The sequence below is a fragment of the Acidimicrobiia bacterium genome, assembly GCA_036271555.1.
In the GTDB taxonomy this organism is placed as follows: Bacteria; Actinomycetota; Acidimicrobiia; order IMCC26256; family PALSA-610; genus DATBAK01.
Genome location: DATBAK010000026.1, coordinates 1 through 56,846 on the forward strand (window position 1 = coordinate 1; position 56,846 = coordinate 56,846).

General features: G+C 70.1%; 59 protein-coding genes, 1 tRNA gene and 1 pseudogene (1 of these 61 running past the window's edge). 36 read left to right on the top strand and 25 right to left on the bottom strand.

Annotated features, from left to right (window positions below):
• The 9 genes from VH914_07465 to VH914_07505 form a co-directional block, all read right to left on the bottom strand.
• A partial coding sequence (locus VH914_07465; protein HEX4491026.1) for a hypothetical protein occupies nt 1–1,561 on the bottom strand: 1,561 nt, incomplete at its 3' end.
• 59 nt (nt 1,562–1,620) lie between these two features.
• Nucleotides 1,621–3,120, bottom strand: coding sequence for a hypothetical protein (locus tag VH914_07470; protein HEX4491027.1), 1,500 nt, complete (start codon nt 3,118–3,120; stop codon nt 1,621–1,623).
• A gap of 28 nt (nt 3,121–3,148) precedes the next feature.
• Nucleotides 3,149–4,060, bottom strand: a complete 912-nt coding sequence (locus VH914_07475) for a type II secretion system F family protein (protein HEX4491028.1) — start codon at nt 4,058–4,060, stop codon at nt 3,149–3,151.
• Between the two features lie 3 nt (nt 4,061–4,063).
• Nucleotides 4,064–5,056, bottom strand: a complete 993-nt coding sequence (locus VH914_07480; protein HEX4491029.1) for a type II secretion system F family protein — start codon at nt 5,054–5,056, stop codon at nt 4,064–4,066.
• Nucleotides 5,053–6,408, bottom strand: coding sequence for a CpaF family protein (locus VH914_07485; protein HEX4491030.1), 1,356 nt, complete (start codon nt 6,406–6,408; stop codon nt 5,053–5,055). Before VH914_07485 ends, VH914_07480 begins: the two co-directional genes overlap by 4 nt.
• Nucleotides 6,405–7,550, bottom strand: coding sequence for a P-loop NTPase (locus VH914_07490; protein ID HEX4491031.1), 1,146 nt, complete (start codon nt 7,548–7,550; stop codon nt 6,405–6,407). The genes VH914_07485 and VH914_07490 overlap by 4 nt, the downstream gene beginning before the upstream one ends.
• A gap of 153 nt (nt 7,551–7,703) precedes the next feature.
• Nucleotides 7,704–8,558 (bottom strand): Flp pilus assembly protein CpaB, encoded by an 855-nt coding sequence (cpaB, locus tag VH914_07495; protein HEX4491032.1) that lies wholly within the window; start codon nt 8,556–8,558, stop codon nt 7,704–7,706.
• Between the two features lie 143 nt (nt 8,559–8,701).
• Nucleotides 8,702–10,006 (bottom strand): 30S ribosomal protein S1, encoded by a 1,305-nt coding sequence (gene rpsA / locus VH914_07500; protein ID HEX4491033.1) that lies wholly within the window; start codon nt 10,004–10,006, stop codon nt 8,702–8,704.
• 312 nt (nt 10,007–10,318) lie between these two features.
• Nucleotides 10,319–11,056, bottom strand: a complete 738-nt coding sequence (locus VH914_07505) for a class I SAM-dependent methyltransferase (GenBank protein HEX4491034.1) — start codon at nt 11,054–11,056, stop codon at nt 10,319–10,321.
• A 142-nt stretch (nt 11,057–11,198) separates the two neighbouring features.
• Here VH914_07505 and VH914_07510 point away from each other — a divergent pair, with 142 nt between their 5' ends.
• Nucleotides 11,199–11,630, top strand: a complete 432-nt coding sequence (locus VH914_07510) for a VOC family protein (protein HEX4491035.1) — start codon at nt 11,199–11,201, stop codon at nt 11,628–11,630.
• Between the two features lie 59 nt (nt 11,631–11,689).
• On the top strand, nt 11,690–12,670 hold the full coding sequence (locus VH914_07515; protein HEX4491036.1) for a chitinase: 981 nt from the start codon (nt 11,690–11,692) through the stop codon (nt 12,668–12,670).
• Here VH914_07515 and VH914_07520 read toward each other — a convergent pair.
• From VH914_07520 to VH914_07535, 4 genes are all read right to left on the bottom strand, one after another.
• Nucleotides 12,625–13,686 carry a hypothetical protein gene (locus VH914_07520; GenBank protein ID HEX4491037.1) on the bottom strand — a complete coding sequence of 354 codons (1,062 nt, stop codon included), beginning with the start codon at nt 13,684–13,686 and terminating at the stop codon, nt 12,625–12,627. The two genes, VH914_07515 and VH914_07520, sit on opposite strands and share 46 nt — an antisense overlap.
• Nucleotides 13,687–13,758: 72 nt before the next feature.
• Nucleotides 13,759–16,425 carry a DNA polymerase I gene (gene polA / locus VH914_07525; GenBank protein ID HEX4491038.1) on the bottom strand — a complete coding sequence of 889 codons (2,667 nt, stop codon included), beginning with the start codon at nt 16,423–16,425 and terminating at the stop codon, nt 13,759–13,761.
• Entirely contained in the window at nt 16,422–17,003 is a 582-nt protein-coding gene (locus tag VH914_07530; GenBank protein ID HEX4491039.1) for a response regulator, read from the bottom strand. Before VH914_07530 ends, polA begins: the two co-directional genes overlap by 4 nt.
• Nucleotides 17,004–17,040: 37 nt before the next feature.
• The gene (locus tag VH914_07535) at nt 17,041–17,340 is read right to left on the bottom strand and encodes a hypothetical protein (protein HEX4491040.1); all 300 of its coding nucleotides are present in this window, start codon (nt 17,338–17,340) and stop codon (nt 17,041–17,043) included.
• 186 nt (nt 17,341–17,526) lie between these two features.
• On the opposite strand from VH914_07535, the gene VH914_07540 reads away from it, so the two are divergent.
• The 11 genes from VH914_07540 (at nt 17,527) to VH914_07590 (ending at nt 28,983) form a co-directional block, all read left to right on the top strand.
• The gene (locus tag VH914_07540; protein HEX4491041.1) at nt 17,527–17,811 is read left to right on the top strand and encodes a helix-turn-helix domain-containing protein; all 285 of its coding nucleotides are present in this window, start codon (nt 17,527–17,529) and stop codon (nt 17,809–17,811) included.
• 273 nt (nt 17,812–18,084) lie between these two features.
• Complete coding sequence (locus tag VH914_07545; protein HEX4491042.1) at nt 18,085–18,813, top strand: DUF4118 domain-containing protein; 729 nt, start codon at nt 18,085–18,087, stop codon at nt 18,811–18,813.
• Nucleotides 18,814–18,825: 12 nt separating this feature from the next.
• Nucleotides 18,826–18,969, top strand: a complete 144-nt coding sequence (locus VH914_07550) for a hypothetical protein (GenBank protein HEX4491043.1) — start codon at nt 18,826–18,828, stop codon at nt 18,967–18,969.
• A 49-nt stretch (nt 18,970–19,018) separates the two neighbouring features.
• Nucleotides 19,019–19,108 (top strand): potassium-transporting ATPase subunit F, encoded by a 90-nt coding sequence (locus VH914_07555; protein ID HEX4491044.1) that lies wholly within the window; start codon nt 19,019–19,021, stop codon nt 19,106–19,108.
• Between the two features lie 44 nt (nt 19,109–19,152).
• Nucleotides 19,153–20,868 (top strand): potassium-transporting ATPase subunit KdpA, encoded by a 1,716-nt coding sequence (gene kdpA, locus VH914_07560; GenBank protein HEX4491045.1) that lies wholly within the window; start codon nt 19,153–19,155, stop codon nt 20,866–20,868.
• 154 nt (nt 20,869–21,022) lie between these two features.
• The gene (gene kdpB / locus VH914_07565; protein HEX4491046.1) at nt 21,023–23,080 is read left to right on the top strand and encodes a potassium-transporting ATPase subunit KdpB; all 2,058 of its coding nucleotides are present in this window, start codon (nt 21,023–21,025) and stop codon (nt 23,078–23,080) included.
• A gap of 1 nt (nt 23,081) precedes the next feature.
• On the top strand, nt 23,082–23,669 hold the full coding sequence (gene kdpC / locus VH914_07570; protein HEX4491047.1) for a K(+)-transporting ATPase subunit C: 588 nt from the start codon (nt 23,082–23,084) through the stop codon (nt 23,667–23,669).
• A gap of 105 nt (nt 23,670–23,774) precedes the next feature.
• Nucleotides 23,775–26,300, top strand: coding sequence for a sensor histidine kinase KdpD (locus VH914_07575; protein HEX4491048.1), 2,526 nt, complete (start codon nt 23,775–23,777; stop codon nt 26,298–26,300).
• Nucleotides 26,297–26,989: a response regulator gene (locus VH914_07580; GenBank protein HEX4491049.1), complete on the top strand. Its 693-nt coding sequence runs from the start codon at nt 26,297–26,299 to the stop codon at nt 26,987–26,989. Before VH914_07575 ends, VH914_07580 begins: the two co-directional genes overlap by 4 nt.
• 25 nt (nt 26,990–27,014) lie before the next feature.
• Nucleotides 27,015–27,575 carry a YqgE/AlgH family protein gene (locus tag VH914_07585; GenBank protein HEX4491050.1) on the top strand — a complete coding sequence of 187 codons (561 nt, stop codon included), beginning with the start codon at nt 27,015–27,017 and terminating at the stop codon, nt 27,573–27,575.
• A 208-nt stretch (nt 27,576–27,783) separates the two neighbouring features.
• Nucleotides 27,784–28,983, top strand: a complete 1,200-nt coding sequence (locus VH914_07590; GenBank protein HEX4491051.1) for a choice-of-anchor D domain-containing protein — start codon at nt 27,784–27,786, stop codon at nt 28,981–28,983.
• A gap of 50 nt (nt 28,984–29,033) precedes the next feature.
• Here VH914_07590 and VH914_07595 read toward each other — a convergent pair whose 3' ends face one another.
• Complete coding sequence (locus VH914_07595; GenBank protein HEX4491052.1) at nt 29,034–29,882, bottom strand: alpha/beta hydrolase; 849 nt, start codon at nt 29,880–29,882, stop codon at nt 29,034–29,036.
• A gap of 86 nt (nt 29,883–29,968) precedes the next feature.
• Between VH914_07595 and VH914_07600 the strand changes: the two genes are divergently transcribed.
• A complete protein-coding gene (locus VH914_07600) occupies nt 29,969–30,193 on the top strand; it encodes a hypothetical protein (GenBank protein ID HEX4491053.1) in 225 nt (74 codons plus the stop codon).
• On the opposite strand, the gene VH914_07605 is transcribed toward VH914_07600, so the two are convergent.
• Entirely contained in the window at nt 30,181–32,280 is a 2,100-nt protein-coding gene (locus tag VH914_07605; GenBank protein HEX4491054.1) for a choice-of-anchor D domain-containing protein, read from the bottom strand. The genes VH914_07600 and VH914_07605 overlap by 13 nt on opposite strands.
• A 46-nt stretch (nt 32,281–32,326) precedes the next feature.
• Nucleotides 32,327–32,722, bottom strand: coding sequence for a DUF2784 domain-containing protein (locus tag VH914_07610; protein ID HEX4491055.1), 396 nt, complete (start codon nt 32,720–32,722; stop codon nt 32,327–32,329).
• 61 nt (nt 32,723–32,783) lie between these two features.
• Between VH914_07610 and VH914_07615 the strand changes: the two genes are divergently transcribed.
• The 4 genes from VH914_07615 (at nt 32,784) to VH914_07630 (ending at nt 35,035) form a co-directional block, all read left to right on the top strand.
• The gene (locus tag VH914_07615; GenBank protein HEX4491056.1) at nt 32,784–33,278 is read left to right on the top strand and encodes an RNA polymerase sigma factor; all 495 of its coding nucleotides are present in this window, start codon (nt 32,784–32,786) and stop codon (nt 33,276–33,278) included.
• Complete coding sequence (locus tag VH914_07620) at nt 33,278–34,123, top strand: hypothetical protein (protein HEX4491057.1); 846 nt, start codon at nt 33,278–33,280, stop codon at nt 34,121–34,123. The genes VH914_07615 and VH914_07620 overlap by 1 nt, the downstream gene beginning before the upstream one ends.
• Nucleotides 34,124–34,186: 63 nt before the next feature.
• Nucleotides 34,187–34,837, top strand: a complete 651-nt coding sequence (locus VH914_07625; GenBank protein HEX4491058.1) for a DUF4232 domain-containing protein — start codon at nt 34,187–34,189, stop codon at nt 34,835–34,837.
• Nucleotides 34,838–34,891: 54 nt separating this feature from the next.
• Complete coding sequence (locus VH914_07630) at nt 34,892–35,035, top strand: hypothetical protein (GenBank protein ID HEX4491059.1); 144 nt, start codon at nt 34,892–34,894, stop codon at nt 35,033–35,035.
• A 21-nt stretch (nt 35,036–35,056) separates the two neighbouring features.
• Here the strand turns inward: VH914_07630 and VH914_07635 are convergent, their stop codons facing one another.
• Complete coding sequence (locus VH914_07635; GenBank protein ID HEX4491060.1) at nt 35,057–36,508, bottom strand: SGNH/GDSL hydrolase family protein; 1,452 nt, start codon at nt 36,506–36,508, stop codon at nt 35,057–35,059.
• 261 nt (nt 36,509–36,769) lie between these two features.
• Here VH914_07635 and VH914_07640 point away from each other — a divergent pair.
• Both VH914_07640 and VH914_07645 read left to right on the top strand, forming a co-directional pair.
• A pseudogene (locus VH914_07640) lies at nt 36,770–36,959 on the top strand (VOC family protein).
• A gap of 157 nt (nt 36,960–37,116) precedes the next feature.
• The gene (locus VH914_07645; protein HEX4491061.1) at nt 37,117–37,311 is read left to right on the top strand and encodes a CsbD family protein; all 195 of its coding nucleotides are present in this window, start codon (nt 37,117–37,119) and stop codon (nt 37,309–37,311) included.
• Between the two features lie 11 nt (nt 37,312–37,322).
• On the opposite strand, the gene VH914_07650 is transcribed toward VH914_07645, so the two are convergent.
• Nucleotides 37,323–37,616: a hypothetical protein gene (locus VH914_07650; GenBank protein ID HEX4491062.1), complete on the bottom strand. Its 294-nt coding sequence runs from the start codon at nt 37,614–37,616 to the stop codon at nt 37,323–37,325.
• A 177-nt stretch (nt 37,617–37,793) separates the two neighbouring features.
• Here VH914_07650 and VH914_07655 point away from each other — a divergent pair, with 177 nt between their 5' ends.
• From VH914_07655 to VH914_07665, 3 genes are read left to right on the top strand one after another with little or no spacing between them, the layout of a single operon-like run.
• Nucleotides 37,794–38,624 carry a MerR family transcriptional regulator gene (locus VH914_07655; GenBank protein HEX4491063.1) on the top strand — a complete coding sequence of 277 codons (831 nt, stop codon included), beginning with the start codon at nt 37,794–37,796 and terminating at the stop codon, nt 38,622–38,624.
• Nucleotides 38,621–39,517 (top strand): ATP-binding cassette domain-containing protein, encoded by an 897-nt coding sequence (locus VH914_07660; protein HEX4491064.1) that lies wholly within the window; start codon nt 38,621–38,623, stop codon nt 39,515–39,517. Before VH914_07655 ends, VH914_07660 begins: the two co-directional genes overlap by 4 nt.
• Complete coding sequence (locus VH914_07665) at nt 39,514–40,248, top strand: hypothetical protein (GenBank protein HEX4491065.1); 735 nt, start codon at nt 39,514–39,516, stop codon at nt 40,246–40,248. The genes VH914_07660 and VH914_07665 overlap by 4 nt, the downstream gene beginning before the upstream one ends.
• Before the next feature lie 39 nt (nt 40,249–40,287).
• Here VH914_07665 and VH914_07670 read toward each other — a convergent pair.
• Nucleotides 40,288–40,370, bottom strand: a tRNA-Leu gene (locus tag VH914_07670).
• Between the two features lie 52 nt (nt 40,371–40,422).
• Between VH914_07670 and VH914_07675 the strand changes: the two genes are divergently transcribed.
• Nucleotides 40,423–40,692 (top strand): hypothetical protein, encoded by a 270-nt coding sequence (locus VH914_07675; protein HEX4491066.1) that lies wholly within the window; start codon nt 40,423–40,425, stop codon nt 40,690–40,692.
• A gap of 1 nt (nt 40,693) precedes the next feature.
• Here VH914_07675 and fabZ read toward each other — a convergent pair whose 3' ends face one another.
• Complete coding sequence (fabZ, locus tag VH914_07680) at nt 40,694–41,131, bottom strand: 3-hydroxyacyl-ACP dehydratase FabZ (GenBank protein HEX4491067.1); 438 nt, start codon at nt 41,129–41,131, stop codon at nt 40,694–40,696.
• Nucleotides 41,132–41,291: 160 nt separating this feature from the next.
• On the opposite strand from fabZ, the gene VH914_07685 reads away from it, so the two are divergent.
• From VH914_07685 to fabI, 8 genes are all read left to right on the top strand, one after another.
• Nucleotides 41,292–42,224 carry an ACP S-malonyltransferase gene (locus VH914_07685; GenBank protein HEX4491068.1) on the top strand — a complete coding sequence of 311 codons (933 nt, stop codon included), beginning with the start codon at nt 41,292–41,294 and terminating at the stop codon, nt 42,222–42,224.
• The gene (locus tag VH914_07690) at nt 42,221–42,475 is read left to right on the top strand and encodes a hypothetical protein (GenBank protein ID HEX4491069.1); all 255 of its coding nucleotides are present in this window, start codon (nt 42,221–42,223) and stop codon (nt 42,473–42,475) included. The genes VH914_07685 and VH914_07690 overlap by 4 nt, the downstream gene beginning before the upstream one ends.
• Nucleotides 42,457–43,461 (top strand): beta-ketoacyl-ACP synthase III, encoded by a 1,005-nt coding sequence (locus tag VH914_07695; protein HEX4491070.1) that lies wholly within the window; start codon nt 42,457–42,459, stop codon nt 43,459–43,461. Before VH914_07690 ends, VH914_07695 begins: the two co-directional genes overlap by 19 nt.
• Entirely contained in the window at nt 43,458–44,204 is a 747-nt protein-coding gene (gene fabG, locus VH914_07700) for a 3-oxoacyl-ACP reductase FabG (GenBank protein HEX4491071.1), read from the top strand. Before VH914_07695 ends, fabG begins: the two co-directional genes overlap by 4 nt.
• A gap of 91 nt (nt 44,205–44,295) precedes the next feature.
• Complete coding sequence (gene acpP / locus VH914_07705; protein HEX4491072.1) at nt 44,296–44,538, top strand: acyl carrier protein; 243 nt, start codon at nt 44,296–44,298, stop codon at nt 44,536–44,538.
• A gap of 7 nt (nt 44,539–44,545) precedes the next feature.
• The gene (gene fabF / locus VH914_07710) at nt 44,546–45,796 is read left to right on the top strand and encodes a beta-ketoacyl-ACP synthase II (GenBank protein ID HEX4491073.1); all 1,251 of its coding nucleotides are present in this window, start codon (nt 44,546–44,548) and stop codon (nt 45,794–45,796) included.
• On the top strand, nt 45,793–47,163 hold the full coding sequence (locus VH914_07715; GenBank protein HEX4491074.1) for a carboxyl transferase domain-containing protein: 1,371 nt from the start codon (nt 45,793–45,795) through the stop codon (nt 47,161–47,163). Before fabF ends, VH914_07715 begins: the two co-directional genes overlap by 4 nt.
• Nucleotides 47,164–47,188: 25 nt before the next feature.
• Entirely contained in the window at nt 47,189–47,944 is a 756-nt protein-coding gene (fabI, locus tag VH914_07720; protein ID HEX4491075.1) for an enoyl-ACP reductase FabI, read from the top strand.
• 79 nt (nt 47,945–48,023) lie between these two features.
• Here the strand turns inward: fabI and bcp are convergent, their stop codons facing one another.
• Nucleotides 48,024–48,491: a thioredoxin-dependent thiol peroxidase gene (gene bcp, locus VH914_07725; GenBank protein HEX4491076.1), complete on the bottom strand. Its 468-nt coding sequence runs from the start codon at nt 48,489–48,491 to the stop codon at nt 48,024–48,026.
• A 44-nt stretch (nt 48,492–48,535) separates the two neighbouring features.
• On the opposite strand from bcp, the gene VH914_07730 reads away from it, so the two are divergent.
• Complete coding sequence (locus tag VH914_07730) at nt 48,536–50,155, top strand: MFS transporter (protein ID HEX4491077.1); 1,620 nt, start codon at nt 48,536–48,538, stop codon at nt 50,153–50,155.
• Nucleotides 50,148–51,005, top strand: a complete 858-nt coding sequence (locus VH914_07735) for an SMP-30/gluconolactonase/LRE family protein (protein ID HEX4491078.1) — start codon at nt 50,148–50,150, stop codon at nt 51,003–51,005. Before VH914_07730 ends, VH914_07735 begins: the two co-directional genes overlap by 8 nt.
• Nucleotides 51,006–51,053: 48 nt before the next feature.
• Here the strand turns inward: VH914_07735 and VH914_07740 are convergent, their stop codons facing one another.
• From VH914_07740 to VH914_07755, 4 genes are all read right to left on the bottom strand, one after another.
• Entirely contained in the window at nt 51,054–52,478 is a 1,425-nt protein-coding gene (locus tag VH914_07740) for a glycosyltransferase family 39 protein (protein ID HEX4491079.1), read from the bottom strand.
• Between the two features lie 51 nt (nt 52,479–52,529).
• A complete protein-coding gene (locus VH914_07745; GenBank protein HEX4491080.1) occupies nt 52,530–53,282 on the bottom strand; it encodes a PIG-L family deacetylase in 753 nt (250 codons plus the stop codon).
• A 263-nt stretch (nt 53,283–53,545) separates the two neighbouring features.
• Entirely contained in the window at nt 53,546–55,138 is a 1,593-nt protein-coding gene (locus VH914_07750) for an FGGY-family carbohydrate kinase (protein HEX4491081.1), read from the bottom strand.
• A gap of 94 nt (nt 55,139–55,232) precedes the next feature.
• Nucleotides 55,233–55,571 (bottom strand): hypothetical protein, encoded by a 339-nt coding sequence (locus tag VH914_07755; GenBank protein ID HEX4491082.1) that lies wholly within the window; start codon nt 55,569–55,571, stop codon nt 55,233–55,235.
• A 30-nt stretch (nt 55,572–55,601) separates the two neighbouring features.
• Between VH914_07755 and VH914_07760 the strand changes: the two genes are divergently transcribed.
• On the top strand, nt 55,602–56,708 hold the full coding sequence (locus VH914_07760; GenBank protein ID HEX4491083.1) for a glucose-1-phosphate thymidylyltransferase: 1,107 nt from the start codon (nt 55,602–55,604) through the stop codon (nt 56,706–56,708).
• Between the two features lie 13 nt (nt 56,709–56,721).
• Nucleotides 56,722–56,846, top strand: the beginning of a protein-coding gene (locus VH914_07765) for a dTDP-4-dehydrorhamnose 3,5-epimerase family protein (GenBank protein ID HEX4491084.1). The gene runs 448 nt beyond the window's last position; only the first 125 of its 573 coding nucleotides appear in the window; the start codon lies at nt 56,722–56,724; the stop codon falls past the right edge of the window.

Genomic DNA, 56,846 nt, shown 5'->3' on the forward strand with positions numbered 1-56,846 from the left:
GACCGATCGATTCGTCGCCCGAGTTCACGAACCACAGCGCGCCATCCGGCCCCGCGGTGATCGCGGTCGGCGCGTCGATCGTGGGATCGGCGACGAACGTGAACGCGCCGGCGGCCGTGACGCGACCGATCGTGTCGGTGCGCGTGCTCGCGAACCAGAGCGCGCCGTCGGATCCGAGCGCGATGCCGGTCGGCTCGCCGATCCCGTCGTCGGAGAACCGCGTGATGTGGCCGGCGGTCGTGATGCAACCGATCGAGTCGTCGCCCTGGTTCGTGAACCACAGCGCGCCGTCGGGACCGCTCGTGATCCCGACCGGATCGCTGACCTTCGCGCTCGAGAAGACCGTGATCGCGCCGGCGGTCGTGACCCGGTCGACCGCGTGCGTCGACGGGTCACTGTCGACGAACCAGAGCGCACCATCGGGACCGGTCGTGATCGCGCCGGGCCGAGCGACGTGTCCGTCGGTGAAATGGCGGGACGAGCCGTTGCGCATGATGCGCCCGACGCTGCCGTCGTTGCGGTTCGTGAACCAGACCGCGCCGTCGGGACCGGCCGTGATGCCCGCGGGATTCGTGACGTCGGGATCGGTGAAGAGCTTGAACTCGCCGACGGTCGTGACGCGGCCGACGGCGTTGAACGGGCTCGTGAACCACAGCGCGCCGTCGGTGCCGGCCGTGATCGCGCCGGGGTTCGCGAGCGCGTCGTGGAAGACGGTCAGGTCCCCGTCCGCATAACGCCCGATCTGGTTCCGACCGCCCGCGATCCAGAGTGCACCGTCGGGGCCGGTCGTGATGCCGCGCGGCTCGCTCAACGCGGGCGTCGTCACCAGGCTGACCGCGCCGGCCGTCGTGATCCGGCCGATACCGTTCGCGGTCGTGAACCACAGCGCGCCGTCGGGTCCACTCACGATGTCGCCCACCGGCTGGTTCAACCGGAAGCGCGTGAACGTTCCCGACGTCGTCATCCGACCGATCGGGAAGTTGCCCTGCTGCGTGAACCACAGCGCGCCGTCGGACCCCGCGGTGATGTGCTGCGGCCTGACAATGGAGTGATCGGCGAACACCGTCACCGCGCCGGCGGTCGTGATCCGGCCGATCGAGCGGCCCGTGGAGTTGGTGAACCACAGCGCGCCGTCCGACCCGCTCGTGATGCCGTGCGGCTGCTTGACGTCGCGCGACCTGAACTCCGAGACGTGGCCGCTCGTCGTCATCCGACCGATCGCGCTGCCGCCGTCGGTGAACCACAGCGCGCCGTCCGGACCGCTCGTGATGCCGGACCCGCCGCTGACGGGGTGTTGCGGCGAGCCCGTGAACATGCGCACCTTGCCGCGCGCGTCGATGCGGGCGATCGCGCCGCCGTTCGTGAACCACACGGCCCCGTCGGGTCCGCTCACGATGGCGCCGGGCAGGTTGATGCCGGGGACGAGCGTGATCCGATGTCCGCTGGGGACGCTCGCGGCGGACGCGCCCGTCGGCATCGGCGCGACGAGTGCGACCGCGAGCAACACGAAGACCGCCGCGACCAGGCGGGTGCCAGGCGCCGCGCGAACGTGCCTCGTCATCGTCTGCATCCACCGCCCCGGACCGCCGACGGGCAGCAGGCTATCCCGGCGTCGCGGGGCTACGACCCGGCCCGCACCCAGACGTCGGCACGGTCGTCGGTGTGCACGCGCTTCCAGTGCGACGACTCCGCGAGCAGCTGCGTGAGCGCGCGCTCCGGCGCCCAGACGATCACCTGCACGTGGTACTCGTCGAGCACCTTCTCCCAGTTCGGGTGGCCGTCGGCGACGTCGGTGTAGTCGTCGACGATGCGCTTCGGGAACATGTCGTAGCGATCGTCGAGGAAGATGCGCTGCTGCGGCCAGAAGCGGAGGATCGTGTAGCCGGCCCACGCGTCGGTCGTGAACAGTCGCTGACCGAGCAGGTCGTGCTGCTGCATGTACGTCATCGCCGCGACCGGATAGCTCGCAGTCTGGAAGTCGGGCTCGGCCGTCGCGCTCGCAACCGAGACGCCGAACAACGAGACGACGACGAGCAGCGCGACCGTTGCGAGCAACGAGCGGCCGTCGGCACGCCGACGCGTCGTCGCGAACGCGCGCGCCGCGACCGGCAGCGTGAAGAGCACCGCGAGCCCGATGTTGCGCTCGGCCCACAGCGCGAGCAGCACGAACGGAACGGCGACGAGCACGTCGCGACGCGTCGGCCGCTTCTCCGCGAGCGCGAGGGCGACGACGAGCACGACGAGCCACGCCGCGAACGCCATGCCGACGGGCGAACGGAAGTCCGGTGAGCGCCACTCGACCACCTGCGCGAGCACCTGGCCCCGACCCATCAGCTGGACCGGGAACATCAGCAAACCCGGCCCGTAGGGGTTGACGAGCGACACCGCGAGACCGACGAGCGTGCCCGTGACGAGCTGCCGCTCGCGGCCCTCCCACGGGCGCGCGCCGTCGAGCGCGCGGCCGACGACGTGGAGCCCGATGTAGACGACGCCGAGCGCGAAGCTGCCGTGCACGTTGGTCCAGAGCCAGAACACGACCGGCAACCAGAGCAGCGGTCGCTGTCCGACGCGCGACTCGGGCACCTCGACGATCCAGACGACCACGAGCGCGGCGACGAGACCGAACGCGAGCGGACGCTCCGAGAAGACGACCATCGTCGCGACATAGGCCACGACGGTGATGAGCCCGGCCCGAACGCGGTCACCCGTGAGCCGGCGCGCGAGGCGGTACGACAGCAGCGTGACCGCCGCGCCCGTGCACGCGATCAAGAGACGGATGCCGATCGCACCGACACTGCGGTCGAGCGCGCCGTACGCGATCTCCGCGAGCCACGACTGCGCGACCCAACGCGTACCCGGCGCGGTGAACGAGAAGATGTCGCCGCGCGGGATGCCGTGGTCGAGGATGTAACGACCCGTGCGCAGGTGCCAGAAGAACGAGTTGTCCGACAGCTGCCGGATGCCGACCCACCAGCCCGCCAGCGCGAACAGCACCGTGAAGACGAGCTCGAGGCCGGGACCGCGCCCCGTCGGCGCGTCGTCCGGACCGTCGCCGTCGACCGCGGCGGAACCGCCGTCGGGCGCCACGGTCGCGAGACCGCGCCGAAGCGGCGATTCCACCGTCGCGACGGGAGGAGTCATGGAGGGGTCAGATGTTCTTGCTGATCGAGATGAAGGCGGGGCCGAGCACCACGACGAACATCGCCGGGAAGATGCACAGGACCAGCGGGAAGAGCATCTTGATCGGAGCCTTCTGCGCGAGCTCCTGCGCGGCGAGACGGCGGCGGACGCGCATCTCGTCGGCCTGGGCCCGCAGGATGCGCGCGATCGACACACCGAACGTGTCGGCCTGGAGCATCGCGAGGACGAACGAGCGCAGCTCGGGGACCTCGGTGCGCTCGTCGAGCGCACGCAGCGCGTCGGCCCGGCTCGCACCGACCCGCGTCTCCTGCAGCATGCGCCGGAACTCCTCCGACAGCGGGCCGGGAACGGCCGCCGACGTGCGGTCGATCGCCTGCTCGAAGCCGAGACCGGCTTCGACCGAGATCACGAGGAGGTCGAGGATGTCGGGCAGCTTCTGCGCGATCTCCTTGCGACGGGCCTCGATCTTCCGGTCCAGCGACAGGTCCGGGAACATGAACGAGCCGCCCCAGAGGACCGCGACCGCGAACAGCGCGGGGATGCCCTTCAGCGCGAGGCCCATGTAGACGAGCGGGACCCACGCGATGCCGGACGTGATGCCGAGCACCTTGAAGATCAGCAGCCGGTCGACCTCGACACCCGGCGGGTTGCCGGCGAGCACGACCTTGTGCCGGAGGCCCTCGGTGTAGCCCACCGGTGTGAACCGGCGGATGAGTCCGAGCGTGCCGCTCGACAGCGGGTTGACGACGCGCGAGCCGAACGACTTCAGCATCTCCTGGTCACGCGCACCAGTGACCTGGTAGCCCTCGAGCCGGCGCAGCGACTCGCGGATCTGCGCGCGCTCGCCGAGGATCGCGCCGACCGCGAAGACGCCGAGCGCAACTGCGGCGACGGAGATCGCGACGATGACAGAAAGCATGGGTCAGACCTCGATCTTGACGATCCGTGCGAGCCAGAACCACCCGACGACCGACAGGATGCCGCCGCCCACAACGGCGACGATTCCGATCGTCTCCTGGAAGAGCAACTTCATGTAATCGGGCTGGAGCAGGAACAGCATCAGTGCGAACGCGGGCGGGAAGATGCTCAGCACGATCGCCGACATGCGGCCCTCCGCGGTGAGCGACTTCACCTCTCGGCGCAGGCGCTCGCGGTGCGTCATCGTGTCGGCGACGGTGTCGAGGAGCTCGGCCAGGTTTCCGCCGACCTCCCGCTGGATGCGGATCGCCATGACCGCCCACGCGAGGTCGCGACTGTTCATGCGGCGGGCCGCGTCGTCGAGCGCTTCCTCGACCGGACGGCCGAGGCGCGACTCCGTGAACGCACGCTGGAACTCGGTGCGCAGCGGCTCACTCGCCTCGTCGGCGACCGCTTCCAGGCCCTGCATGAACGAGAAGCCCGCGCGCATCGAGCCCGCGAGGAGGTTCAGCGTGTCGGGCAGCTGGGACTGGAACTTCTTGAGCCGCGAGCTGCTGCGACGCTTCAGCATCAGGAACGGCGCGGCCACGAGCGCGACCACGACGATGATCGCGAAGACCGGGCCTTCGAGGAACCACGCCAACGCCGCGGCGGCGATCGCGAACAGCGGTGCGTACACGAGGAACTCGGCGGGCCGCAGCGGCAGCTTCGCCTGCTCGAGCAGCTGCTCGACCTTCTCCATGACGTCGGCGCCGGCGAACTTCTCCGCCGCCTCCGCCGCCTGCTGGACGAGGTGCGAGCTGTCGCTCACGGGCTCGCCGGCCTCGGTGAAGCCCGTGGTCACGCTGTAGCCCGCGAGCCGGCGCTCGAGTCGCTTCTCGCGCTTCGTGAACACGAACGCGATCGTGACGATGACGCAGCCCGTCGCCGCGAACGCGAGCGCCGCGATGACGTACCGGCTCGCCGCCGATCCGATGAAATCTGCGAGGACGATCACCGCATCCCCACCACCTTCCGGGCAAAGGGCTGGAGTGTGAACAGCTCGGGCTCGAGGCGGATGCCATGGTCGGCGAGTCGCTCGGAGAACGTGGGACGGATGCCCGTCGACTTCAGGTGGCCGAGGAACTTGCCGTCGTCGTCGACGCCCATGCCGTAGTCGTAGAGGTACAGGTCCTGGAGCACGATGACGTCGCCCTCCATGCCCATGACCTCGCTGATGTAGGTGACGCGACGCGTGCCGTCCCGCAGTCGGGACAAGTGCACGACGAGGTCGAGCGCGGACGCGACCTGCTCCCGGATGGCGCGGATCGGCAGGTCCATGCCGGCCATCAGCGTCATCGTCTCGATACGGGCGAGCGTGTCGCGCGGGCTGTTCGAGTGGACGGTCGTGATCGATCCGTCGTGACCGGTGTTCATGGCCTGGAGCATGTCGAGCGTCTCCGCGCCACGAACCTCACCGACGACGATGCGGTCGGGCCGCATACGCAGCGCGTTGCGGACGAGGTCGCGGATCATGACCTGGCCGACGCCCTCGATGTTCGGAGGGCGCGACTCCAGCGAGAGAACGTGGTCCTGCTTGAGCTGGAGCTCCTTCGCGTCTTCGATCGTGACGATGCGCTCGTCGGTCGGGATGAACGACGACAGCACGTTGAGCATCGTCGTCTTACCAGTACCGGTACCCCCGCTCACCACGACGTTGAGGCGACCGCGCACGCACGCGTCGAGGAAGTGCGCCGACTGCGCGTTCAGCGTCTGGAAGTTGATGAGGTCACCGATCGTGTACGGGTCGGCGGCGAACTTCCGGATGGTGAGGAAGGGACCGCCGATCGACAGCGGGTGCACGACCGCGTTGACACGGGAGCCGTCGGGCAGACGGGCGTCGACCATCGGCGTCGACTCGTCGATGCGCCGGCCGACCTGGCTCACGATCTTGTCGATGATGCGCCGCAGGTGCGTCTCGTCGACGAAGCGCGTATCGGTCTTGACGAGCTTGCCCCGCTCTTCCACGTACACGGAGTCGGGGCCGTTCACCATGACCTCGGTGACGTCGTCCTGCTTGAGGTAGCGGTCGATCGGGCCGTAGCCGAGGACGTCGTCGGTGACGTCCTGGATGAGTGCGGCCTTCTCGCTCGCACCGAGCGCGACGCCCTCCTCCGTGAGCGCGTCCTGGAGCGTGTCCGCGACGCGACGGCGCATGTCGTGCTCCGCCATGCGCGAGTCGCCGAGCAGCGGTCCGAGCTGCTCGATCACGTACTGGTGGACCTTGCCGCGCAGCTCCTCGAGCTGTGCGGTGCGCGCCGAGGTCGGGCTCTTCTGGAAGTCCTGCCAGCGGGTGTACTGGTTGGTCATTGCCCGGAGGCCTCCTTGTCGGTACGCCGCCACGACCGGCGTCGGTGCTCCTGCTCGACCGGTTCTTCGGCCTCACGCACGTCGTTTCCGAGGATCGAGTCGGCGAGCAGGCCGAGGGCCAGCGCGGCCGGGGCCCGCGGCTTGTCGAGCACGACGGGGACACCGCGGTTGACGGCCTGGGGGACGGCGATGTCGGAGGGCACCCGGAACTGCACGGGGATCCCGATCGCGCGCTCCACGTCGGCGATGTCGAGGTTCACCTTCGAGCCGGACCGGTTCAGGATCAGGCGGAGCTTCGGCCCTGCGAGCGACAGCAGGCCCAGGGTCTGGATGCCGACCTTCAGGTTCTTGATGCTCGGGATGTCCATGCTCGCGACGAGGAGGACGTCGTCCGCCTCTTCGAGCAGCGCGAGCACGACGTCGTCGAAGTGGGGCGGCATGTCGACGATGACGTAGGCGCACGTCGCCCGCAGCATCCGGACGATGCCGAGCATCTGCTCGGGCGAGATGGAGTCCGCAGCGGACGGTTCGACCGGCGCGGGCAGGACGCGAAGCCCCGTTGCCGGGTGCGTCGCGAGGAACGAGTCCATGAGTGACGTGTCGGCCTGGTCGATCGCGGCCGCGGCGTCGATCGTCGTGTGCGTCGGCGGTACACCGAGCAACACGGCGACGTCGCCGAACTGGAGGTCGCCGTCGACGATCACGACCTGCTTCGGGGAACGTGCGGCGAGTGCGACCGCGAGGTTCGTCGCGGTGACGCTCTTGCCGACACCGCCCTTCGTCGAGAACGTGACGATGACGCGGCCCGGCTCGGCGGCGATGCCCGCGCTCTGCGTGCGTTCGTTCGCGAGCGAGTCTCCGACGCGCTCGATCGCGCTCCGCAGCGCGGCGTCGTCCGTGTCGAGCGACAGCGCGTCACGGACGCCGGCACGCAGCGCGTGCTGGAGCAGTGAGAGGGAGAGCTCCTGGCAGACGAGCACGACCCCCATCTCGGGGTGCTGGCGCGAGAGACGCTGCGCCTGCGCGAGCCCCGTGTCGTTCGCCAGTCCGGGACCGAACACGACCACGGTCGGCCGGTTCCCGTCGAGCGTCGCGACCAGGGACTCGATCGTGTCCGCGACGGTCGCTCCGGTCGAGGCCAACTGAATCGTCAGCCTCGTCCGGAAACGCTCGTCGGGCTCGACTGCTGCCACTCGGTATCGCAACGGCTTGTTCATGTCGCTCCGACTGCTCCCGCTCCCCATCGTCGTCCCGTCAATTGATCGGCTGTTCGGTTCCGGCGCTGTAACGCCGGCTCAGTGCGAGCCGTGGAAGCCGTCGACCACGCTGAGGTGCTGGTCGAACAGGTTCCAGGTCTCGACGACCTCGGCCGGCGGCGTGAACTTGCTCGGGTCGACACCCGGCGCGTCCAGCGTCAGGTAGAAGCTGCCCAGCGACACGCCCTGCGCGATCTGCTCGGCCTGGCGGGGCGTCACCTCGAGGGTGATGAGACCCGAGTTGCCCGTGGCCGCGGTGCTCGAGGCGGCCGGCGCGCCGGCGGCCTGGTCACTCGTCGTGAGGCCGACCGCGGTGTTCGAGGCCGGCGCGCTGTTCGCGGTCGTCGAACCGACGGCCATGACCTTCACGCTCGGCACGAGGTACGCGGTGGTACGCGCCGCCTCACCCGAGGTCCCGCCCTGCTGGGCGGTCACCGCACCCGACCACAGCACGTTCACCGTGTCGCCCGGCTGCACGAAGCCCCCGACACCATGCGTGGAGTCGACGGTGATCGTGATCGCCTGCATGCCCTTCGGCACGTTCGCCGAGAAGCCGCTCACCTGCTGGGGCAGCACGAACGAGTCGCCCACGATGAACTGGCCCCTGGCGATCGACGACGTCGCGATCTTGTTCGTCAGGTCGGACGCGTTCTGCACGACCGTCGGCGGCAGCACGCCACGCGCGATGGCCTTGGTGGAGATCAGCCCGCCGTTGAGTGCCTGTGCCGCCGTCGTGCCCTTGGAGATGTCGCCCTTGGCGACGAGCACGTTGACGGTCTGCACGTTCTTCTCGGCACGAGTGTCCGCCTTGTGGGCGTACTCGTAGGACAGGTAGGCCGCCGCTCCCGCCAGCACGACTGCGGCGACCGCGACGAGCACACGCCAGTTCTTCACGCCATTCCCCTTACCTCGGCCCGGGATCACTTGCCGGATTCACTGGCATTGATCGACCGGCGCGAGCCGAAGTTCACGGTTTCGCCCACGGAGAGGCGCGCGGAACCGCAGATGGGGGCGACCGAGGGCCGCGGTGAAGGGTGCTAAGCGGGCGTTTCGCCCCCGGCGTCGGCGTCGTCGGCGGCATCGGTGGTGTCGGGAGCCGCGGCGGCCGCTTCCGGAGCCTCGCCGTCCGTGGCCTCGCCCTCGGTGGCCTCGCCACCCTCTGCGGCGGCGGCCTCGGCGGCCTCGGCCTCGTAGTCGGGTCCGATGTAGTTGCCGGCTTCGTCGTAGTTGTGCTCGCCGTACATCTCGCGGTACTCGGCGGCGACGGTGCCACCCTCCGCGGCCTGCTTGATGGAGAGCGAGATGCGGCGGCGCTCGAGGTCGACGTCGATGATCTTCACCCACAGCTCCTCGCCGGGGGTGACGACCTGCTCGGGCGCCTCGACGTGGTGGATCGCCATCTCGGAGATGTGGACGAGACCCTCGATGCCCTCGCCGACCTGGACGAAGGCGCCGAACGGCACGAGCTTGGTGACCCGGCCGTACACGAGCTCGCCGACCTCGTGGCCGCCCGCGAACTCCTGCCACGGGTCCTGCTGCGTCGCCTTGAGCGAGAGCGAGATGCGCTCGCGGTCGAGGTCGACATCGAGCACCTGCACGGTGACCTCGTCGCCGACCTGCACGACCGAGCTCGGGTGGTCGACGTGCTTCCACGAGAGCTCGGACACATGCACGAGTCCGTCCATGCCGCCGAGGTCGACGAACGCACCGAAGTTCACGACCGACGACACCACACCGCTGCGGACCTCGCCCGGCTTCAGGTTGGTGAGGAACTCGTCGCGCTGCTCGCGCTGCGTCTCTTCGAGATACGCGCGCCGGCTGAGCACGACGTTGTTGCGGTTCTTGTCGAGCTCGATGATCTTGGCCTCGAGCGTCTTGCCGACGAACGGGTGCAGATCGCGCACGCGCCGCAGGTCGACGAGCGACGCGGGAAGGAACCCGCGCAGGCCGATGTCGAGGATCAGGCCGCCCTTGACGACCTCGATCACGGGACCGGAGACGACGCCTTCGCTCTCCTTGATCGCCTCGATCGTTCCCCACGCGCGCTCGTACTGCGCGCGCTTCTTCGAGAGGATGAGCCGGCCGTCCTTGTCTTCCTTGGTGAGGACGAGCGCCTCGAGCTCCTCGTCGAGCGTGACCACCTCGTGCGGGTCGACGTCGTTGCGGATCGAGAGCTCACGCGAGGGGATGACGCCCTCGGACTTGTAGCCGATGTCGAGCAGCACCTCGTCGCTGTCGATCTTGACGACCCGGCCCTTCACGATGTCGCCGTCGTCGAACGCGACGATCGTCGCGTCGATCGCGTCGGACAGCGACTGCCCGTCGAGATCGTCGAAGACGATGGAAGTGAGGCCCTCGGCCTCGACTTCGGGCTCCTCCGGCTCCGCCGTGGCCACCGCGGTGGCGGCGCCCGGGGACTCGGGTGGTGCATCCGACGCCGAAGCGTCGGGGGTCGACTGGTTCTCGAGGTCCGACAACGGTGATCCTGCTCGCTCAAATGGGAGGTGCGCCCGGCGGGCGCGACAGCCAAACCGCGGCGGCGCCGCGGCCCGGGCAGGTTACTTGGCGGTCCCCGTCTCCGACAGTGGTGGCGACACGGTCGCATGCTTGCTCGCCGCGGCATCGCGCCTCGACGGGGTCCCGGGGCCGAACGCTCACCTGATCCGACGGCTCGCGACCAGCAGGATCTCGGGATCCTCGAGGGTCGGCGGGTTGTCTCCGTAGCGGCCGGGCGCGACGCCGGACACGTGGTCGACGGTGAGGCCCGCGGCGGTCGCCATCAGGCGCAGCTCACGGGGAGTGAAGCAGGTCGTCCAGAGGTCGAACGCCTGCTCGTGCCCGTGTTGGTCGCGCAGCGTCGCCCGTTCGTGGTTCACGCCGGTCGCGGGATCGAAGCGCTCGGTGTCCTCCAGGAACCTGACGGCGAACGCGACGTGGAACGCCGTGAGCGCGAGCCGGCCACCGGGCTTCAGGGCCCGTGCGAACCGTCGGAGCAGATCGACGTCCTCCCTGCCGCCGAGCAGACCGAACCCGCCCTGACACAGACAGATGACCGCGTCGAACTCCGCGCGCTTGTCGAGCGCGCGCACGTCGGCGCGTTCGAAGCGTGCGTTCGTGAGCTGCGCGTGTTGCGCGGCCTGCCGTGCGAGCGCGACGAACTCGTCGGAGTGATCGATGCCGACGACCTCGATGCCGCGACGCGCGAGCGCGAGTGCGTGGCGACCGGGACCACAGCCGAGGTCGAGCACGCGATCGCCTTCGTGCAGCGCGAGCCGCGCGACGAGATGGTCGACTTCCTGCTCCGTCCCGTACGTGAACGCGTTGCGCAGGTACGCGGGGCCGAGGAAGCGCGCCAGCGCGTCGAACCACGCGTCGTCCGGCGGCTCGGGCATCTCCGACACGCGGCGAACGCTACCGAAGGCGATGCTCGAACCGGATGCCGTTCAATGCCCGATCGCGATACGGAGGGGCATCCAAGCGCGAGGCGCCTCCGAGGCGAGACTCTCGAGGTCGGTTCCGACTAGGGAGGTCGTGATGAGCGACAGCAACACGGAGATGGTGGCGGCGCACTTCATCGTCTCGGACGATGTCGAGCGGTCCCGCCGCTTCTACAGCGACGTGCTGGGCGGCAAGACCGTGATCTCCGGCGAGTCGGGAGACGACGTGACCTACGTCGCGCTCGCGAACACCTGGGTCATCATCAACGTCGGCGGCGGTCCGACGGACGACAAGCCGACCGTCACGCTCGAGCCGCCGCGCGACCCGGATCGCGTGAGCAGCTTCCTCAACATTCGGGTCGCCGACATCCACGCCGTGTACGCCGAGTGGAAGGCGCGCGGCGCGCAGTTCCTGACCGAGCCGAAGCAGCACGAGACCGAGCTCCGCTGCTACATCCGGGACCCCGACGGCTACATCATCGAAGTCGGCCAGACCACCCTGCCGCGAGGTTGGCGTCCGCCGGCGTGAGCGCGATCGCCCTGGGGTGCGACGGGCGGGTGACGGCGGGCGCGCGCGACCATCTCCGCATGCTGGGGCGGGGCAAGGGCCGGAAGGCGGGCGCGGGCGTGGCCGTGCTCGCGTTGGTGACGATCGGGACCGCCGGTGCGGGCGTCCCCGCGCACGCGGCGTCGGGCGGCACCACGGTGGCGCCCTACGTCGACATGGCGGGGCCGAACCCGAGCGCGCTCGACGACGCGATCACGAAGGACGGGCTGACCGACTTCACCGCCGCGTTCGTGATCGCCAAGGGCTGCACGCCGACGTGGGACGACGGAACGAAGGTCGCGACGAACGCCGCGTTCGCGGATCGGATACAAACCGCTCGCGACGAAGGCGCGGAGCCCATCGTGTCGTTCGGCGGCCAGGCCGGGAAGGATCTCGCCCGCACGTGCACCGACCAGGCCAAGGTCACGGCGGGCTACCAAGCGGTGATCCACCAGTTCGGCGTGAACCGCGTCGACTTCGACGTCGAGGGCAAGGCGCTCAAGGACACGGCCGGACTCGCGCGCCGCTTCGTCGCGATCCACGCGCTCGAGGCTGCGAACCCCGGGCTGGTCGTGTCGGCGACGCTGCCCGTCGGACCCTCAGGGCTGCTCGAGACCGGTGTGCAGTTCCTGCACCGGGCGCACGACGCGGACGTTCGCCTCGACCTCGTGAACATCATGGCGATGGACTACGGCGACGCGCGCGACATGGGCGCGGCCGCGATCAGCGCGGCACGGGGCGCGCGCACCCAACTCGATGCCGTCTGGCCCGCCGACACCTACGCCAACCTCGGCGTGACGCCGATGATCGGGGTGAACGACACCGCGGTCGAGGTGTTCAGCATGAAGAACGCGAACACGCTCGTGCGCTTCGCGCGTCAGAACGGCCTCGGCCGGCTCGGGTTCTGGTCGATCGACCGCGATCAGAAGTGCAAGCCGCCGAAGCAGAAGGCGCGCGCCGACTGCTCGGGCGTGGCTCAGAAGCCGGGCGCGTTCGCCGAGACCTTCGCGTCGGCGGGCTGATCCGCGTCCGCGTCCGACGACGACGAGTCGCGTCGGCTGCACGCGGCGATGACGAGCAGCACCTGCACGGGCGCGAGGATGCGGAACGCCTCACCCGGATAGCGCAACACGTTCGCGCCGTAACAGAGCGAGAGTGCGGCGAGCGCAACCGCGCCGTGCGTGATCGGGTACAGCCACTTGCCCTGGATCACGAGCAACGCGACCAGTGCGACCGTTGCGAACGCGACCAGCACCGACCACTTCTGACTCGCTGCCAGCGGGCCCGTCAACGTGCGATACCACGCGACGAACGGCAGCGCGAACGCGTCGCGCCTCGTCGACGCGGGATCGGTGAGCGGGAAGTGCCCGATGCGCACGCGTACCCACACGGTCCACGCCGCGTACGGCAGCAGGACGAGTGACCACGAGCGCACGGCCGCCCAGCGCCGTCGCTTCCAGTCGCGCCACGCCAGTGGGATGAACGCGACGATCATCTGCTCGCGCGTGAGGATCGCGAGCGCGGCGGCGAAGCGCGCCGGTCGACCGCGCCCTTCGCGCTCGCAGAGGTACGCGAACAACATGAGCGCGGCGGCCATCGGTTCGGAGACGATCTCGGGGACCGCGAACCACAAGAGCATCCACGGCAGGGCGAGGATCCAGAGTGCGAGCCGCGGCCGGCGACCGCCTCGGCGCAGGTGCTCCGCGGCCAGCGCGACCCACGCGCCGAACGACGCGACGAATACGGCCGCGAGCGTGCCGCGCGCTGCCGCCGGCCGGCCGAGCGCGAGCACCCACGCGACGATCGGAAAGCCGATGCGGCCGTATCGGTACGCGACACCCTGCACGAGTGCTTGCCCGGCGTAGTGCGCGCCGTTGCCGAACGGGTTCTGCGCGACGCCGAGGAACTGCGGCGCGTCGCTCGGCCGGTAGACGCTCTGCCAGTGCGACACGACGACGGCGAGCACGACCGCAGCCGCGACGGCCGCGACGGTCCAGCACTCCCGCGCGACGCGCGGCAGGCGGTGTCTCACCGGCATGCCTCTCTATCGGCAACCCGTCGAGGCGGTTGACGGAGGCGGGGCGGGAGGGCGACAGGGCGCCCGGATCCGCTATTTCGCGGATGCCCAGTTGGGCCCGAAGCCCAGGTCGACCACCAGCGGAACCTTCAGCGCGCACACCGACTCCATCGTCGTGCGCACGAGCTCCCGCACCGACTGCTCTTCGCCGGTCGGCACCTCCAGCACGATCTCGTCGTGCACGGTGAGGATCATGCTGCTCTCGGATCCCGCCTCGGCGAGTGCGGCGTCGACGTCGATCATCGCGAGCTTGAAGATGTCGGCGGCCGAGCCCTGCACCGGCGCGTTCTGCGCCATCCGCTCCCCCATCTGGCGGATACGGAAGTTGTCGGACGCGAGCTCGGGCAGCAGCCGGCGCCGGCCGAAGATCGTGGTCGTGTAACCGCGCGACTTCGCCTCGCGCACCGACTCGTCCATGTACGCGTGGACGTTCGGGAAGCTCTCGAAGTACGCGTCGAGGATCTCGCGCGCCTGATCCGTCGGGATGTCGAGCCGCTGACCGAGGCCGTACGCCTCCATCCCGTACGCGAGCCCGTAGTTCACGACCTTCGCGAAGCGGCGTTGGAACTCGTCGACCTTCGCCTCGTCGACACCGAACACGCGCGCCGCGGTCACGGTGTGCACGTCGAGGTTGCGCGCGAACGCGTCGATCAAGCCGGGATCCTCGGCGAGGTGTGCGAGGACGCGCAGCTCGATCTGCGAGTAGTCGGCGGTGAGGAGACCGAAGCCCTTCGCCGCGACGAACGCCTTGCGCATCTCGCGCCCGCCGGACGTGCGGACGGGGATGTTCTGCAGGTTCGGCGAGTCGCTCGAGATGCGACCGGTCGTGGTGGAGATCTGATTGAAGCTCGCGTGGATGCGACGGTCGGGACCGACGAGCGGCGGCAGCGCGTCGGCGTAGGTGCCGCGCAGCTTCTCGACCTCGCGGTAGCGGAGGAGGTCGGCGACGATCGGGTGCGTCTCCGCCATCTTCTGCAGCGAGTCCGCGTCGGTCGACGGACCCGTCTTCGTGCGCTTCACCGGTGTGAGCCCGAGCACGTCGAACAGGATGTGGCGCACCTGCGGCGTCGAGTTGACGTTGAACGTCTCCCCCGCGTGCGCTTGGATCTTCGCCTCGAGATCCCGGCACTGGCTCCCGAGATCCGAGCTCAGCGCTTCGAGAAACGCGAGGTCGACGGCGACGCCCGCGTGCTCCATGCGCGCGAGCACGGGAACGAGTGGCCGTTCGAAGCGCTCGTACAACGCGGTCAGCTCACGCGCGTCCATCGCCTCGCGCAATCGGTCGACGAGCAACAACAAGGCCGCGGCCTCGCGGCCCGTGCGCTCGGACTCCTGATCGCCGCCGAAGTCGAGGGTTCCTTCGACCGCGTCGGGCGATCGCAGCTCGATCGACAGGTAGCGCAGCGCGAGGTCGTCGAGGAGGTACTTCCCCTCGGCGGGATCGAGCAGGTACGCCATGATCGCGGTGTCGGATTCGAGCCCGCTCAGGTCGAGCTCGCCGAGTCCGTGGATGAGCTCCTTCGCGCGGTGCACCACGATCGGCGGGCCCGATGCGCCGACCAAACGCGCGAGCGCCTCGCGCACCGCGGCCGCCTCGAGCGTCTCGGCGTCGAAGTAGACGGCCGCGTCGGTCGTGCGCGCGGCGGCGAGCCCCAGGAGCGCGCTGCGGCCGGCGCCGCCGGCCCAGCGCGCGTCGAGCGCGACGCGGTCGGATTGCGCGGCGAGCTCGTCGAGCGCGGCGACGGCCTCGCCCGCGTCGCGCACCGTCCGCACCTCGACCTCGAACGCGACCGCGTCGACGGGTTCCGCGTCGGGTTCGGCCGCGCCGATCGCTTCGAGGGTGCGCGGCAGCAGCGTGCGGAACTCGAGCTGGTTGAACAGCACACGAAGTTTGTCGCGGTCGATCGCGTGCATCGTGAAGTCGTCGAAGCCGACTTCCAACGGCACGTCGCGGCGCAGGATGCTCATCGCGCGGTTCTTGAACACGCGCTCCTGCGCCTCACCGAGGTTCTGACGCTGCTTCGGTGGCAACGAATCGAGGTTCTCGAAGATCTGCTCGAGCGTGTCGTAGGTCGCGACGAGCTTCGATGCGGTCTTCTCGCCGATGCCCGGGACGCCGGGCAGGTTGTCGGAGGGGTCGCCGCGCAGCGCGGCGTACTCGGGGTACTGCGTGGGCGTCACACCCGTGCGCTCGAAGATGCCCGCCTCGTCGTAGAGCGCGTAGTCGGACACACCTCGCCGGTTGTAGAGCACCTTGATGTGCGGGTCGCGCACCAGCTGGTACGAGTCGCGGTCGCCGGTGACGATGATGACGTCGATGCCGCCGTCGGCGGCCTGCGTCGCGAGCGTCGCGATCACGTCGTCGGCTTCGACGCCGCTCTCCTCGATCATCGTGATGTCGAGGACGTCGAGCACTTCGCGGATCAGCGGCAGCTGCGACTTGAACAGGTCGGGCGCGGCGGAGCGCCCCGCCTTGTACTCGGCGTCCATGTCGTCGCGGAACGTGCGGCCGGGGGTGTCGAACGCGACGGCGACCAGATCAGGGTGCTCGTCGCCGATCACCTTCGTGAGCATCGCCGTGAAGCCGTACACCGCGTTCGTCACGGTTCCCGCCGCGGTCGCGAGATCGGTCGGGAGTGCGAAGAACGCGCGGTACGCGAGCGAGTGGCCGTCGAGCAGGAGGAGCTTGCGCGCGGTCACGGAGAGAGCGAACCGGCGATCACGTCGGTCGCCACGGCCGCGATCGTGCGGCGCGTGTTCATCGCCGTACGTTGCAGGAAGCGCCACGCGTCCGACTCGCTCAGGCCGTGCTCGTCCATGAGGCGACCCTTGGCGCGGTCGGTGAGCTTGCGCGCCTCGAGCCGCTCCGCGAGGTCGGCGTTCTCCTGCTCGAGCGCGACGAGCTGCTCGTGCCGACCGAGCGCCATCTCGATCGCGGGAATGAGGTCGCTCTTCTGGAACGGCTTCACGAGGTATGCGAGCGCGCCCGCGTCGCGCGCCTGCTCGACGAGGTCGTGCTGCGAGAACGCGGTGAGGATGAGCACCGCCGCGAGCCGCTCGCTCGCGATGTGGCGCGCGGCCGTGAGGCCGTCCATGCCCGGCATCTTGATGTCGAGGATCACGAGGTCGGGCTTGAGGTCGCGCACGAGCTCGATGGCCTGGTCGCCACGACCGGTCTCGCCCACGACCTCGTAGCCGTCCTCTTCCAGGATCTCCTTGAGGTCGAGACGGATGATGGCCTCGTCCTCGGCGACGACGACACGGACCGGCTGGGTCACTGCGAGGGCCTTTCGGGGTTCCGGGCGGGGGCGGCGCTCAGTGTGAGGGCTGTTCGGCCGCCATGCGGTCGAGCAGCGCATCCTGCTCGCGTTCGAGCTCGGCAATCGAACGGACGAGGACGTCGCGCTGCCGGGCGAGGGCGTCCGCGTGCCGCCGGCTCTCGCGCGCCTCCGCGTCGGCCAGCGGCGTCTCGGAGACGAGCGAGCGCAGACGCGCGTCGTCGGCCTCCTCCTCCATGAACAGAAGCTGCTCCTGTGCGACCGCGAGGTCGGCGCGCAACCGCTTGAGGCGATCGCTGACGTCGATGAGCCGCCGCTCGAGCAGCGAATGGGTCACCCCGTCATTCTACGAGGCGCGTCCCACGACGGCTCGGGCGACGGCGAGGGATAGCGTCGCCCGCCAATGGGGAGATCTGTGGGGCGTGCCCAGGCTCGGCGCGCGTATCTCGACGCCATCGATCAGCTCGACACTGCCGATCGAGCGTTGCGTACCGAGTTGGCCCGCGCCCGCCGGAATCGAGCGATGCTGCGGAGACACCTGGCCGAAGGAGGCGACGCGGCAGGCTGCCGAGAGCTCCTCGACCTGCGTAGCGCGACGACCGACTTCGACGGCGCCGTGGGCCGGCTGCTCGCCGGCAGGCGACGCGCGCAGCGGGCGATGTACCAGCTCTCGGCCGCCGAAGGCATGACCGCAACCGAGATCGCCCGGACGTGGGGCGTCTCGCGACAGTTCGTCTCGCGCATCCTCAAGAACGCGCGCGCCCACAACAAGAAGGTGGGCGGGCCGGGTTCACGTGTGGGGTCGTGAAGCCCGGCCCTGCCCATGCTCAGGACGCGCGCGGCTCTCTCCGCAGGCACCCCAGGACGGCGGATCGTACTGGCAGAACCCGCCTCCGTGCGCAACCGAGGTTGCGCGCGGGATCGCGCCGGCACACGCGGTCGGCCCGTGGGCGCGTGACGGCGCCATCAAGATTTCTCGACTCGGCGTGAGGACGGCGTAAAGACGCTGGTCGCGGCGACGCCGCGGCGCGACAACCCGAGCGTGGCCCCAAACGCACCGCTCGACCGCCGCATCGCCAGCATGGCGATGCTCGCCGCGCTGCTCGTCCCTCCTGCGGCCGCGGCGGCGCTCGTCCCCGTGCGCGACCACACCGACAACGCCAACCTCGCGCTCGCCCTCGTCGTCGTGGTGGTCGCAGTGGCGACGTTCGGTCACCGCGGCGCGACGGTCGTCAGCGCGGTGTCGGCGGCCGCCTGGTTCGACTTCTTCCACACGCGGCCGTACTACTCGTTCACGATCACCGCGCACGACGACGTCGTCACGTTCGTGCTGTTGCTGCTCGTCGGCGTCGTCGTCGGCGAGCTCGCGATCCGCACCCGCCGCAGCCGGCGCGCGGCCAAGCAGGGCAGCGACGACCTCGCGCACCTGCACGCGATCGCCGAGCTCGTCGCGGGCGGCGAGCGGCCCGACATCGCGGTCGTCACGGTCGCGATCGAGCTGCGCCGCATCTTCGACCTCCAGGACTGCACGTTCGAGCCCGCGCCGTTCGAGACCATCCCGAAGATCGCGCACCTCGAGCGCAGCGGGAACGTCGTGTTCGGCGGCCTCGGCTGGGGCGTCGGGACGATGGGGCTGCCGGGCCATCGCGTCGACCTCGTCGTCGCCGGCTACGGCCGCACCTTCGGTCGCTTCCTCCTCACACCCCGGCCCGGGCGGCCGGTCTCGTTCGACCGCCGCATCGTCGCGACCGCGCTCGCCGACCAGGTCGCGGCGGCGTTCGTCGCCGACTCCGCAACCACGGCGCCCTAGGAAGGAGTCCCCGTGCAAGATGTGATCTTCGTTGCCATCCTCGTCGCGTTCTTCGCACTCGCCGCGCTCTTCGTACGTGCGTGCGACCGCATCATCGGCGACGAGACCGAGTCGACCGACTCACCGCGCGCGGAAGAGCTGGCGGACGCGGCATGAGCATCAGCCGGCACGACGCGCTCGCTCACGCGGCCGAAGGCGCGAGCGAATGAGCTACGACAACGGTGTCGGACTCGTGCTCGCGATCCTCGTGACCGCGTACCTCGTGTACGCGCTCGTGTTCCCGGAGAAGCTGTAGTGCCTGGGCCCGGCCGCGTCACACGATCCCGGTCGAGGTACTGAATGTCGGCGTCCGCGTGGCTCCAGCTGCTCTGCCTGATCGCGCTGCTCGCGATCTCGACACCGATCCTCGGCTCCTACCTCGCCAAGATCTACGGCGACGGCACGGCACCGGGCGATCGGGTGTTCCTGCCGGTCGAGCACGCGATCTATCGAGCGTGTCGTGTCGACCCGGACCGCGAGCAGCGGTGGAACGTCTACGCCTACTCGCTGCTCGCGTTCAGTGCGGTGTCGGTGCTGATCCTCTACGCGCAGCTCCGGCTGCAGGGACACCTGCCGGTGAACCCGACGCACGTCGTCGGACTCGGGCCCGCGCTGTCGTTCAACACCGCGGCGAGCTTCCTCACGAACACGAACTGGCAGAACTACGCCGGTGAGTCCGCGATGTCGTACCTCAGCCAGATGGCGGGGCTCGCGCTGCACAACTTCGTGTCGGCCGCCGCAGGCGCCGCGGTCGCGGTCGCGTTGGTGCGCGGGCTCGTACGCGGCCGCGCGAAGACGCTCGGCAACTTCTGGGTCGACCTCGTCCGCACGACGACGCGCGTCCTGATCCCGATCGCGTTCGTGGGCGCACTCGTGCTCGTCAGCCAGGGCGTCGTGCAGAACTTCCACTCGAACCGCGTGGTGACGACGGTCAGCGGTCAGCAGCAGACGATTCCCGGCGGGCCGATCGCGAGCCAGGAAGCGATCAAGGAGACCGGCCAGAACGGCGGCGGCCCGTACAACGCGAACTCCGCGCACCCGTTCGAGAACCCGAACCCGATCACGAACCTGTTGGAGCTCTGGCTCATCCTCGCGATCCCGTTGGCGTTCCCGTGGATGTTCGGGAAGATGGGCGGCAACCTGCGACAAGGCATGGTCGTGCTCGCGGTGATGGTCGCGTTCTGGCTCGTCGGCGCGCTCGTCGCGATGCACTTCGACACCAATCCGAACCCGAAGCTCACGGCGCTGAACGTGAGTCAATCGCAGACGTCGACGCAGGCCGGCGGGAGCGCCGAAGGGACCGAATCCCGCTTCGGACCCGCGGGCTGCGGATTGTTCGCCGATACGACGACGGGGACGTCGACCGGCGCGGTGGACTGCGCGCACGACAGCATGGAACCGATCGCGGGCGCGGTCCCGCTCGTGAACATCATGCTCGGCGAGGTGAGCCCCGGCGGCACGGGATCGGGTCTCTACGGAATGCTGATCTTCGCGTTGACCGCGGTGTTCATCGCGGGGCTCATGGTCGGGCGCACGCCCGAGTACCTCGGCAAGAAGATCCAGGCCGCGGAGATGAAGCTCGTCGTCGTCTACCTGCTCGCGGTGCCACTCGTGATCCTCACGTTCGCGGCCATCTCGATCGTGCTGAAGACCGCGCTGCACTCGCAGGCGAACTCGGGGCCGCACGGCCTGACCGAGATGGTCTATGCGTTCGCGTCCGCGTCGAACAACAACGGCTCGGCGTTCGGCGGGCTCAGCGGCAACACGCAGTGGTTCAACACGACGCTCGGGATCTGTTTCCTCGTCGGCCGCTTCTTCCTCATGGTGCCGGCGCTCGCGATCGCGGGATCCCTCGGTCGGAAGCAACCGGTGCCGCCGTCGGCGGGCACGTTCCCGACCGACACTCCCCTGTTCGCGGCACTGCTCGGCGGCGTCGTGATCATCGTCGTGGGGCTCACGTTCTTCCCGGTGATCGCGCTCGGTCCGATCGTCGAGCACCTCGTGGGCAAGTTCTGATGGTCGCACTCGCTCACGCTCGCCGCTCCGGACGCCTCGGCCCCCGACCGTGGCCGCGCCGCTCGCTTCGCTCGCGCGCTCGGGCGGGAACGTCGAAGGAGAGCTCGTGACTGCATCCGCGATCGATCCGCAGACCGAGCCCGCGCACGAGACCGTGCCGAGCCTGAGCGCGCGGCCGACGAAGCGCCGGTCGGCGTCGATGTTCGACCCCGCGCTCATGAAGCGCGCGGTCGGCGACTCGTTCCGCAAGCTCGACCCGCGGCAGATGGCGCGCAACCCGGTGATGTTCGTCGTCGAGATCGGCAGCGTCATCACCACCGTGCTGTTCCTCCGCGACGCGCACCGATCGACGGCGGCCGACAACGTGTTCGTCGGACTCGTCACCGCGTGGCTCTGGTTCACCGTGCTGTTCGCGAACTTCGCGGAGGCGGTCGCCGAAGGTCGCGGGAAGGCCCAGGCCGACACGCTGCGCAAGACGCGCTCCGAGACCGTCGCCCGCGTGCTCCAACCCGACGGCACGACCCGAGAAGTACCGTCGAGTCGGCTCACGGTCGGCGATCGCTGCGAGGTCGTCGCCGGCGAGATCATTCCCGGCGACGGTGACGTCGTCGAAGGCATCGCGTCCGTCGACGAGTCCGCGATCACCGGCGAGTCGGCCCCCGTGATCCGAGAATCCGGTGGGGACCGCAGCTCGGTGACCGGCGGCACGCGCGTGCTGTCGGACCGAATCGTCGTCGAGATCTCGTCGAAGCCGGGCGAGAGCTTCCTCGACCGCATGATCTCGCTCGTCGAAGGCGCGTCGCGTCAGAAGACGCCGAACGAGATCGCGCTCAACATCCTGCTGGCGGGGCTCACGATCATCTTCCTGCTCGCCGTCGTGACCCTGCAGCCGTTCGCGATCTACTCGGGCGCGCCGCAGACGATCACCGTGCTCGTCGCGCTGCTCGTGTGCCTCATCCCGACGACGATCGGCGCGTTGCTCTCCGCGATCGGCATCGCGGGCATGGACCGGCTCGTGCAACGCAACGTGCTCGCGATGTCGGGCCGCGCGGTCGAGGCCGCGGGCGACTGCTCGACGCTGCTGCTCGACAAGACCGGCACGATCACGCTCGGCAACCGGCAGGCCGCGGAGTTCCTCCCGCTTCCGGGCGTGTCGGAGGATCAGCTCGCCGACGCCGCGCAGCTCTCGAGTCTCGCCGACGAGACGCCGGAAGGGCGTTCGATCGTGGTGCTCGCGAAGGACCGCTACGGGTTGCGCGAACGCGAGCTGTCGGGCGCGACGCTCGTGCCGTTCACCGCGCAGACGCGCATGAGCGGTGTCGACATCGAGGACCGCTCCATCCGCAAGGGCGCGACCGACTCGGTCAAGCGCTGGGTGCGGGAGAACGGCGGGACGGTGCCGGCCGAGCTCGACCCGATCGTCGAAGGCATCTCCAAGCACGGCGGTACGCCCCTCGCCGTCGCCGACGGCGATCGGGTCCTGGGTGTGATCCACCTCAAGGACGTCGTGAAGGAGGGCATCGCCGAGCGCTTCGCCGAGCTCCGGCGCATGGGCATCCGCACGGTGATGATCACCGGCGACAACCCGTTGACCGCGGCCGCCATCGCGACCGAGGCGGGCGTCGACGACTTCCTCGCGGAAGCGACGCCCGAGGACAAGATGGCGCTGATCAGGAAGGAGCAGTCGGGCGGCGCGCTCGTCGCCATGACCGGCGACGGCACGAACGACGCGCCCGCGCTCGCGCAGGCCGATGTCGGCGTCGCGATGAACACCGGCACGCAGGCCGCCAAAGAGGCCGGCAACATGGTCGACCTCGACTCCAACCCGACGAAGCTCATCGAGATCGTCGAGATCGGGAAGCAGCTGCTCATCACGCGCGGCTCGCTGACGACGTTCTCGATCGCGAACGACGTCGCGAAGTACTTCGCCATCATCCCCGCGATGTTCCAGGGCGTGTTCCCGCAGTTGCGCACGCTGAACATCATGCGGCTCGACAACCCGCACACCGCGATCCTCTCCGCGGTCATCTTCAACGCGCTGATCATCGTGGCGTTGATTCCGCTCGCGCTGCGGGGCGTGAAGTTCCGCGCGTTGGGCGCGGCCGCGGTACTGCGGCGAAACCTCTTGATCTACGGCCTGGGCGGGCTCGTCGCGCCGTTCATCGGGATCAAGCTCATCGACCTGATCCTCTCGGCCTCGGGGGTGCACTGACATGCGGCGACAGTTGGTGCCCGCGCTCATGATGACGATCGCACTCACGATCCTCACCGGACTCGCCTATCCGCTCGTCCTGACCGGAGTCGCGCAGGGCCTGTTCTCGGCGCGCGCGAACGGCTCGCTCGTGAAGGTCGACGGCAAGGTCGTCGGCTCCTCGCTCCTGGGACAGGACTTCACCGCGACGAAGTACTTCCACCCGCGGCCGTCCGCGACCGCCGAGACGCCGTACAACGGGCTCGCGTCCGGCGCGTCGAACCTCGGCCCGTCGAACCCCGACCTCATCAGCACGGTGAAGGCGCGCGCGATCGCGTACCGGAAGCTCAACGGGCTCGCCGCGAACGCGCAGGTGCCGGTCGACGCGGTGACGGCTTCGGGCTCGGGCCTCGACCCCGACATCTCCGTCGCGAACGCGCGGTTGCAGGCTCCCCGGGTGGCGAGGGTGCGGGACCTGTCCGTCGCGACCGTGCTCGCCGCAGTCGGTCGCCACACCGAGAACCGGGCCTGGGGCTTCCTCGGCGAGAAGGTCGTGAACGTCCTCGAGCTCGACGTCGACCTCGACCGACTGTCCGTCGCGGCAAAGTAGAGCGGTGAGGAATGGGCAGAACCGCCGGAAACGGGCCGGTCGCTTGGCGGCCCGCCCGACGCGGCGGCCGAGGCGTCGAGGCGGGCGAAGCTTGCGAGCCCGCCCATGAGCACGGGCTCGCTGCGGGTGTATCTCGGGGCGGCACCGGGCGTCGGCAAGACGTTCGCGATGCTCGACGAGGGGCGCCGGCGCAGCGAGCGCGGCACCGCCGACATCGTCGTCGGGCTGGTCGAGACGCACAACCGGCCCAAGACGATCGCGCAGCTCGCGGGCCTCGAGATCGTCCCCCGCAGGGAGATCGACTACCGCGGCCAGCGCTTCGAGGAGATGGACGTCGACGCGATCCTCGCGCGGAATCCCGAGGTCGCACTCGTCGACGAGCTCGCGCACAGCAACGTGCCCGGTTCGCGCAACCAGAAGCGTTGGCAGGACATCGAGGAGCTGCTCGCCGCGGGCATCAACGTCATCTCGACGGTGAACATCCAGCACCTCGAGTCGCTGAACGACGTCGTCCAGCGCATCACCGGGGTTGCGCAGCGCGAGACGGTTCCCGACGCGATCGTGCGGGCGGCCGACCAGATCGAGCTCGTCGACATGAGCCCGGAGGCGCTGCGCCGCCGCATGGCGCACGGCAACATCTATTCGGCCGAGCGCATCGACACCGCGCTCGCCAACTACTTCCGCATCGGCAATCTCGCCGCGCTGCGCGAGCTCGCGCTGCTGTGGGTCGCGGACCGGGTCGACGAGAACCTGCAGGAGTACCGCGAACGCCACGGCGTCGCCGACTCGTGGGAGACGAAGGAGCGGGTCCTCGTCGCGCTGACGGGCGCGCCCGGCGGCGACGACCTCGTGCGCCGCGCGGCGCGCATCGCGATGCGCACACGCGCGCTGCTCATCGGGGTGCACGTGCAGTCGTCCGACGGACTCGCAGACTCGGCGTTGGGCGACGTCGAGGCGCACCGCGCGCTGCTCGAGGAGTTCGGCGGGCAGTATCACGAGGTCGCGGGCGCGGATGTCGGGCGTGCGATCGTTCAGGTCGCCCGATCCGAGAACGCGACGCAGGTCCTGCTCGGTGCGAGCGCGCGCTCACGCTGGAACGAGCTCGTGCGCGGCTCCGTCATCAACGACGTCATCCGGCAGGCGGGCGGCGCGTTCGACGTCCACGTGATCTCGACCGCCGGCGCGGAGGGCGAGGAGCGCGCGCCGTCACTGCTACCCCCGCCGCGATTGCGGCTCGCCGCGCTGTCGCGCCGACGACTCGGGATCGGATTCGCGCTCGCACTCGTCGGGCTCCCGATCCTCACGTTCGTGCTCTCGCACCTCCGCGACAACATCGGTCTACAGAACGCGCTCCTCTGCTACCTGTTCATGGTCGTCGCGGTCGCGACCATCGGCGGCGCGCTGCCGGCCGCGGTCGCGTCGGTGCTCGCGTTCGTGCTCCTCAACTGGTTCTTCGCACCACCGATCCACACCTTCACGATCTCGAACGGGCGCGACGTGCTCGCGCTCGTCGCCTTCCTCGTCGTCGCCGCCGTGATCAGCGTGCTCGTCGACCTCGCGACGCGCCGGCGCAACGACGCGTATCGCGCGCGCGGCGAAGCGCGCTCCCTCGCGCGCATGGCCGCGGTCGTGCTGCGCGCGAGCGATCCCCTCCCCGAGCTCGTGTCCGACCTCGTGGCCACGTTCCACCTCGACGGTGGCGCCGTGCTCACGCCGTCGAAGGGCGGCTGGCACGTCGACGCGGCCGCGGGCACGCATCCACCGACATCGCCGGTCGACGCCAACATCGCGTTGCCGCTGCCGGGCGACGCGACGCTCGTGCTGAAGGGCTCGGGGCTGCGCGCGGAAGACCGTGAGGTGTTCGACGCCTTCGCGACCCAGCTCGGCGTCGCGATCGAGAGCCGGCGGTTGCAGGCCGAGGCCGCGGGCGCCGCCGCGCTGGCCAAGGCCAACGAGCTGCGCACCGCGCTGCTCGCGGCCGTGAGCCACGACCTGCGCACGCCGCTCGCGTCGATCAAGACCGCGGCGACGAGCCTGCTGTCCGAGGACGTGTCGTTCGATCCGGCCGCGGAACGCGCGCTGCTCGAGACGATCGACGACGAATCGGATCGGCTGAACCGGCTCGTCGGCAACCTGCTCGACATGAGCCGCCTACAGACCGGCGCGCTGGTCGTGCAGGCGCGCGCCGTCGGGCTCGAGGAAGTGGTGGGCAGCGCGATCGCCGAAGTGTCCGCGAACGCGCCCGCGATCGACGTCGACGTCGACGTGCCCGACAGCCTCCCGCTCGTCGACGCCGATCCCGTGCTGCTGGAGCGCGCGCTCGTCAACATCGTCGGCAACGCGATCCGCTACTCCCCGCCCGGCGAGCGCGTGCGGGTCCACGCAGGAACCGTCGACGGGCGCGTCGAGCTGCGCGTGGTCGATCGCGGGCGCGGCATCCCGGTCGCGGAGCGCGAGCGCGCGTTCCAACCCTTCCAGCGGTTGGGCGATCACCCGAACGGCGAAGGCGTGGGGCTCGGCCTGGCCGTCGCGCGAGGCTTCGTCGAGGCGATGGCCGGTGTCGTCTCGGTCGACGACACGCCGGGAGGCGGCTGCACGGTGATCCTCGACCTGCCCGAAGCCGGCCCGTGACGAAGCTGCTCATCGTCGACGACGAGGCCCGCTTCACGCGCGCGCTCGCGATCAGCCTCCGTGCGCGCGGCTACGAGGTCGAGACCGCGGCCACGGGCGAGGAAGGCCTCGAGCTCGCGGCGCGCGTGCATCCCGACGTCGTCGTGCTCGACCTCGGCCTGCCGACCCTCGGTGGACTCGACGTGTTGCGGGCGCTGCGCGGGTGGACGTCGGTGCCGGTGATCGTGCTGTCGGCGCGCCACGAGGAGCAGACGAAGGTCGAAGCGCTCGACCTCGGCGCCGACGACTACGTCACGAAGCCGTTCGGGATGGACGAGCTGCTCGCGCGGCTCCGCGCGACGCTGCGCCGGAGCGTCCCCGGTCAAGACGACCCCGTCGTCGAGACGGCCGACTTCTCGATCGATCTCGCCGCGAAGCGCGCTCGGGATGCGAACGGCAACGAGGTGCGCCTCACACCGATCGAGTGGGGCATCGTCACGACCCTCGTCCGCAACCGCGGCAAGCTCGTCACGCAGCGGCAGCTGTTGCAGGAGGTATGGGGACCTGGCTACGGGACGGAGACCGAGTACCTGCGCGTCCACCTCGCCGCGATCCGGCGCAAGCTGGAACCGACACCGTCGCGTCCCCGATACTTCGTGACCGAGGCCGGCATGGGTTACCGCTTGGAGTGGATCGACTCGCCGGCGTGAGCGGCGCGGTTCGGAGGCACGCGCAATGGTCGTCCCCTCGTTACGAAACAAGCTGCTCGTCGCAGGCCCTGCGCTCGGCGACCCGAACTTCGAACGCACCGTCGTGCTCATGCTCGACCACGGCACGGAGGGCGCGCTCGGCATCGTGCTGAACCGGCCGACCGACACGCCCCTGGCGGAAGCGGTCAGCGACTGGGCACCGCTGGCGACGCCGCCCGCCGTCGTGTATCTCGGCGGACCCGTCGGCATCGGCACGATCATCGCCCTCGGCCGCACGGCCGACGAGGACGATGCTCCGCCCGGCACCGAGCCGGTCACCGGCACGCTCGTCGCCGTCGACCTCTCGACCGATCCCGAGGCACTCGTGTCCCGACTCACCGACCTGCGGGTCTGGACCGGGTACGCGGGTTGGGCGGGCGGGCAGCTCGAGGCGGAGCTCGCGCAGGAAGCGTGGTTCGTCGTCGACGCCGATGTCGCCGACGCGACGACTTCGGATCCCGGTGCGCTCTGGCGCGCGGTGCTCGGACGGCAACCCGGCACGCTCGCGTGGTTCTCGAACTTCCCCGAGGATCCCGCGCAGAACTGACGCGCGCCTTTTTCCAGATGTTGGTCGACGCGGTGTCACGGGCGCGCCGACGCATCCGCGACGCACGGTTCACATGCGCGAACGCACGCTGACGCGTGGATAGCGTGCGGTCGACGGCACTGCACGTGGCCGCCCCCCGACACAGAGGTGGGACATGACTCGTCGGCATTCGCTTCGTTCCCGCGTCGCTCTCTGCGCGTCCGGCGCAGTGTTGATCGCGTTCGTCGCGGCCGCGCCCGCGGGCGCGACGAACCGCGTGCCGGTGCGCGCCGGCTACGGACATCCGCACGGCGCGACGACCGTGCATCCGCACGTGGTCGGCACCGTGAGCGTGACGCCGTCGAACATCGTCTTCCCCGCGCAACGCGCCGGCACCTTCAGCGGGGTCGGCAAGACCGTCACCATCACGAACACGGGCACGGTCCCGGTGACGTTCAGCGACATCGAGCCGACGAAGAACGACTTCTTCGGTCTCACGAGCTGCTTCGACGACTCGCTGCCCATCGGCGAGTCGTGCACGATCACCAACTACTTCATGCCGAACGCGGTCGGCGCCCGATCGGGGACGCTCGAGATCTCCGACGACGCCGCGAACTCACCGCAGAAGGTCACGATGAGCGGCACCGGCGTCGAGGGCTATTACGTCGCGGGCGCGGGCGGCGAGGTCGCCGGCTTCGGTGACGCGGTCGACGAGGGCGACGCGACGAACGTCGGCCTCACGCAGCCGATCATCTCGATCAAGACGACGACGAACGGCGACGGCTACTGGCTCCTCGGCTCCGACGGCGGCATCTTCAGCTACGGCAACGCGCACTTCTACGGGTCGACCGGCGGCATCCACCTCAACCAGCCCGTCGTCGGCATGGAGCGCACGGTGACCGGCAAGGGCTACTGGCTCGTCGCGTCCGACGGCGGCATCTTCAGCTACGGCGACGCGAAGTTCTACGGCTCCACCGGCGCGATCCACCTCAACCAACCGGTCGTCGGGATGGCGCGCACACCGACCGGCCACGGCTACTGGCTCGTCGCGCGCGACGGCGGCATCTTCAGCTTCGGTGACGCGAAGTTCTACGGCTCCACCGGCGCGATCCATCTCAACCAACCCATCGTCGGCATGGTGCCGCGGCCGAACGGCAAGGGCTACTGGCTCCACGCGAAGGACGGCGGTTTGTTCGCGTTCGGCGACGCGCCGTTCTACGGCGGCGCGGCCGCGTCGGGTCTGTCGATCTCGGGCATGGCGGCGACGCCGGACGGCGGTGGCTACTGGATGACGTCGACGACCGGCGCGGTGTTCCACTACGGAAACGCCGCGAGCTACGGCGACCTCCCGTCACACGGCGTGGCGGCGAGCGACGTCGTCGGCATCGCGCCGACCTCGCCACCCTTGCCGATCGAGTTCTTCAACTGACGCGCGTCACCGGCTGAGCTCGCGAGCGGCGGGAGCGGCCGAGCACGTCGCTAACCGAGCGTTTCCAGGAGCTGCGGCGCGAGCCGCGGCCAGCGCTCGAAGAGTCCCGCGCCTTCGCGCGCCGCAATGCCGCGCTGCTTCCACTCGTCGTCGGGCCACGGCGGCTCGACGAGCATCGACCCGGGGATCAGCTCGTGCAGCTTCTCCGACGTCGCGCGCGTGTGGTGCGGGTCACTCATGCCGCTTCGGAACACGAGCGTCGGCACGGTGATCCCTGCGCACTTCGCGTCGGAGAGACCGGGCACCGTCGTCGAAGGATCCGGGCAGTACGCGAGCATCCAACGCTCGAGCGTCGCGATGAGCTCGCGCGGCTGCTGCGCGAGGAAGATCGCGCGGTTGCGGGGATTGCGCTCGAGCACCTCCGCCCATTCGGGCAGCTCCGCGACCGCGTCCATGCCGTCCATCCACGCGGCGCGGATCGACTCGCCGCAGTAATGCGTCGCGAGCAGCATCAAGCCGTACACGCCGCCCGAGATCCACACCATGCCGAGTCCGGCCGCGACGTCGGGGTGGTTCGCGACGGTGAGGAGCGAGACGCGCGCGCCGCCGGAACCACCGAAGATCACCGCGGGCGCCATGTCGAGCTCGCGCAGCAAGCCCGCGAGATGGTCGGCCTGCATGTCGGACTCCGACGGTCCGCGGAAGCACACATCCGACGCGCCGCAGTTCGGTCGGTCCCAGATGAGCACGCGCTTGCCGCGCGCCGCGAGCTCGAGCGCGAGCTCGCGCAGTCCCGGCGTGTCCTTCGAGAACCGCCCGCCGGGCGTGAGCACCCATGGCTCACCGTCGCCGACCACTTCGTACGCGATCTGGGTGCCGTCGATCTCGACACTCGGCATGACGCTCCCCTTGCCGTCGGGTGTGGGACCTGGCGATTGCGACATCATGTCCGCACGAGCGCGCGGTCAGCGAGAGGACGAGATCAATGACGGTCGATCTGGGTCCGGTCAAGGTCGTCGGCGCCGACACGCACCTCACCGAGCGGCGCGATCTCTGGACGTCGCGCGCGCCGGCGAAGCTCGATTTCCCGCACCCGACGCGCCTCTACCCGGACCCGCTCGCGACCGCGGCCGCGAACATGGCCGACCTCGATGCATCCACCAGGGCGAAGATCCTGGGCGGGAACGCCGTCCGGCTCTACGGCCTGTAGGCGAGGCGCGTCGACGAACGCGCGGTGAGCGGAGTCAGGCCCGACGACGAGGCGCGCGCGACACCGACCAGCGCGGGTGGGATCAACGGCGCGGTGCCGGCGATGCCGATGACGTCGGTCACGCCCCGACTCGCGGCGTCGCCGTACGCGGGCGCGTCGCCGTAGCGGAAGACCTGGCCGCCGCTCGACACCATCCAGTAGCCCTTGCCCGTCGGCGTGCCCGCGAGCCCGACGATGCGCGCGCCCGAGTTCGCCGCCGAGCCGAAGAAGTGCGCATCGCCGTAGGAGAAGACGCCGCCGTCGTTCGCGACGAACTCGTAGCCGTGACCGCTCGCGGTCGGCGCCATGCCGATGATCGGCCGGGAGAGATGGATGTTGCCGGTCGAGCCGTAGAACTTCGCGTCACCGAAGCTGAAGATCCCACCGTCGGACGCGACCAACCAGTAGCCCTTGCCGGTCGGTGTCGCGGCCATGCCGACGATCGGCTTGTTCAGCTTCATCGCGCCGGTCGAGCCGTGGAACGCGGCGTTGCCGTACGAGAAGATGCCGCCGTCGCGCGCGAGCAACCAGAAGCCCGCGCCGTTCGCGGTCGGCGTGATCGAGATCACCGGTGCGGCGAGCGCGTGCTCGGCGACGCCGAGGACGCTCGCGTCACCGAAGCCGGCCGCGCCACCGCGCGCGTCGGCGAGGTAGTACCCCTCGGTGCCGCTGCCGGTGAGCGGGGCCGATGCGCTGGAGTTCGCGCTGCGGACCACGAGATTGGCTTGGCGCGCACCGAGCTTCAGCGCGCCGAAGGCGATGGTCGCGGTGCACGAGTTGCCCGCCGCGAGCGACTTGCCGACGCGACAGGTCGTCGTGCCGAAGAAGTCGTACGAGTTGGCCCCGCCGATGCCGATCGCGGTGATCGTGGCCGCGCTCGATCCGGTGTTCGTGACCGTCACCGTGCGCGACAGGCCGTACGTGCCGACGCGCTGGAACCCGAACGACTCGGGCGAGGGCGAGAGCGTGAACGGGCTCGGCACGGTCGCGCCCGCGATCGTCAAGACGTGGAAGGTGTCCTTCGGTGCGTCGTGGCCGTGGTCGCCCGTGATCGCGAACACACGGGTTCCGTCGGGTGAGAACCGCACGCCGCCACCCTCGACCGTCTGGTCGGTCGGGCCGAAGTCGTGCGACGCGATCGGCGCGCTCGGGACGCCGAGTCGGTACACGACGACGTCCGGGTTGTAGATGCCGTTCATGCCTCCGGCGAACAGACCGCCGGCCGCGGCCGTCGTCGCGACCGAAGTCGGGTACGGGTTCGCGGGATACACGACGCCGGTGTCGGCGAGCGTGGTCGAGTCGAGGCCGACGAACTGATACGGCGCACCGCCCGCGGAGAAGACCGACGTGCCGTCGGGAGTCCACGCGAAGTCCTGCGAGTTCGAGACCTGCTCGGTCTCGAGCCGCTTCAGCGCGACCTTCACGGGCGTCGCGCCGGAGAGGTCCATGATCGCGACCGTCGTCGGCGAGTCACCGGGCACGAACATCGCGAGACGGTTCGGGTTCGCGGGATCGGCGGCGAGACCCACACCGTCGACGACGATCGGATTCGCGAACGCCTGCGTCGATCCGTCGGCGAGCGAGACGCGCGTCAGCAAGCCGGTCGACGACGGCACGACCCAGAGCGCGCCCGCCGCGGATGCGAGGTAGTCCATCCCCGCGATGCCGGTCGCGAGCGTGCCCGTCTTCGCGAACGTGCCCGTGTCGAACGTGTCGATCGCGCCCGCGGTCGCGGCCGCGACATAGAGCGTGGTGCCGACGACCGCGAGGCCGCGCGCACCGGCCTCACCGGAGATCGTGTGGACGAGGTTGCCCGAGAAGTCGAGCACGGCGACCTTGCTCGTGTCGTAGAGCGACACGAAGACGTGCTTGCTCGCCGCGTCGACGACCTCGAACCGCATCAGTCCCGGCAACGCGGTCGCGTGATCGGTCATCTGCGCGCCCGCGGGCGCGGGCGTGATCCCGCCGACTGCGGCGAACGTCGCCCCACTTGCCAATACCGCCATCAGCGCCGCGCCGACGCGCGCGCGGAGTCCGCCCGTTCCCATGTCCCACTCCCAGCCCGTTGCCCTACCACCCATCGTGGTCGGTTAACTACGGAGTGTCAACTTCGCCCGGTTTGGCCGCGACGGCCGAGTCACGATTCGTCGAGGGCCGGAGCGCGTAGGCGGCCGCGATCCCGGCACCGAACACGAGCCAGACCGCCCACTCGTATCCGTGCGGATAGACGCGGCCGGTCAGATAGTGGTCGACGAACCCGTCGCGGTACGGGCGTTGTCCGCCGCGGCGCCGGAACGACTGCTCCCACGACGTGAGCGGGCAGTCGAACCCGATGGTGATGCTCACGACGCCGACCGCGATCGCGACGAGGTGCACCCATACGAGTCGCGGCCGGCGCCACGCGAGGAAGCCGCCGAGCGGGATGAACGCGAGGTACGCGAGGTGCACGACGAGCACCCCGTCGGCGAGTCCGATCCACACGGTGTCCACGCGCCACCAGCATGACGCGCGAGGTTGAGACGATTGATGCCGCTCGGAGGTTGAAAGGATCGTGCACGAACCGTCACGACACGACGTCGGGCTGAGCGAGACGGAACCGTCGTTCGAGGAGTTCGTCGCGCGGCACGGCGAGGGTCTGCGCCGCGCGCTCGTCGCGGCCTACGGCGTCGACGTCGGCGGCGACGCGTGTGCGGAAGCGCTCGCGTTCGCGTGGGAGCACTGGGACCGCGTCGGCGCGATGGAACGGCCCGTCGGGTACCTGTTCCGCGTCGGGCAATCCGCGAGCCGGCGGCTGCTGCGGCCGCGCCGGCGGCGCATCGAGCTCCCCGCCGAACCCGTCGATCCCGATCTCGGCGACGTCGGCGTGCGCCTCGACGAGGCGCTGCTCACGCTCTCGCCCCGTCAACGCGCGGCCGTGTTGCTCGTACACGGGCACGGCTACTCGTACACGCAGGCCGCGGAGATGACGGGCGCGTCGGTGGGGAGCGTTCGCAACGAGCTGCACCGCGCGATGAAGCGCCTGCGCGCGCAGATGGAGGCGGGATGATGCCGACGATCGAAGAACGGCTCGCGCGCTACGGCGCGCAGCTCGACGACGCGGCGCTCGCTCGCGTGCCGGCCGCGACGACTGCCGGTGGCGGCGCGCGGCGAGGGCCGGGCCGACGCGTGTTGGTCGCCGCGCTCGGCGTCGCCGTGGCGCTCGCGATCGCGGTCGGCATTGCGGTCGCGAACCACGATGGCCGTCACGCGTCGGGCATCGCGCCCGCGTCGACGCCGACGACATTCGTTGCGACCACTCCCCCGACGCGGTCGTCGGTGTCGTCGACGACACCGACGACCGCGTCCGCGACATCGACCACGTCGACGACCACCAGCGCGGTGCCGGTCGGAACGAGCGTCGTCGCGTACCACCCGTTCGTCGGGAACGCGATCGATCCCCGCCTGCACGTGACGACGCAGGCGTCGGGATACTGCCTGCAGGCGGGCGTGGGCGCGCACGACTACTACCGCTGCTTCGACGCCTCCGGCAGCCAGGTCTACGACCCGTGCTTCGAGGGACCACGCGGTTCTGCGCAACCGCTGGTCTGCCCGAACGATCCGACCGCGCTCGACGTCGTCGCATTCCTCGCGAGCTCGGTCTCCGGCGGTCCCGCGAACAAGACGCCGCGACCGTGGGCGTTCCAGCTCGAGGGCGGGCAGGTCTGCCTCTTCCTGTCCGCGGCCTGGGGCCGGCTGGGCCCGTACTCGTGCAGCGCGTCGGCCGCGCCGCCGCACCTCGCCGACTGCCACGAGCCGACCACGTCGCAGCCGTGGTGGAGCGCGTCGTGTCAGGCCCAGCTCACCGACACGAGCCCGTTCGTCACGCAACGAATCGTCACCGTCTGGGACTGACGCGCAAACCGCGCGGACGCCGCGAGCGTCTGAATGGCACCCACGACGAGAGGTGCGGTTCTCATGAGAGCTCGCGGTCTGTGTGTGCTCGGTGTCGGTGCGATCGCGTTCGCCGCGTGCGGACACTCGACGGCGAAGGCGGCGAGCCCACCGTCGTCGCATCCGCGCGCGACGACCACGACGACGACCACCATCCCCGCGCCGACGGCGACCGCGCGCCCGATGCCCACGACGACCATCACCACCGCGGTGCCGTTGCCGCCGCCCGCGGCGTCGGCCGCGTGCACGTCGGGCCAGATCGCGACGACGGCGACCGACAACTCGGGCATGGGCCACATCGGCGTGGTGCTCCGGTTCCGCAACTCGAGCGGCACGACCTGTCATCTCGAGGGTTATCCCGGTGCCGCCGCGCTCGACGCGCAGGGCCACCAGGTCGTGCAGGCGGTGCGCACCGTGAACGGGTTCTGGCACGCGCTCCCGCCCGGCGAAGGTCCGCCGGTCGTCACGCTGGCGCCGGGACAGATCGCGTCGGCGTTCATGGAGGGAACCGACGTCCCGGTGAACGGAGCCACCAGCTGCCCGACCTACCCGAAGCTGCTCGTCACCCCGCCGAACACGACGGTCTCGGTGCCGATCGCCAAGGCGATGCCCGGCTGCACGCCGATCCAGATCCACCCCGTCGTTCCGGGCACGACCGGCACGATCGTGCACTGAGTGTCGTAGGCCGGCGCGATCATCTCCCCAGGCTCGAAGGAACGGAGGGCGGACATGAATCGTGGGGGTTGGAGCTGGAAGCGCCAGTTCGGCATCACGGCGGCGAAGCGACGGGTGTCGCGTGCGACGGGCATCCCGTGGACGAAGTCGGGACGTCAGCGCAAGGTCGGCGGCATGATCTGGAAGCTGTTCAAGTAACCCACGACCGGCGCGATCCGGCTACCAGTTCCACCCGGCCGCGTACGTGCCGAGCGCGAGCATCGTCTGGCCCTGCTGGCTCGGGTGGAAGTAGTCGATCGACGAGATGTCCGGCAGCTCGAACGGGAAGCTGAACACCGTGTTGTCGTCGAAGCGGCAGTTGGCCCACTGCGCGCACACCGTCGCGAGCGCGGTGTCGAAGTCGACCACGCGCTGACGGACGCGTGCGCGGCGGTCGATGTCGGCCTGCGCCATCGACGTCGGGTTCACGAGCATCGCCTGGCAGATCGCGAACTGCGTCCAGCGACTCACCGCGTCGGCGTCGACGTGCCCGACCTGCCAGAGGCGCTCGAGGTCGGGGATGCTCGCCACGAGCACGTGTGCGTTCGGCAGACCGTTCTTCAGCGTGTTCATCGCGCTCTGGAACTGGCTCTGGAACGTCGCGACCGACGTCATCGCCGACTCGGTCGACGTGCACGCGTCGTTCGCACCCATCTCGATCGTCACGTAGTCGACGCCCTGGCCGACCGCGCTCGCCGCCTGGCCATTCAGCGCGTTCATCTGCGCGCCCGACACCGCGTCGTTGTGCGCGTGCCCGTTCATCGCGGGATTCACGAGCAGCAGGCGCGAGTACTGACTGTCGATGTCGACCTGCGTGCCGGTGGACCACGAGACGGCCGGACACTCCTGCAGGACGTCGCAGGCGTCGAAGGCCTTCGTCATCGAATCGCCGAGCGCGGCCATCGAGCTCGGCGCCGGCGTGCTCGTGGGTGTGGCGTCGTCGTCGATGATCGTGCCGGTGCCGGTCGCACGCGTGATCGACACACCCGGCGGGAGCGACGCCGCGCTGATCGCGACCGTGAGCGTCTCGTCGTTCTCGAGCAGCGCGTCCGGCCACACCGTGACCGCGAGCTTCTTCACCACGGGGGTCGTGCCGTTGCGTCCGGGCTTGATCACGATCGTGCCCGCGGTCTTGCCGCCGAAGTCGCCGCCGCCGGTCGCGGTCTTGCTCCACTGCGCGTCGACGCCCGCGATCGCATACTGCAAGGTGAGCGCGCTCGTCAGTGGCGACGAGAGCGTCACCGGGAACATGAGCTTGCGCCCCGTTCCGGAGCTCCCTTCGACGACGCTCGAGTCGCCGATCGCGACCCGCACGTCGGGCGACGCGTCGTCGTCGAGGATCGTCCCGATACCGAGGGCGCGCGACAGGCGCGCCCCACCGGTCGGGTTCGAGAGGATGACGCGGAACGTCTCGTCACCCTCGGCCGCGGTATCCGCGAACACCGGCACGGACACGGACGCGGCGACTTTCGTGAGGCCGTTGCTGCCGACCTTGAACGTGAGCGTGTGCTCGGTGCCGCTCTTGTCGTTGAAGTCGATGCCCGGCGCGGCCTTCTTCCCACCGGTCGCCGACGCCGACGCGATCCGGTACTGCACCGTGATCTGAGTGCTCGACGGCTGCGACAGGGTCACGGGAAGCGAGATCGTGCGGCTGCCGGTGTCGCCCTCGACCATCGTCGTGTCACCGATCGAGATGCACGGCACCGAGCACGCGGGCCACGGTCCGGTCGTAGGCGGGCTCGCGTGCGCGGCCGTCATCGCCGGCACGATCATCCCCGCCCCGAGCAGCGCGCTCGTCACCAGCGCCGCCAGTCCCCTCCGCATACCCCGCCCCCCGGCTCGTTCGAGCCTGCATCATGCCCGACGCCACGCCCGCGCCGGCAAGATCAGGCAATGGAACGTGTGCTCGGCATCGGCGGCCACTTCGTGCCGCGCCGCCGACCCGGCGGCTCTGGGTGCGTGGTACCGCGAGCGCCTCGGCCTGAACGCCGACGTCGCCGAGGACACGCAGGAGATGGAGGGCGTCGGTCGCTTCGGTTGGGTCACCGACCCCGAAGGCAACCGCATCGAGCTCTGGCAACCGCCTGACGGCGCCGTCGCACGCGATTCGTGTTCCACCCGTTCGGGTGTATCGCCGCACCATGCGCGGGAAGCAACCTTGTTCGTCGGCGCCGACCACGGGGTAGCAGACCTCGAACGCGCTGACCGCCGACCCAGCCTTCGAAATCGAGAGGACGACCATGGACGCGAACACCGATGACCTCAAGGGCCGCGCGAAGGAAGCTGCCGGTGATCTCACCGACAATCCGGACCTGAAGCGTGAAGGCAAGGCGGACCGCGCGAGCGGCAAGCTCAAGGACGCGGTCGACAAGGTGGAAGAGAAGGCCAAGGACGTCATCGACGACGTCAAGGACAAGCTCCACCACAAGGACTGAGCGCCGAAGCGTCACGAACTCGCTCGGCCACCGCGCATCCAACGCGCGACGAGAACCGAGCCCACTCCGCTCACGACGAACGTCGTGACGGCCGACGCGAATCCTCGCCTTTGGATGGACATGACGAGGACGAGCGCGGCGGTGGCGAGCATCAGCGTCATGAAGATCCAGCCGTGCCCGCCCATCGGTCGGGCGCGTCGCTCGCGCGCTGAGGATTCGTAGAACCCGCTCCGGCGCAACCGAACGCCGAGGATCAACACTGCCGCGATCAGCAGCAGCGGCAGGACGATCGCAAGCACGTGCACGCAGCGGGGCTCTACCCGTCACTGGCCCTCACGACCTTCACCGTTCATGTGGCTCGTGCGGGCCCGGAGGATCCCGGTCCACGTTTCCTCGACGCGGCTGCTTGACCTTGACCTTGGGGGAAGCCGCAGACTCGTCGGGCAACGGTCGCATCCATGAGGAGCGAGCACGTGGAGCTGATGAGCATCGGAGCGTTCGCCGGACGCTCGCGGCTTTCCGCCAAGGCGCTGCGGCGGTATGACGAGCTGGGTCTGCTGCCGCCGGCACGCGTGGACGAGGACTCCGGCTATCGCCTGTACGAGCCCGGCCAGCTCGAGCAGGCACGCCTGATCGCGGCCCTGCGCCAGCTGCGGATCCCGCTGGCGGAGATCAAGGTGATCCTGGCGCTCGAGCCGATCCAGGCGGCAGACCGCATCCGCGAGGTCTGGGCCGCAACCGAGGCCGAGCACACGACCCGCCGCGCGCTCGCTACCTACCTGATCGACGAGTTGAGCGGCAGGCGGTCCGTGACGTACGAGGCCTGGACGAGGGAGATACCCGATCGCAGCCTGCTGTGCGTGAAGCGCAACATCGCCGGGGTGGATCGGGCGTGGGCGTTCGGCAAGGAGTTCATCGCCCTGCTTCGGCGCTACCAGCTGCCGTGGATCGAGGGCCGCGCCGGCGCGTTCTTTTGTATCTACTGGGGCGAGGTCAGCGAGGACAGCGACGGTCCGATGGAGTGGTGCCGGCCCGTCCCACCCGACGAGGCGGAAGCACTCGCCGCCCGCTGCCCGGAGCTGACCCTGCGTACCGAGCCCGCCCACCACGAGGCGTTCGTGAAGATCAGCGATGGGCAGATCGACGGCGCCGAGTGGCAGCTGGTCGAGCAATCGCTGCACTCGTGGAGCGACCAGCAACCAGGCCTGCTCCCGACGGATCTGGGTTTGCGGATCACGTATCTGCCCAGCGAAGTGGGGCGCGATACGTACCAAGACTTCGCAGTGCCGTTCAACGTTGGGCCACGCGGATGACGACGGTCGTCGAAGCCGAGTCATTGACCAAGCGCTTCGCTGAGATCACCGCGGTCAGCGACCTGTCGTTTGCGCTGGAGGCCGGGACGATCACCGGTTTTCTCGGACCGAACGGCGCCGGCAAGACCACGGCACTGCGGATGATCCTCGGTCTCGCGGCGCCGACGAGTGGACGGGCACTGGTGTTCGATCATCCGTACGCGGCGTTGCCGCGTGCGGCGTTGCGGGTCGGCGCCGTGCTCGAGGCGACCGATTTCCATCCCGGCCGAACCGGTCGCGACCACCTGCGGATGCTCGGGCAGGCCGTCGACCTTCCCGACTCGCGTGCGGACGAGGTGCTGCGCTTGGTGGAGCTCGGTGACGCCGCCCGGCGACGGGTGAAGGGATACTCGCTCGGGATGCGTCAGCGACTCGGGCTCGCGGCGGCACTGCTCGGCGACCCGGAGCTGCTGATCCTCGACGAGCCGGCCAACGGGCTCGACCCGGAGGGCGTTCGCTGGCTGCGCGACTTCCTGCACAGCCTGGCCGCAGAGGGTCGCACGGTGCTGATCTCGAGTCATGTGCTCGCCGAGGTCGCGCAGACCGTCGACCGAGTGCTGATCATCAGTCGCGGGCGGCTGGTGATCTCGTCCTCGCTGGCCGAGCTCACCGCGCGTGCCGGAGGCCCGGTGCGCGTCCGCAGCGGCGATCCGCAGCGACTCGCGACGGCGCTGCGCGACGCGGCGCTGCCGGTGACGACGAGTACCGACCACGCGCTGCTCGTCCAAGGAGCATCGAGCGAGCGGGTCGGAGAGATCGCCTTCGCCGCCGGCGTCCCGGTTCACGAGCTGGTCAACGACGGAGGCGGGCTCGAGGAGATCTTCCTCGAACTGACCGCCGAGGCACCGGCGTGATCGCGCAGATCAGGGCCGAGCTGCTGAAGATTCGCTCGACCCGCACCACGATCGGGCTGATCATCGGGATGGTCGCGCTCGTCCTGCTCTTCGCGCTGCTCAGCGGGCTGCTCAGCCACTCGAGCGCGCTGGCGAGCCGAGAGGATCAGCGTGAGCTGCTGAGCGTGAGCAGTCTCGCCGGCGTGTTCTCGGCACTGGCCGGGGTGTTGCTCGTCACCAGTGAGTACCGCTTCGGCACGATCCGTCCGACGAGCCTGTTCAACCCCGGGCGCACACGCGTCCTCGCGGCCAAGGTCGTCGTCGGCGCGCTCGCCGGACTCGCGTTCGGGATCGTGGGCGAGGGGATCGCCTGGGCGATCGGCTACGCAAGCCTCGACGGGCGGGGCATCACGGTCGTGCTCACCAGCAGCGACGTCCTGCTCCTCACCCTTGGGGGGCTGGCCGGCGTCGTGCTGTGGGGCGCGATCGGCGTCGGGGTCGGCGCGATCATCCACAACCAGGTCGGCGCGATCATCACCCTGCTCGCCGGGGGTCTCATCGTCGACAACATCGTGTTCGGCCTTGTCCCCTCAGTGGGGCGGCTCGCGCCGACCCGGGCTTCGGACGCGCTGATGGGCCTCAGGGTCCACCATCTCCTCTCGCCCGGCGCCGGCGCGATCACGCTGATCGCGTGGGCCGCCGCACTCGCAGCGCTCGGCATCGCGCTGTCGGTTCGGCAGGACATCAACTGACTCCCTGCGTGGAAGTCGGACTCCTTGTTTTTTGCAAGGTGCCCGAGGGGGGATTCGAACCCCCACGCCCTTGCGAGCAGCGGATTTTGAGTCCGCCGTGTCTGCCATTCCACCACTCGGGCCGCGGTGCGCATCATGCCAGGGCATGTGAGGGTGCCGGGTACGATTGACCGAATGGCGTTCTTCGCGGGTGTGATCGCCGGCGTCGCCGCGGTGGGGCTGCTGCTCATCGTGCTCACTCCTTCGCGGCGTGTCCGCCAGGAGGCGCGCATCGATCGCGAGATCGAGACCCGCGTGCTGTTGGGCGTCGATCCCGAACCGGGCGACGCAGCCAGCGCCGAGCGCGAGCACGCGCCCGCCGAGCTCACTGCGAAGGAGCTCCAGGAGCTGCGCCGCATCGGTACCGAACGCAGCAGCGGCCGGCGCACGTCGCGCCGCAGCTGAGCTACTGCGCAGACTCGGCCGGCGCCAGCGCGAACAGCAGTCGCGCCCGACAGGTCACCGTGCCGTCGACGGTTGCCTCGCCGCGTCCCCAACCACCACGCGCACTCAGGCGCTCCATCTCGACGCGCAGCACGAGCTCGTCACCGGGCCGCACGACGCGGCGGAAGCGCACGTCCTCGACGCCGCCGAACAGGGGCAGCGAACCCGCGTAGCGAGCGTCCGAGAGGATCGCGATGCCGCCGGTCTGGGCGAGCGCCTCGAGCTGGAGCACGCCCGGAACGACCGGATTGCCCGGGAAGTGGCCGGTCAGGAAGTCCTCGTCCCCGGTGATGCGCCACCGAGCCACGGCCAGGGAACCGGGCACCAGCTCGTCGACTTCGTCCACGAACCGGAACGGCGGCCGATGAGGAAGGAGTGCGATCGGGTCGGAGGTCGCCATGGGCGGCCTTCCTACCACCGCACCCGCCGCGATCGTCGCCTTCGCGCTCCGTTCACGAAGCGGTGACGCATCGGTCATCGAGGGTGGGGACGGTTGTAACCCAGACCCGCCGCAACGGGTCCGAGCCCTTACCCGTCCAGCCCCCGGAGGTCGTCAGCTCGTGCGCGTCGCAGTGGTGTTCCCCGGCCAGGGAACCCAAGCCCCCGCGATGGGCCGCCCGTGGAAGGGCGAGCCTTCGTGGTCAGTGGTCGACCGCGCCGAGGACGCGCTCGGCGAGCCGCTCGCTCCCCTCCTCCTCGACGCCGACGCCGACGACCTCGGACGCACCCGTAACTCGCAGCTGTCGGTACTCCTCACCTCGCTCATGGCGTGGGACGCGCTCGGCCCTCGCCTCGCCGCCGCGCCCGATGTCGAGATCGTCGCCTTCGCCGGTCACTCACTCGGCCAGGTGACGGCCCTCGTCGCGGCGGGCACCATCTCGCTCGACGACGGCATCCGCTTCGCCGCTCGCCGCGCCGACCTCACCCAGGCCGCGGCCGACGCGCACCCGGGCCGCATGGCCGCGCTCCTCGGCGCGACCGAGGAGCAGGCGAACGAAGCGTGCGCCGCGGCACCCGACGCGTGCTGGCTCGCGAACGACAACGCGCCCGGACAGATCGTGATCGCGGGCACGCCCGACGGCGTCGACATCGCGAGCGCGCGCGCGAAAGACCTCGGCGTCAAGCGCGCGATGTCGCTGCCGGTAGGCGGCGCCTTTCACACGCCTCTCATGCACGAGGCGGTCGCGGGCCTCGAGTCCGCGCTCTCCGAACTGTCACTCCACGCGCCCTCGGCACCCATCGTCTCGAACGCCGACGCGACCGCGTACAACGACGCCGACGGCTGGCGCGAACGCCTCGCCGTGCACGTCACTCGCCCCGTCCGCTGGCGCGCCTCGATGCAAGCGCTGCAGGCCCTGGATGCGAGCATGTTCCTCGAAGTCGGGCACGGATCGATGATCGCCGGCGTTGCGAAACGCACGGTTCCCGACGTTCCCGTGTTCGGCATCGCCGTCCCCGATGCCGTCGACACCCTCGGAGGTGCCCGTTCATGAGGTCGACCCATCACGGCGAGCTGCTCGACGTCCCCGAGCGCATGATCGTTGCGCCGTCGGTCGGCGTCTTCCGCCCGACCGTGGCGCCCGACATCGACGTCGACGCGGGCGAGGAGATCGGTGTCGTCGAAGGACCGGGCGTGTCGATGCCGGTGTGCAGTCCCTTCCGCGGACGGCTGTGCGGCATGCTCGCCCACCCCGGTGAGCGGCTGCGCGAAGGCCAGCCGATCGCGTGGCTGCGGGTCGCGTGACGGTCGCCGGCGCGACGATCGTCGGTTACGGAGTCGCCGTCCCCGAGGGCCGCCTCACCAATCAAGACCTCGAAGCGCGCGTCGAGACTTCGGACGCGTGGATCGTCGAGCGCACCGGCATTCGCGAGCGTCGCATCGCCGGTCCCGACGAGAGCACCGCGACGCTCGGTACCACCGCGGCCGCGGCGGCGATCAAGCACGCGGGACTCACGCCGTCCGACATCGACCTCATGATCGTGGCGACGCAATCGCCCGAGCAGCCGATGCCGCACACCGGCGCGTTCATCGGTGAAGCGCTCGGATTGCGGTGCGGATCGTTCGACCTCTCCGCCGCGTGCAGCGGATTCGTGTACGAGCTCGTCGTCGGCGCGTCGATGCTCGCGACCGGCAGCCGCAACGTGCTGCTCGTCGGCGCCGAGACCGTCTCGCGACTGATGGATCCCGAGGACCGCACGACGACGATCCTCTTCGGCGACGCCGCGGGCGCCGCGGTGATCGCCCCCGCGACCGGCGACGGCGGCCTGCTCGCGTGGGACCTCGGCTGCGACGGCTCCGCCGCGGGCCTGCTCGAGATCCCCGCCGGCGGATCGCGACTGCGACCGTCGATCGAGACCGTCAAGGCCGGCAAGCACTACATGTACATGGCCGGCCAAGAGGTGTTCCGGCGCGCGGTGCGCGTCGTCGTCGAATCGAGCGCGGCGACGCTCGAGAAGGCGGGCATCACCGCGGACGACGTCGACTGGTTCGTGCCCCACCAGGCGAACCTCCGCATCATCGAGGCCGCGTCGGGTCGTGTCGGCATTCCGATGGAGCGCACGATCGTGAACATCGAGCGCTACGGCAACACGTCGTCGGCGTCGATCCCGCTCGCGTTGTTCGAAGCCGTAGACGACGGCCGTGTCCAGCCCGGCGACCTCGTGTTGATGTGCGGATTCGGCGCGGGCATGACCTGGGCGAGCGCACTGATGCGCTGGGGTGATCGATGAGCGACACGAGCCCCGCGCTCGTCACGGGCGGATCGAAAGGCATCGGCGCGGCGACGTGCGTCGCGCTCGCGCGCCAGGGTCACCCCGTCACGTTCTGCTACGGAAACGACGACGCGGGCGCGCAGGCGACGGTCGCGGCGGTCGAAGCCGCGGGCGGCAAGGCGCTCGCGGTACGCGCCGACGTCGCCGATGCAAGCGCGGTCGACCGGCTCTTCGGCGAAGCCGAGGCCGCGTTCGGCGCGCCGCTCGTGCTCGTGAACAACGCGGGCGTCACCCGCGACGGACTCGTCGTACGCATGACCGACGAGCAGTGGGACGCGGTGCTCTCGACGAACCTGACCGGCGCGTTCCATACGATCCGGCGCGCCACGCCCGCCATGATGAAGGCGCGGTACGGACGCATCGTCAACGTGTCGTCCGCGAGCGCGCAGATCGGCGCACCGGGGCAGGCGAACTACGCCGCTGCGAAGGCCGGACTGCTCGGTCTGACCCGTTCGGTCGCGCGCGAGCTCGCGCGTCGCAGCATCACGTGCAACGTCGTCGCGCCGGGTCCGATCGAGACCGCGATGACCGCGGACATGCCCGAGGACTGGCGCGCGACGGCCGCGCAGACGGTTCCACTCGGACGTTTCGGCACGGTCGAGGAATGCGCGAGCGCCATCGCGTTCTTGAGCTCGCAAGCCGCCGGCTACGTGACCGGCGCGCTCCTACCCGTCGACGGCGGGCTCGGGATGGGGCACTGATTTCGCACGCCCGTCCCGTACAGTTCGACCCAGTTCGACCCGTCCGACCGACCGTCATGCCCGAATCCCAGCCCTTTCAGGAGGACATCACATGGAGCGCACCGTGGCACTCGACGCCATTCGTGACGTTGCCGTCGAGGTGCTCAGTGTCGAGCCCGACTCCGTCACGGAGGCGGCTCGTTTCAAGGAAGATCTCGACGCCGACAGCCTCGACCTCGTCGAGCTCGTGATGGGTCTCGAGGAGCGCTTCGACATCGAAGTGCCCGAGGAGGACCTCGAAGGCGTCACCACCGTCGGTCACGCGGTCGACATGGTGCTCGCCAAGGTCGGGTGACCCACCGATGAGCGCCGCCGTCGATCACCGGGGAAGAGCGCGCGTCGCGGTCACCGGGCTGGGTGTGAAGACGCCCGCCGGCTGCGACGTCGACTCGTTCTGGAGCGCGCTCACTGCCGGCGTCTCCGCCGCCGCGCCGCTCACGCTGCTCGACACCGCCGACCTCGCGGTGAAGTTCGGCTGCGAGGTGCGCGACTTCGACGTCACCGCGTACGTGCCGCCGAAAGACGCGCGCCGGCTCGACCGTTCGTCGCAGCTCGGCGTTGCGGCCGCGGCCGACGCGCTCGCCGACGCCGGCGATCTCGCGACCGACCCCGCGCGCTGCGGCGTCGTCATGGGTGGCGGCGTCGGTGGCCTCACGACGCTCGAGGAGCAGGTCATCATCCGCCACGACAAGGGCTCGACTCGCGTCAGCCCCTTGCTCGTGCCGATGATGATGGTGAACGCGACGGCCGGGAACATCGCGATGCGCTTCGGCTGGACCGGGCCGAACCTCTGTGTCGCGACCGCGTGCGCCGCGAGCGCGAACGCGATCGGCGAGGCCGCGCGCATGATCCGCTACGGCGAGGCCGACGTCGTGCTCGCGGGCGGTGCGGAGTGCTCGATCACCCCGACCGCGATGGGCGCGTTCGCACGTATGACCGCGCTGAGCACGCGCAACGACGATCCTCTCCGCGCGTCGCGGCCGTTCGACGCCGATCGGGACGGCTTCGTGATGGGTGAGGGCGCGGCCGCGCTCGTACTCGAGTCGTGGGACCACGCGGTCGCGCGCGGCGCGCGCATCTACGGCGAGATCGTCGGCTACGGCCGGAACTCCGACGCCTACCACATCACTGCGCCGTCGCCCGGTGGTGAGGGCGCGGCTGCGTGCATGCAGCTCGCGCTCGACGACGCGGGACTCGCACCGTCCGACATCGCGCACATCAACGCGCACGGCACGTCGACGCCGCTCAACGACGCGGCCGAGGCCGAGGCGGTGCGCAAGGTGTTCGGCGACACTTCCCCACCGACGACGTCGACGAAGGGCGTCACCGGTCACCTGATCGGCGCGGCCGGCGCGACCGAGGCGGTCGCGTGCCTGATCGCGATGGCCGAGGGTCTCGTGCCGCCGACCGCGAACTTCGAACAGCTCGGCGACGACATCCATCTCGACATCGTCGCGGGCAAGCCGCGCGCCGTCGCCGCGGGTCCTGCACTGTCGAACTCGTTCGGATTCGGCGGCCACAACGCGAGCCTGATCATCGCCCCGGCGTCGTGACCGTCGCGGTCGCGATCGGCGCGCAGGTCGACGCCGCCGCCACGGCGGGGATGCGGGAGATCGACGGACGTCCCGTCTCGTGGTTCCGCGTCGCGGGCGGCAAGCACCACGGCGCGATCGGGGCGGCCGGTGCGGGGACGATCGCGCGGGCGGTCACGCTCGGCCTCGAGTCGCACCTACCGATCGTCGGTGTGCTCGACACGTCCGGTGCGGAGCTTCGCGAGAACGTCGCCGCGCTCCACGGTTGGGGCCGCATCGCACGCGCGTTCGCGCACGCGTCGGGCGTGGTGCCGACCGTGCTCACGGTCATCGGGCCGTGCGTCTCCGGTCCCGCGCTGCTGCTCGGGCTCGCCGATCTCGTCGTGATGACCGGCGACGCGTTCGCGTACGTGAGCGGTCCCGACTCCGTCGTCGAGTTCACGGGCATCTCGGTGGCGCGCGGCGCCCTCGGCGGCGCGGCGATGCACGGCACGCGCAGCGGCGTCGCATCGCTCGTCGTCGACACGCCGGAAGAAGCCGAGCAGGCGGTCGCCGCGCTGCTCTCGTACCTTCCGAGCCATCATCTCGAGGATCCGCCGCTCGTGGCCGGCGACGATGTCGCGGCCCGGCCGTGCGAGCAGGCGGCGCGGGTCGTGCCCGCGGCGCCGAACCGGCCCTACGACGTCCGCGTCGTCGTCGAGGACGTGCTCGACGCCGACACCCTCTTGGAGCTGCGCGCCGACTACGCGGCGAACATGGTGACCGCGCTCGGACGTCTCGGTGGGCGGGCGGTCGGCGTCGTCGCGAACCAGCCGTCGCACCGCGCGGGCACGCTCGACATCGAGGCGTCGCGCAAGGCGGCGCGCTTCGTCGAGTTCTGCGACTCCTTCAACCTGCCGATCCTCACCTTCGTCGACACGCCCGGCTTCGAGCCCGGGCGCGACCTCGAATGGCGCGGGATGATCCGCCACGGCGCGGAGCTCGTGCACGCATATTGCGCGGCGACCGTGCCGCGCGTCTGCATCGTGCTGCGCAAGGCGTACGGCGGCGCGTACATCGTCATGGACTCGCGTGGGGTCGGGAACGACGTCTGTCTCGCGTGGCCGGGCGCAGAGATCGCGGTGATGGGCGGGTCCGCGGCGGTGCAGATCCTGCACGGCCGGCGGCTGCGCACCCTGTCCGACGAGGAGCGCGTGACGAGCGAGCGCGAGCTCGTCGACGAATACGGGACCGCCTTCTCGAACCCGTACCGCGCCGCGGAGCGCGGGTACGTCGACGCCGTGATCGAGCCGTCCGAGACCCGCAGCGCGCTGCTGCGCACGCTGGAAGTACTCGCAACGAAGCGCGACACCCGACGGCCGCGGCGACACTCCAACGGGCCGCTCTGACCCGCGCCTTCACTCGGGGGGATCGATGCTGCTGAAGGACCGACGCATTCTCGTCACGGGCGTGCTCAACACCGACTCGATCGGGTTCGGCGTCGCGCGGCGCGCGCAGGAGGAAGGCGCGGAGGTCGTGCTGACGTCGTTCGGGCGCGCGATGAGCCTCACGCAGCGCGCGGCCCGCCGGCTGCCGGAGACGGTCGAGATCGTCGAGCTCGACGTGTCGAACGACGACGATCTCGCGTCGCTCGCGGCGCGCGTCGGCGGCCGCCTCGACGGCGTGCTGCACGCGATCGCGTTTGCACCGGAGTCGTGTCTCGGCGGCGGATTTCTCACCGCGCCGTGGAGCGACGTCTCGATCGCGCTGCAGGTGTCGGCGTATTCGCTGAAGGCGTTGGCGGTCGCGTGCCGGCCGCTACTCAGCGGCGGTGGGTCGATCGTGGGCCTCGACTTCGACGCCACGCAGGCGTGGCCCGTGTACGACTGGATGGGCGTCGCCAAGGCCGCGTTCGAGTCGACTGCGCGGTACCTCGCGCGCGACTTCGGCGCCGACGGCATCCGCGTGAACCTCGTCGCCGCAGGCCCGATCCGCACGATCGCGGCGAAGAGCATCCCGGGCTTCGACCAGTTCGAAAACGTGTGGGCGACGCGTGCACCACTCGGCTGGAACGTGAAGGACAACGAGCCCGTCGCGCGCGCGTGCGTCGCGCTGCTCTCGGATCTGTTCCCGATGACGACGGGCGAGATCGTTCACGTCGATGGCGGCTTCCACGCCGTCGGCGCGTAAGCGCTCGTCCGCGTTCGTAGTGGTACTGCGTTACGGGGCTATGCCCCGATAACGCAGTACCACGGGACCGAGGCGAGGCTCAGAGCGCGCTCTTGACCTTCTTGACGGTGTCCTTCGGGGAGACCTTGTAGAAGACGCCGGCCAGCTTGCCCTTCTCGTCGACGACGAAGGCCGAGCGGATGATGCCCATGTACTTCTTGCCGTAGAGCGACTTCTCGCCCCACGCGTCCCACGCGGTCGCGACCGAATGGTCCTCGTCGGCGAGGAGCGGGAACTCGAGCGAGTACTTCTCGTCGAACTTCAACTGCTTCGCCGGCGCGTCCGGACTGATGCCCACGATCGCGACGCCGAGTCGCTTCAACGACGGGTGCGCGTCGCGCAACTCGCAGGACTGCGTCGTACAGCCCGGCGTGTCGGCCTTCGGGTAGAAGTACACGATCAGCTTCCGGCCCTTGAAGTCACCGAGCTTCACCTTCTTCCCGTGCTGGTCGACCAGCGAGAAGTTGGGGGCCTTGTCACCGACCGCGAGCGCCATGTCGTCCTCCATCCGGCGCCGTTCGGTTGCGACGCACCGGCCGTAGCATGCCGCACGTGCGCCGCCAGATGCTCGTCCGCCTCGACGAGCCGGTGGCGGACGTGGAGCAGGCCGCGCGCGCCGCGCTCGACGTCGACGGGCCGCCCGGCGGCACGCTGACGGGCACGCTTCCGAGCGCGGCCGCCGACGCGTCGCTGTCGGTGACGATCGTGAGCGACGCCGCGGGCTCGCTCGTGACCGTCGACGCGGACACCGACTTCGCGGTGCCCTTCTTCTGGTGGGCGATCGGCCCGCTCGTCGCGACGATGTTGAAGCGCAACGTGCGGTTCGCCGTCGAGAGCATCGAGGCCGCGCTCGACGGGACCGAGCCACCGCCGCCGCCGAAGGGTGTGAAGGCCCTCCCGGACGTGGCGTTCGAGCCGGAGCAGGCCGCGCTCCTCTCGGCCGCCGCGTTCGCGTGCACGATCGCGGGCTTCGGCGGCGGCCTCTTCGGTCAGAACTCGAGCTTCATCGCCGACGCGTTCCACGCGTCCGACGCGCGTCTGAGCAGCGCACTCGCGATCACGCGCGGCGGGGTGCTCGTCGCGCTCGTCGCGACCGCCCTCGCCGACCGCGTCGGCCGCCGGCGCATGCTCCTCGTGTGCGTCGCCGGAATCTGCATCACGAACATCGCGTCCGCGTTCGCACCCTCGCTCGGGTCCCTCACCGCGCTACAGACCCTCACGCGCGCGTTCGTGAACGCGACCTATGCCGTCGCTGCGGTCGCCGCCGTCGAAGAGGCGCCCGAAGGCGCGCGCGCGTTCTCGACGGCGATGCTCGGGCTCGCCGGGGGCTTCGGCTTCTCCTTCGCGGTGCTCACCCTGCCGATCGCGGACCGCGGCGTGCAGGCCTGGCGCGTGTCGTTCGCGTTGAGCTTCGTCGTGCTGCTCATGATCCCCCGTCTCGCGCGCGAGCTCGCCGAGACTCGCCGCTACCACGCGCTCGTGTCGAAGCGGATCACGCGCGGGCAGCTGCGCGAGGTGCTCGGCCCGACGTACGGTCGGCGGTTCTTCCTGCTCGCCCTCATCGCACTGCTCACGAACGTCTTCAACGCGCCCTCGTCGCAGCTCACGAACCGCTACCTGCAGGACGTGCGCCACTTCTCGGGATCCGGGATCGTCGTGCTCCTCGCGGTGACGACGGTGGTGCCGGGAATCCTCGGCGTGATCGTCGCGAGCCGGCTCGCCGAACGGGGCCGGCGCATTCCGCTCGCGAGCGCGTCGCTCTTCGGCGCGACCGCGATCCAGATGGTGTTCTTCCTCGTCGGTGGTCCGGTGCTCTGGGTGAGCTCGGGCCTCGCCACGGTGACCGGCGCGGTCGCGGGCATCGTGCTCGCCACGCTCGGCGCCGAGCTGTTCGCGACCGAGGTGCGCGGCACCGCGAACGGATTCCTCGTGGGCATCAGCGTGATCGGGTCCGCGGGTGGCCTCGTCGCGGCGGGCCAGCTCTCCGACCACGTCGGCGGCATCGGTCGCGCGATCGCGATCTGTGGCATCGCGTCGCTCGTCGCCGCGTTCTTCGTGCCCGGGCTGCCCGAGTCGTACGGGCGCCCGCTCGACGAGTTGAGTCCCTCGACGACCGAGCGCGCCGTCGAACCGATCGACGAGACTGCGACCGAGGAGGGTGACGATGGCTGATGCTGCCGACCTGCGAACAGTGGTCGAAGGACTCGCGTTCCCGGAAGGGCCGCGCTGGCACGACGGCCGACTGTTCTTCTCGGATCAGCACGCGCACCAGGTGCTCGCGCTCGACCCCGCGACCGGCGCGGTCGACGAGATCGTGCGGGTCGAGCAGCAACCTTCGGGTCTGGGTTGGACACCGGCCGGCGACCTGCTGATCGTGTCGATGCTCGACCAGCGACTGCTCCGACTCGAGCGCGACGGCACCCTCGCGGAGGTGGCCGATCTCTCGGGCCTCTCGATCCACAACTGCAACGACATGGTCGTGTCGGCCGACGGGCGCGCCTACGTCGGCAGCTTCGGCTTCGACCTCGATCGGGGCGAGCGCCCGCGGCCGTCGAACATCGTCGCGGTCGAGCCCGACGGCACCGCGCGCGTCTCCGCCGACGACCTGCAGTTCCCGAACGGCAGCGTCGTCACCCCCGACGGTCGCACCCTGATCGTCGGCGAGACCGTCGCCGGTCGGCTCACCGCGTTCACGATCGCGGCCGACGGGTCCCTCACCGATCGTCGCCTATGGGCGCAGCTCGACGGCGCGCTCCCCGACGGCATCTGCCTCGACGCCGAAGGCGCGGTGTGGATCGCGTGTCCGCTGAGCCGCCGGTGCCTGCGCGTGCGGGAAGGCGGCGAGATCCTGCAGGAGATCGCGACCGAGCAGGGCGCGTTCGCGTGCATGCTCGGCGACGACGACCGCCGCACGCTCTACATCTGCACGTCGGAGATGGCATTGAACGATGAGACCGTGAAGACGCGCCCCGGCCGCATCCGCGCGACCCGCGTCGCCATCCCGGGCGCCGGTTTGCCGTAGCGACGAGCACGGCGCCCGTGTCCGGCGTGCCGCGTGCCGTCGCAGCGGCTATTTCGGCCAGGTCTTCGGGTGCGTCTTCAGCGTGAGCTTCGGTGCGGGCATGGCTGCGTCGATGAACGACCGCGGCCGCTTCGAGTAGACGAAACCGGCGACACCACCGGGGAGCGTCCACGCGTACGGGAAGGCGCGCCGCTCGACCCGGTCGAACGCGGGCGTGAGGTAGAAGCCGATCGCGACGTCGCAGTCGAGCACCGCGCGCGGCGTGAGCGCCTTCACGGGCTGCGGCGTGTAGCCGACGACTCCCACGCCCGTGTGATTGATCCCGCACACGGTGAGGTGCTCGGCGCGTGCCGCGTCGACGACCGCGGCCATCTGCGCGGTCGGCACCTCGGTCTGCGTCCAGTAGCTCTGCTCGTGCACGACCATCGCGACCACGGCAATGACGACGAGCACGACGAGGCCGGGCCGGCGCGCAACGGCGATCGCCGCCGCGAGGGCGACGCCCGGGACCAACCAGACGAGATAGCGGAACACGAGGAACTGCGGCTGCGCGACGAGCCACACGAACAGGAAGATGATCGCCATCGCGACCACGCCGCCCACTGCGCTCGGCCGACGGTGCGCCATCCACACCGCGTAGGCGACGACGAGCGCGAGCGCGACGACCGCGACGGTCGCCTGCCCCAAGAGGGACTCGGCGACGTCGCGCGGGAATGTCAGGTAGAAGGTCCGGCTGTTGCGCGTGTTCAGCACGGTGTTGATCGTCGGCAGGTAGACGACTCCGCCGATGCCCGCGCTGAGGATCCAGCGCCAGTACCACGTCGCGTCCATCTCCTTGCGCGCGACGACGATACCGATGTGCACGAGCAGCACGATGCCGCCGTAGAGGTGGGTCGCGATGCCCGCGGCGGTGAACAGCACGTAGGCCACCGGCACCCACGACGGAATCGGTCGGTTGCTGCGCTCGACGAGGCGCCACAGCAGCAGCGTCGACGACACCGCGCAGAGGCTCAACAGGCTGTAGCCGCGAAGCTGGCGCGACAACTGGGCGAACATCGGGTTCGCGGCGACGATCGCGCCCGCGCTCAACGCGGGCACGACACCGAACGACCGCGCGCACCACGCGGTGACGATCGCGATCGTCGCGACGCCGAACAGGATCGGCGGGATGCGAAGCCACACCTCCGACCGCAGCCCGAGCGTCCACAGCACGTGCTCGATGATCGAGAACAGTGGATGGTTGTTGAGCGCGACCTGCCGTTTGAGCGGGTCGAGCAGCGAGCCGGTCTTGACGAAGATGCCGACGGTGACGCTCGAGTCGAAGTCGAGGGCGCGGCCCGCGCCGAGGAAGTAGAAGACGGCGGCGACGGCACCGACCGCGACGCCCAACGCCGTCGCCCGCGAGGTCGAGACGGCGCGCACCCGAGTCCCCGGGACGCGCACGAGTGGGCGCGTCTGCACTGCGTTGGCCAAGCTCGGATTCCCTCGCCCCGGCCCCTTCCGATCGGAAAGGGAAACGCAAGTCTAGGCGGGCAAATCGGGCCAACCGGACGGCGGCAGGGCCAGCCGCCAGTACTGCTCGGGCGCGGGCGCGTCGAGCTTCGCAAGGATCCGCCAGTCGTCCTCGAGCGCGAGCACCTGCGTCGGATAGCACTCGACCGCGGCCCGCTTGCGAGCGTGGTCGGTCGACACCGTCGGGCACGCGGGCGTCGCCCAGATCCGGCGCTTGAACAGACGCGCGACGCGCCACGCGAGCATCCCGGGGATGTGCTTGTAGCCGCAGTCTTCGTAACAGAACCAGGCGACGTCGGGCATCGCGTCGCGCACGAGCATCGCGGCATCGTGCGTCACGTCGTGATCCGGGTTCGCGAGGCCGAACGGCGCGAGCACCGCGGTCGGATCGAGCGCGCGCAGCGCGTCGCCGAGTGGGCCGGCGATGACGTCCGGCGCGACCGGACGATCGCCCGGGAGGTACGTGTGCTCGATGAAGTCGAGATGACGCGCGGTTGCGCCGACGAGCTTCAGCGCGGCGTCGTCCTCGGCCCGGCGCACGGCCATGACGTCGTCGTCGGGTCCGAAGCCGCCCTGCACGTCCCAGTAGCGCATCGCCGTGGGGTACGCGGGCGGGTTGCCGGCGAAGACGGTGACGACGGTCGCACCGGGATGGGCAAGCATGAACAAGCCGCAGCCGAGCACCGCGTCGTCGAGGTGCGGCGACACGATGACGACGCGCTCCACCTCCGCGTCCGTGAGCAGACCCCAATCGCGCATCGGCATCGGCGCGCCGTCGGAGGGCCGTCGGGCTACCGGTGACATCTCGCCAAAGGGAGCCGATGCCGATGTCGCAGTCATCGGCGCGCCGTCGGAGGGCCGCCGGGCTACCGGTGGCATCTCGCCAAAGGGAGCCGATGCCGATGTCGCAGGCATCGGCGCGCCGTCGGAGGGCCGTCGGGCTACCGGTGGCATCTCGCCAAAGCGAGCCGATGCCGATGTCGCAGTCATCGGCGCGCCGTCGGAGGGCCGTCGGGCTACTTCGTCGGTCATCCCTGTCCGCCGTTCAGCTTCCGGTACATCGCACGGTTGTGCTTGTAGGTCGCGCGGAACTCGCGATACAGGTCGTCGTAGATCGCGCGGTGCTCGCGCTGGGGCGTGAACGTCTTCGTGACCGTGACCCGGCGCCCGATGTCGTCGACGGTGACTCGCTTCAGCGCGAGCGCGCCGATCAGCGCCGCACCGCGCGCGTTCGCCCGGATCGGGTGCTCGACCTGCCGGATCGTCCGGTCGAGCACGTCGGCGTGGATCTGGCACCACAATGGCGACGCGGCGCCTCCACCGATCGCGTTGAGACCGTCGAACTGCCGCCCGGTGAACTTCTCGACGACTTCCAACAGCCAGCGCGAGTTGTACGCGACGCCTTCGAGGGTCGAGCGGATCAGGTCGGCTCGGGTCGTCGAGAGCGACTGGTTCATCCACGCGGCGCGCACCGTGTGGTCGTCGACCGGTGTGCGCTCGCCGTTGAGCCACGGCGTGAAGATCACGCGGTGGCTGCCCGCGGGCGCGGTCGCGGCGAGCGTGTCGAAGCGCTGGTACACGTCGACCGGCGCCGGTCCCGTGCCCAGGCCGTCGTCCGGGAAGAAGACGCGATCGCGCAGGTAGTTGAGGCACGCGCCCGCGGTCTCCTGCTCGTCGGCGACGTAGTACTTGCCGGGCAGCGGCGACGGCAGCGACGCGACGCCGTGCAGGATGTCGGTCTTCTTGAACGGCACGTGACACGTGAGCCACGACGACGTACCGAGGTACAGGTGGCCTTCGAAGTCGCGCACCGCACCGGAGCCGACGGCCGCGGATTGCAGATCGGGCGTACCGCCGACGACGGGGATGCCCGCGGGCACGCCGAGCTCCGCGGCCGCCGTCGCACTCAACGGCGCGAGCACGTCGGTCGCGGCGATCAGGTCGGGCAGCTGCGCGCGGTCGATACCCGCGAGCGCGAGCAGCTCGGGCACGTAGTCGATGTGCGCGAGATCGCGGTTGTCGGTGAGCCAGTGCACGACGATCGAGTCGTACGTCGCCGCGGCGCGGCCCGTGAGCTTGAGGTTCAGCCAGTCCTTCGGCTCGAGGTACTTGTAGGTGGCGCGCGCGACATCGGGACGTTCCGCCTGCAACCAGAGGATGTGCGCGATCGGATCCTTGCCCGAGTGCGCGGGCGCGCCGCCGGTGAGGCGCAGGAACTTGCGCAGCGTGCGCGGGTCGTAACCCGAGACCTTGACCGGACCGCCCACGAGGTCGCGGATCTGCGCGGCGCCGCGCGAGTCCATCCAGATGATCGCGTCGTGCAGCGGCACGCCCTCGCGGTCGACGGGCACCGTCCCCGACCACTGCGACGTGACCGAGACGGCGACGATGTCGTCGACGCGCACCGTCGAGCCGGTGCGATCGAGCAGCCGGCGCGTGCCCGCGACGATGCCGGACCACCAGTCGGCGGGTCGCTGCTCCGCGCCCCCGCCCGGCGACAGCAGGAGCTCGACGGGCTCGAACTCACCGTCGACGTACTCGCCGAGCGGTGTGAAGAGCGCGACCTTCGGCCCCGACGTGCCCAGGTCGATCGTGAGGATGTACTCCGGCCGTTCAGGCATTTCCGCTCACGGCGCCGGCGGCGCCGAGCCGCTCCGGCCCACTCGCCGCACGTCGCACGCCCGCTTCGCCTCCGCGCTCGCGGTCAGGCACTGTTCACGAGCCGTTGGTACGGCGCATCCCGTGGCCGAAGAAGCCGCCCTTCGGGCGGGCGTGCGCGTGGTAGTGGTCGGGGATGTTCCGCATGTTGTCGTCGACGTAGTGCTCGTACGTGAAGTGCTCCGCGACCACGAGGGCGAGCTGCTCGTGCATGTGCGCAAGCTCCTCGGCCGGCGGCTCCGTGCCGTGGCCCCGCCAGACGACCATCGGCGTCGCGCAGATCTCGCACTCCGCGATCCAGCAGACGTCGTCCTCGTGGAACCAGGGCGTGATCCGTGCGGCCTCGCAGAGATCGCAGCCGTCCCGCTTCTCCCGACTGCCGGGGTCGTTCGCCATCGGGCCGGCATGGTACAACTGCGCGCCGATATGAAGGGCTTGATCCTGTCCGGCGGGGCCGGCACCCGTCTGCGACCGATCACTCACACGAGCGCGAAGCAGCTCGTGCCGATCGCGAACAAGCCGATCATCATGTACGGGCTCGAGGACATGGTCGCCGCGGGCATCACCGACATCGGCATCGTCGTCGGCGACACCGGCGCCGAGATCGAGGCCGCGCTCGGCGACGGCTCGCGCTTCGGCGCGCAGATCACCTACATCCCGCAGGACGCGCCGCTCGGCCTCGCGCACTGCGTCCTCATCGCGCGCGACTTCCTCGGCGACGACGACTTCGTGATGTATCTCGGCGACAACATGCTCCAACAGGGCATCGCCGAGTTCATCGACCACTTCCGGCACGCGCGCGATCGCGCGCCGCAGCTCGGCGACGCATCGGGCGCGCCGCGTCCGGCCGCGCAGATCCTCCTCGCGCACGTCGACGACCCGCGGCAGTTCGGTGTCGCCGCGGTCGACGACGACGGTCGCGTCCTCCGACTCATCGAGAAGCCGGCCGACCCGCCGTCGGATCTCGCGCTCGTCGGCGTCTACCTCTTCGACGCGACGATCCACGAGGCGGTGCGCGCGATCGAACCGTCGCCACGCGGCGAGCTCGAGATCACCGACGCGATCCAGTGGCTCATCGATCACGATCACCACGTGCTGCACGAAGTGCTGCGCGGGTGGTGGATCGACACGGGCAAGAAGGACCCGCTGCTCGACTGCAACCGCCTCATCCTCGAGACGATCTCCCCGCGCATCGACGGCGACGTCGACGACGAGAGCCGCGTCAGCGGACGCGTCGTGATCGAGGCGGGCGCGAAGCTCGAACGGTCGACCGTTCGCGGTCCCGCGATCATCGGCGCGAACGCGAAGCTCGTGAACGCGTACGTCGGACCGTTCACGTCGATCGCGAACGACTGCGAGATCGTCGACTCCGAGATCGAGCACAGCGTCGTCCTCGAACGCAGCCGCATCGTCGGCGTCCACCGGCTGCAGGACTCCTTGCTCGGGCGCGAGGTCGAGGTCGTACGATCTCAGCTCCGGCCCCGGGCGAGCCGGCTCATGTTGGGCGACCATTCCCGCGTCGAGCTCGAATAGGAGACCCTCACTGATGGCCACGGTCACCGAGTCGGACACGATCGCCGGCGTCTATCTCGTCGAGCCCGTCATCCACCGCGACCCGCGCGGTCTGTTCGTCGAGACCTACCGGCGCGCGTGGATCCCGAACGGGCGCGA

Coding starts and splice junctions, on each gene's coding strand:
- VH914_07475 (HEX4491028.1), bottom strand. CDS start 4,060: ATGCTTTCTGTCATCGTCGCGATCTCCGTCGCCGCAGTTGCGCTCGGC.
- VH914_07485 (HEX4491030.1), bottom strand. CDS start 6,408: ATGACCAACCAGTACACCCGCTGGCAGGACTTCCAGAAGAGCCCGACC.
- VH914_07505 (HEX4491034.1), bottom strand. CDS start 11,056: ATGCCCGAGCCGCCGGACGACGCGTGGTTCGACGCGCTGGCGCGCTTC.
- VH914_07510 (HEX4491035.1), top strand. CDS start 11,199: ATGAGCGACAGCAACACGGAGATGGTGGCGGCGCACTTCATCGTCTCG.
- VH914_07515 (HEX4491036.1), top strand. CDS start 11,690: ATGCTGGGGCGGGGCAAGGGCCGGAAGGCGGGCGCGGGCGTGGCCGTG.
- VH914_07520 (HEX4491037.1), bottom strand. CDS start 13,686: ATGCCGGTGAGACACCGCCTGCCGCGCGTCGCGCGGGAGTGCTGGACC.
- VH914_07540 (HEX4491041.1), top strand. CDS start 17,527: ATGCTGCGGAGACACCTGGCCGAAGGAGGCGACGCGGCAGGCTGCCGA.
- VH914_07545 (HEX4491042.1), top strand. CDS start 18,085: ATGGCGATGCTCGCCGCGCTGCTCGTCCCTCCTGCGGCCGCGGCGGCG.
- VH914_07555 (HEX4491044.1), top strand. CDS start 19,019: ATGAGCTACGACAACGGTGTCGGACTCGTGCTCGCGATCCTCGTGACC.
- kdpA (HEX4491045.1), top strand. CDS start 19,153: ATGTCGGCGTCCGCGTGGCTCCAGCTGCTCTGCCTGATCGCGCTGCTC.
- kdpC (HEX4491047.1), top strand. CDS start 23,082: ATGCGGCGACAGTTGGTGCCCGCGCTCATGATGACGATCGCACTCACG.
- VH914_07575 (HEX4491048.1), top strand. CDS start 23,775: ATGAGCACGGGCTCGCTGCGGGTGTATCTCGGGGCGGCACCGGGCGTC.
- VH914_07585 (HEX4491050.1), top strand. CDS start 27,015: ATGGTCGTCCCCTCGTTACGAAACAAGCTGCTCGTCGCAGGCCCTGCG.
- VH914_07595 (HEX4491052.1), bottom strand. CDS start 29,882: ATGCCGAGTGTCGAGATCGACGGCACCCAGATCGCGTACGAAGTGGTC.
- VH914_07600 (HEX4491053.1), top strand. CDS start 29,969: ATGACGGTCGATCTGGGTCCGGTCAAGGTCGTCGGCGCCGACACGCAC.
- VH914_07605 (HEX4491054.1), bottom strand. CDS start 32,280: ATGGGAACGGGCGGACTCCGCGCGCGCGTCGGCGCGGCGCTGATGGCG.
- VH914_07620 (HEX4491057.1), top strand. CDS start 33,278: ATGCCGACGATCGAAGAACGGCTCGCGCGCTACGGCGCGCAGCTCGAC.
- VH914_07625 (HEX4491058.1), top strand. CDS start 34,187: ATGAGAGCTCGCGGTCTGTGTGTGCTCGGTGTCGGTGCGATCGCGTTC.
- VH914_07630 (HEX4491059.1), top strand. CDS start 34,892: ATGAATCGTGGGGGTTGGAGCTGGAAGCGCCAGTTCGGCATCACGGCG.
- VH914_07645 (HEX4491061.1), top strand. CDS start 37,117: ATGGACGCGAACACCGATGACCTCAAGGGCCGCGCGAAGGAAGCTGCC.
- VH914_07655 (HEX4491063.1), top strand. CDS start 37,794: ATGAGCATCGGAGCGTTCGCCGGACGCTCGCGGCTTTCCGCCAAGGCG.
- VH914_07660 (HEX4491064.1), top strand. CDS start 38,621: ATGACGACGGTCGTCGAAGCCGAGTCATTGACCAAGCGCTTCGCTGAG.
- VH914_07675 (HEX4491066.1), top strand. CDS start 40,423: ATGGCGTTCTTCGCGGGTGTGATCGCCGGCGTCGCCGCGGTGGGGCTG.
- fabZ (HEX4491067.1), bottom strand. CDS start 41,131: ATGGCGACCTCCGACCCGATCGCACTCCTTCCTCATCGGCCGCCGTTC.
- VH914_07690 (HEX4491069.1), top strand. CDS start 42,221: ATGAGGTCGACCCATCACGGCGAGCTGCTCGACGTCCCCGAGCGCATG.
- fabG (HEX4491071.1), top strand. CDS start 43,458: ATGAGCGACACGAGCCCCGCGCTCGTCACGGGCGGATCGAAAGGCATC.
- acpP (HEX4491072.1), top strand. CDS start 44,296: ATGGAGCGCACCGTGGCACTCGACGCCATTCGTGACGTTGCCGTCGAG.
- fabF (HEX4491073.1), top strand. CDS start 44,546: ATGAGCGCCGCCGTCGATCACCGGGGAAGAGCGCGCGTCGCGGTCACC.
- fabI (HEX4491075.1), top strand. CDS start 47,189: ATGCTGCTGAAGGACCGACGCATTCTCGTCACGGGCGTGCTCAACACC.
- bcp (HEX4491076.1), bottom strand. CDS start 48,491: ATGGAGGACGACATGGCGCTCGCGGTCGGTGACAAGGCCCCCAACTTC.
- VH914_07735 (HEX4491078.1), top strand. CDS start 50,148: ATGGCTGATGCTGCCGACCTGCGAACAGTGGTCGAAGGACTCGCGTTC.
- VH914_07745 (HEX4491080.1), bottom strand. CDS start 53,282: ATGCCGATGCGCGATTGGGGTCTGCTCACGGACGCGGAGGTGGAGCGC.
- VH914_07750 (HEX4491081.1), bottom strand. CDS start 55,138: ATGCCTGAACGGCCGGAGTACATCCTCACGATCGACCTGGGCACGTCG.
- VH914_07755 (HEX4491082.1), bottom strand. CDS start 55,571: ATGGCGAACGACCCCGGCAGTCGGGAGAAGCGGGACGGCTGCGATCTC.
- VH914_07760 (HEX4491083.1), top strand. CDS start 55,602: ATGAAGGGCTTGATCCTGTCCGGCGGGGCCGGCACCCGTCTGCGACCG.